Annotated in this window: 47 protein-coding genes and 2 pseudogenes (1 of these 49 cut by a window edge); 39 read left to right on the top strand and 10 right to left on the bottom strand. The window is 41.5% G+C overall.

Going from position 1 to position 50,669, the window contains the following annotated elements; translation table 11 throughout:
* A partial coding sequence (locus tag H8704_RS04830; protein WP_249297535.1) for a transposase occupies positions 1-404 on the bottom strand: 404 nt, incomplete at its 3' end.
* Between the two features lie 74 nt (positions 405-478).
* A pseudogene (locus tag H8704_RS14360) lies at positions 479-556 on the bottom strand (DUF6061 family protein); the annotation flags it as partial.
* A 524-nt stretch (positions 557-1,080) separates the two neighbouring features.
* Between H8704_RS14360 and H8704_RS04825 the strand changes: the two are divergent.
* The 4 genes from H8704_RS04825 (at position 1,081) to H8704_RS04810 (ending at position 3,587) form a co-directional block, all read left to right on the top strand.
* Positions 1,081-1,434 (top strand): hypothetical protein, encoded by a 354-nt coding sequence (locus tag H8704_RS04825; RefSeq protein ID WP_118676388.1) that lies wholly within the window; start codon positions 1,081-1,083, stop codon positions 1,432-1,434.
* A complete protein-coding gene (locus tag H8704_RS04820) occupies positions 1,418-2,287 on the top strand; it encodes a DUF4300 family protein (protein ID WP_249297534.1) in 870 nt (289 codons plus the stop codon). Before H8704_RS04825 ends, H8704_RS04820 begins: the two co-directional genes overlap by 17 nt.
* A 176-nt stretch (positions 2,288-2,463) precedes the next feature.
* The gene (locus H8704_RS04815) at positions 2,464-2,904 is read left to right on the top strand and encodes a MarR family winged helix-turn-helix transcriptional regulator (protein WP_022463986.1); all 441 of its coding nucleotides are present in this window, start codon (positions 2,464-2,466) and stop codon (positions 2,902-2,904) included.
* Positions 2,905-2,906: 2 nt separating this feature from the next.
* Positions 2,907-3,587 carry a hypothetical protein gene (locus H8704_RS04810; RefSeq protein WP_118676160.1) on the top strand — a complete coding sequence of 227 codons (681 nt, stop codon included), beginning with the start codon at positions 2,907-2,909 and terminating at the stop codon, positions 3,585-3,587.
* Between the two features lie 25 nt (positions 3,588-3,612).
* Here H8704_RS04810 and H8704_RS04805 read toward each other — a convergent pair whose 3' ends face one another.
* On the bottom strand, positions 3,613-4,815 hold the full coding sequence (locus H8704_RS04805) for a helix-turn-helix domain-containing protein (protein WP_249297533.1): 1,203 nt from the start codon (positions 4,813-4,815) through the stop codon (positions 3,613-3,615).
* Positions 4,816-5,001: 186 nt separating this feature from the next.
* Between H8704_RS04805 and H8704_RS04800 the strand changes: the two genes are divergently transcribed.
* From H8704_RS04800 to H8704_RS04755, 10 genes are all read left to right on the top strand, one after another.
* Positions 5,002-6,666, top strand: coding sequence for a methyl-accepting chemotaxis protein (locus H8704_RS04800; protein ID WP_330605827.1), 1,665 nt, complete (start codon positions 5,002-5,004; stop codon positions 6,664-6,666).
* Between the two features lie 363 nt (positions 6,667-7,029).
* Entirely contained in the window at positions 7,030-8,220 is a 1,191-nt protein-coding gene (locus tag H8704_RS04795; protein WP_249297531.1) for a glycerate kinase family protein, read from the top strand.
* 158 nt (positions 8,221-8,378) lie between these two features.
* Complete coding sequence (locus H8704_RS04790; RefSeq protein WP_249297530.1) at positions 8,379-9,500, top strand: 5-methyltetrahydropteroyltriglutamate--homocysteine S-methyltransferase; 1,122 nt, start codon at positions 8,379-8,381, stop codon at positions 9,498-9,500.
* A 231-nt stretch (positions 9,501-9,731) separates the two neighbouring features.
* On the top strand, positions 9,732-10,499 hold the full coding sequence (locus tag H8704_RS04785) for a GNAT family N-acetyltransferase (RefSeq protein ID WP_249297529.1): 768 nt from the start codon (positions 9,732-9,734) through the stop codon (positions 10,497-10,499).
* 260 nt (positions 10,500-10,759) lie between these two features.
* Entirely contained in the window at positions 10,760-11,122 is a 363-nt protein-coding gene (locus H8704_RS04780) for a BlaI/MecI/CopY family transcriptional regulator (RefSeq protein WP_118676150.1), read from the top strand.
* 3 nt (positions 11,123-11,125) lie between these two features.
* The gene (locus tag H8704_RS04775) at positions 11,126-12,439 is read left to right on the top strand and encodes a M56 family metallopeptidase (protein WP_249297528.1); all 1,314 of its coding nucleotides are present in this window, start codon (positions 11,126-11,128) and stop codon (positions 12,437-12,439) included.
* Between the two features lie 266 nt (positions 12,440-12,705).
* Positions 12,706-13,023 (top strand): nucleotidyltransferase family protein, encoded by a 318-nt coding sequence (locus tag H8704_RS04770; protein WP_249297527.1) that lies wholly within the window; start codon positions 12,706-12,708, stop codon positions 13,021-13,023.
* Positions 13,004-13,432, top strand: a complete 429-nt coding sequence (locus H8704_RS04765) for an HI0074 family nucleotidyltransferase substrate-binding subunit (RefSeq protein WP_249297526.1) — start codon at positions 13,004-13,006, stop codon at positions 13,430-13,432. Before H8704_RS04770 ends, H8704_RS04765 begins: the two co-directional genes overlap by 20 nt.
* 41 nt (positions 13,433-13,473) lie before the next feature.
* Positions 13,474-13,698: a Lar family restriction alleviation protein gene (locus H8704_RS04760; protein ID WP_022463975.1), complete on the top strand. Its 225-nt coding sequence runs from the start codon at positions 13,474-13,476 to the stop codon at positions 13,696-13,698.
* A 38-nt stretch (positions 13,699-13,736) separates the two neighbouring features.
* Positions 13,737-14,930, top strand: coding sequence for an esterase/lipase family protein (locus H8704_RS04755; RefSeq protein ID WP_249297525.1), 1,194 nt, complete (start codon positions 13,737-13,739; stop codon positions 14,928-14,930).
* Positions 14,931-14,993: 63 nt separating this feature from the next.
* On the opposite strand, the gene H8704_RS04750 is transcribed toward H8704_RS04755, so the two are convergent.
* Both H8704_RS04750 and H8704_RS04745 read right to left on the bottom strand, forming a co-directional pair.
* Positions 14,994-15,785, bottom strand: a complete 792-nt coding sequence (locus H8704_RS04750) for a DUF3169 family protein (protein ID WP_249297524.1) — start codon at positions 15,783-15,785, stop codon at positions 14,994-14,996.
* The gene (locus H8704_RS04745) at positions 15,775-15,993 is read right to left on the bottom strand and encodes a helix-turn-helix transcriptional regulator (RefSeq protein WP_022463972.1); all 219 of its coding nucleotides are present in this window, start codon (positions 15,991-15,993) and stop codon (positions 15,775-15,777) included. Before H8704_RS04745 ends, H8704_RS04750 begins: the two co-directional genes overlap by 11 nt.
* 223 nt (positions 15,994-16,216) lie before the next feature.
* Between H8704_RS04745 and H8704_RS04740 the strand changes: the two genes are divergently transcribed.
* From H8704_RS04740 to H8704_RS04710, 6 genes are all read left to right on the top strand, one after another.
* The gene (locus H8704_RS04740) at positions 16,217-16,747 is read left to right on the top strand and encodes a hypothetical protein (protein ID WP_249297523.1); all 531 of its coding nucleotides are present in this window, start codon (positions 16,217-16,219) and stop codon (positions 16,745-16,747) included.
* Positions 16,748-16,890: 143 nt separating this feature from the next.
* The gene (locus H8704_RS04735) at positions 16,891-17,376 is read left to right on the top strand and encodes a DUF2798 domain-containing protein (protein ID WP_118676138.1); all 486 of its coding nucleotides are present in this window, start codon (positions 16,891-16,893) and stop codon (positions 17,374-17,376) included.
* A gap of 172 nt (positions 17,377-17,548) precedes the next feature.
* Positions 17,549-18,364 (top strand): aldo/keto reductase, encoded by an 816-nt coding sequence (locus H8704_RS04730; RefSeq protein WP_249297522.1) that lies wholly within the window; start codon positions 17,549-17,551, stop codon positions 18,362-18,364.
* A gap of 344 nt (positions 18,365-18,708) precedes the next feature.
* Complete coding sequence (locus H8704_RS04720) at positions 18,709-19,125, top strand: hypothetical protein (RefSeq protein ID WP_249297521.1); 417 nt, start codon at positions 18,709-18,711, stop codon at positions 19,123-19,125.
* 59 nt (positions 19,126-19,184) lie between these two features.
* Positions 19,185-19,718, top strand: coding sequence for a phosphatase PAP2 family protein (locus H8704_RS04715; protein WP_249297520.1), 534 nt, complete (start codon positions 19,185-19,187; stop codon positions 19,716-19,718).
* Between the two features lie 47 nt (positions 19,719-19,765).
* On the top strand, positions 19,766-20,038 hold the full coding sequence (locus tag H8704_RS04710; protein ID WP_249297519.1) for a DUF1294 domain-containing protein: 273 nt from the start codon (positions 19,766-19,768) through the stop codon (positions 20,036-20,038).
* Between the two features lie 75 nt (positions 20,039-20,113).
* On the opposite strand, the gene H8704_RS04705 is transcribed toward H8704_RS04710, so the two are convergent.
* Together H8704_RS04705 and H8704_RS04700 are read right to left on the bottom strand one after the other, a co-directional pair.
* Positions 20,114-22,324, bottom strand: coding sequence for a fibronectin type III domain-containing protein (locus H8704_RS04705; RefSeq protein ID WP_249297518.1), 2,211 nt, complete (start codon positions 22,322-22,324; stop codon positions 20,114-20,116).
* Between the two features lie 22 nt (positions 22,325-22,346).
* Entirely contained in the window at positions 22,347-24,701 is a 2,355-nt protein-coding gene (locus H8704_RS04700; RefSeq protein WP_249297517.1) for a fibronectin type III domain-containing protein, read from the bottom strand.
* A 281-nt stretch (positions 24,702-24,982) separates the two neighbouring features.
* Here H8704_RS04700 and H8704_RS04695 point away from each other — a divergent pair, with 281 nt between their 5' ends.
* From H8704_RS04695 to H8704_RS04680, 4 genes are all read left to right on the top strand, one after another.
* Entirely contained in the window at positions 24,983-25,462 is a 480-nt protein-coding gene (locus tag H8704_RS04695; RefSeq protein WP_249297516.1) for an S-ribosylhomocysteine lyase, read from the top strand.
* A 14-nt stretch (positions 25,463-25,476) separates the two neighbouring features.
* Positions 25,477-26,181 carry a 5'-methylthioadenosine/adenosylhomocysteine nucleosidase gene (locus tag H8704_RS04690; protein ID WP_182439723.1) on the top strand — a complete coding sequence of 235 codons (705 nt, stop codon included), beginning with the start codon at positions 25,477-25,479 and terminating at the stop codon, positions 26,179-26,181.
* 90 nt (positions 26,182-26,271) lie between these two features.
* The gene (locus H8704_RS04685) at positions 26,272-27,261 is read left to right on the top strand and encodes an aldo/keto reductase (protein WP_283241935.1); all 990 of its coding nucleotides are present in this window, start codon (positions 26,272-26,274) and stop codon (positions 27,259-27,261) included.
* 72 nt (positions 27,262-27,333) lie between these two features.
* Positions 27,334-28,950, top strand: a complete 1,617-nt coding sequence (locus H8704_RS04680) for a family 43 glycosylhydrolase (RefSeq protein ID WP_249297515.1) — start codon at positions 27,334-27,336, stop codon at positions 28,948-28,950.
* 42 nt (positions 28,951-28,992) lie between these two features.
* Here the strand turns inward: H8704_RS04680 and H8704_RS04675 are convergent, their stop codons facing one another.
* Positions 28,993-30,192: a helix-turn-helix transcriptional regulator gene (locus tag H8704_RS04675; RefSeq protein WP_249297514.1), complete on the bottom strand. Its 1,200-nt coding sequence runs from the start codon at positions 30,190-30,192 to the stop codon at positions 28,993-28,995.
* Positions 30,193-30,743: 551 nt separating this feature from the next.
* Between H8704_RS04675 and H8704_RS04670 the strand changes: the two genes are divergently transcribed.
* Both H8704_RS04670 and H8704_RS04665 read left to right on the top strand, forming a co-directional pair.
* Positions 30,744-32,414, top strand: coding sequence for a methyl-accepting chemotaxis protein (locus tag H8704_RS04670; protein WP_249297513.1), 1,671 nt, complete (start codon positions 30,744-30,746; stop codon positions 32,412-32,414).
* Positions 32,415-32,524: 110 nt separating this feature from the next.
* Complete coding sequence (locus H8704_RS04665) at positions 32,525-32,791, top strand: hypothetical protein (RefSeq protein WP_249297512.1); 267 nt, start codon at positions 32,525-32,527, stop codon at positions 32,789-32,791.
* A gap of 3 nt (positions 32,792-32,794) precedes the next feature.
* Here H8704_RS04665 and H8704_RS04660 read toward each other — a convergent pair whose 3' ends face one another.
* Entirely contained in the window at positions 32,795-34,042 is a 1,248-nt protein-coding gene (locus tag H8704_RS04660; RefSeq protein ID WP_283241934.1) for an AGE family epimerase/isomerase, read from the bottom strand.
* 274 nt (positions 34,043-34,316) lie between these two features.
* Between H8704_RS04660 and H8704_RS04655 the strand changes: the two are divergent.
* The 7 genes and pseudogenes from H8704_RS04655 to H8704_RS04625 all read left to right on the top strand — a co-directional run.
* Positions 34,317-34,526, top strand: a pseudogene (locus tag H8704_RS04655) (MATE family efflux transporter); the annotation flags it as partial.
* A 267-nt stretch (positions 34,527-34,793) separates the two neighbouring features.
* Complete coding sequence (locus H8704_RS04650) at positions 34,794-37,388, top strand: cation-translocating P-type ATPase (protein ID WP_249297511.1); 2,595 nt, start codon at positions 34,794-34,796, stop codon at positions 37,386-37,388.
* Positions 37,389-37,551: 163 nt separating this feature from the next.
* Positions 37,552-37,770 (top strand): hypothetical protein, encoded by a 219-nt coding sequence (locus tag H8704_RS04645; RefSeq protein ID WP_249297510.1) that lies wholly within the window; start codon positions 37,552-37,554, stop codon positions 37,768-37,770.
* Between the two features lie 81 nt (positions 37,771-37,851).
* Positions 37,852-38,799: a DegV family protein gene (locus tag H8704_RS04640; RefSeq protein ID WP_249297509.1), complete on the top strand. Its 948-nt coding sequence runs from the start codon at positions 37,852-37,854 to the stop codon at positions 38,797-38,799.
* A 230-nt stretch (positions 38,800-39,029) separates the two neighbouring features.
* Positions 39,030-39,902 (top strand): methylenetetrahydrofolate reductase [NAD(P)H], encoded by an 873-nt coding sequence (metF, locus tag H8704_RS04635; RefSeq protein ID WP_022465031.1) that lies wholly within the window; start codon positions 39,030-39,032, stop codon positions 39,900-39,902.
* 108 nt (positions 39,903-40,010) lie between these two features.
* Positions 40,011-40,916, top strand: a complete 906-nt coding sequence (gene cysK / locus H8704_RS04630; protein ID WP_249297508.1) for a cysteine synthase A — start codon at positions 40,011-40,013, stop codon at positions 40,914-40,916.
* 19 nt (positions 40,917-40,935) lie between these two features.
* Positions 40,936-41,556, top strand: coding sequence for an HD domain-containing protein (locus tag H8704_RS04625; protein ID WP_022465029.1), 621 nt, complete (start codon positions 40,936-40,938; stop codon positions 41,554-41,556).
* Between the two features lie 90 nt (positions 41,557-41,646).
* Here H8704_RS04625 and H8704_RS04620 read toward each other — a convergent pair whose 3' ends face one another.
* Entirely contained in the window at positions 41,647-43,344 is a 1,698-nt protein-coding gene (locus tag H8704_RS04620; protein WP_249297542.1) for an ABC-ATPase domain-containing protein, read from the bottom strand.
* Between the two features lie 151 nt (positions 43,345-43,495).
* Here H8704_RS04620 and H8704_RS04615 point away from each other — a divergent pair, with 151 nt between their 5' ends.
* The 6 genes from H8704_RS04615 to H8704_RS04590 form a co-directional block, all read left to right on the top strand.
* Positions 43,496-44,398: a YhfC family intramembrane metalloprotease gene (locus H8704_RS04615; protein ID WP_118676108.1), complete on the top strand. Its 903-nt coding sequence runs from the start codon at positions 43,496-43,498 to the stop codon at positions 44,396-44,398.
* Positions 44,395-45,570, top strand: coding sequence for a glycosyltransferase family protein (locus H8704_RS04610; protein ID WP_249297507.1), 1,176 nt, complete (start codon positions 44,395-44,397; stop codon positions 45,568-45,570). The genes H8704_RS04615 and H8704_RS04610 overlap by 4 nt, the downstream gene beginning before the upstream one ends.
* A 94-nt stretch (positions 45,571-45,664) precedes the next feature.
* Positions 45,665-48,286, top strand: a complete 2,622-nt coding sequence (locus tag H8704_RS04605; RefSeq protein ID WP_249297506.1) for an LTA synthase family protein — start codon at positions 45,665-45,667, stop codon at positions 48,284-48,286.
* A 19-nt stretch (positions 48,287-48,305) separates the two neighbouring features.
* Positions 48,306-49,226, top strand: a complete 921-nt coding sequence (locus H8704_RS04600) for an SseB family protein (protein ID WP_118676100.1) — start codon at positions 48,306-48,308, stop codon at positions 49,224-49,226.
* An 8-nt stretch (positions 49,227-49,234) separates the two neighbouring features.
* Positions 49,235-50,185: a DUF1266 domain-containing protein gene (locus H8704_RS04595; protein ID WP_249297505.1), complete on the top strand. Its 951-nt coding sequence runs from the start codon at positions 49,235-49,237 to the stop codon at positions 50,183-50,185.
* A protein-coding gene (locus tag H8704_RS04590) for a histidine phosphatase family protein (protein WP_022465022.1) crosses the window boundary here: on the top strand, positions 50,182-50,669 show its 5' portion. It continues 226 nt past the right edge of the window; only the first 488 of its 714 coding nucleotides appear in the window; it begins with the start codon at positions 50,182-50,184; its stop codon lies off the right edge, out of view. The genes H8704_RS04595 and H8704_RS04590 overlap by 4 nt, the downstream gene beginning before the upstream one ends.

Here is a 50,669-nt window from a genome sequence, read left to right as displayed (position 1 = left end):
ATGTCTCCCGTGGTCATTCCTTTTGCATACATAGATATGATCTTTTCTTCCATGTCCTGAGTGACCGTATTCTGATATTTTGGTATCAGCTGCGGTTCATACTCCCCTTTGCGGTCCCTGGGTATTGCAATGTCCATATCCCCATAACTGGTACGCATTGTTTTCCTGGAATGTCCATTCCGGCTGTTATCGGTCTCTTTGTTGCGGTAATCATATTTGGAATACCCCAGTTCCTCATTAAGCTCTTCGTCAAGAACCCCTTCCAATAAAACAGACATCATGTCCCGCATAATGGAATTAACATCGTTTCCGCTTTTGATACTGATATCATTCTCCTTGAGATATCCCTGCATCATTTCACGCATTGCTGCTTTTTGTGGTGAATCACTTTTTCTTCTTGCCATAATAAAAACCTCCATACTGAGTAATGTTATCTTACATCAGTTTGAAGGTTTACACAAACTTTGGGACACTCCCTGGTATAAACATCAATGCTGTTTTGATTAGGATTGTATTCTGCAAATATTGTTCTCATCGTATCGAATCTCCTTATCATTCAATCATCAGTAAAAAATCAGAAGCATTTCAATCAGTTCACCATGTCAGTTTTATTTTGTGTTATATTGTTTTATATAATTTTCTTTCCCTTATTTTTTCCCTTATCAGAGTTCGTAAACTCGTATGGGAAGATATAACATAAGGGAAAGCCTAAGGGAAAGCTCACCTGCGATAAACTTAGTGTTTTCAAGGACTTGTAAGGAATTTGATAACATAATATAACAATTATTAAATCTCTTAGAATATGTGAAATCTCAATTCAAGTTTGTGAAAAAATAAATAGAAATTTGAAGCTGTGGAAGGAGAAATGTATGTTAGCAACACATCCTGCCATAAATCAGTTGGATCAGTAGTGACATTGTTATTACTTAAAAGGAATGCGACAGTTGCTCAGATTTCTCTGGTTTGAGTTGGTAAATAATTTTTACATTTGTAAACCATACTATTGCCATATATTAAATAATATGATAACCTGTTTGAACAGTAATCAAAGATCAGAAACAAGAAAAGAGGTAAATAATGATGAAGAAGAAATTAATCACAATTGTACTTGGTGTAATGTTATGTATGAGCATATTGGGTGGCTGTGGACAGACGGAAACAAAGCAGAATGATACTGTAACCAGCAACAGCGGGGATCAAAATAATGGAACAACCGAAGAAAAAGAATTGGTTGGCACCATTGATGAGATAAAGGATTTCATGTTTGTCATTACAGATAACGATGACACACCATATAGTTTTACTTTCGACAAAAAGCCGAAAGGATTGGAAAATATCAGTAACGGAGATACTGTAATTGTAAAATATACAGGTACAATTTCCGAGGTGGATCCGTTTGATGGCGAGGTGATATCTGTTGAAAAGAAAAAATAATATCACATTATCTACTAAAATATGTGCTGTCATTTTGCTTTCCTCTATGTTGTTGAGTGCCTGTGCGGATACTCAGACAGCACAGAAACAAAAGATACCTGCTGCAACTTATATGGGCGGAGATAATACTTCTGCTGAGGTCTGCGAAGCGTTAAAAGATGCGGGTGCTTCGCATGTTGATATATTTCAGGACTGGGTGGCTGATTTTGCTGATTCCGCTGGGAAAAATGCAAAATTGGAAGACAACTGGTCAGATCCACAGAAACTGAAAGCAGATACCGGTAAATGTATGGATGGCTGGGAGCAGGATCATACCTATTCGGATGCTGACTGCAGAATGACTGCATTTCTCCTGTTGGACGGGATGCTGACGGCGAAATCAACAGAAAAAAGGTATAAGGGTACTTATTTAATGTTTGATACAGATGCAATAGATACTGTAGACAGATACGAAATCATAAAGAAGAAAAAAGATATGTTTACTACTCTCTATGGTGAAAAAAAGGTAACAGACAACAAACATCCTGAAACTACATTTTCTGACAGTTGGAAGGATTACGGATTTCATATAGACAGCGATAGGATCTCTCTTCTCAGCATTGTAATATCCGATCCTGATTCTGATGTCGTTTTTGTAGGCCATACCGGAATACTGATCAAGTATAGTGACTACTATTTATTTGTAGAAAAAATTGCCTTTGAACAGCCATATCAGGCAACAAAAGTGCGTACGATAGATGAATTGCTCCATATTTTGTCATTGCGGCCGGAATATTTCGGAGACGAGGACGAAGCCGGACCATTTGTTTATAATAACGGCAAATATCTCCAAACATTAAAGAAAAGTGTTTAACAGCGTATAAAAGGATACGGAATCTGCATAGCTCCGGTTTGTTATGAAACCGGAGCTATATTTTTCTTTCAGGAAATCTGGTGTATTTCGTCGATTTTTGGAGTGATCTGAAAAAGTAATTGACAGTGAAGATATATTGCCTTATAATCGTTCTAAAACGAACGATGGAGGCGGAGATGTATTTTTGGGATAAGCATAAAACAATAACAAGCTATTATGAATTGCTTTCCGGTGAAGTATGTGACCGGTACGGTTTGACACAAATGGAATATGATATACTTATGTTTCTGCACAATAATCCGCAGCAAAATACTGCTGCAGAAATTGTAAAAATCAGAAAGTCAACAAAATCTCATGTATCAACCTCATTGAAAAAACTGGAAAATAAGGGACTGGTTGAGAAAATTCAAAGTGAAAATAATAAAAAGCATATTGAAATTGTCTTGTTAGATAAGGCGAAGTTGATCGTAGAAGCCGGCACAAATGTACAAAAACAGTTTGCGCAAACTGTTCTTAGCGGACTGACCGTGGAAGAAAAGCAGATGTGTATCAGGATATTTGATAAAATCTGCAATAATGCAGAAGAATATTTAAGAAAACATAAGGAGCAGAATTGATCATGAAAGAACAAAATTATAAACCACAGATTCCTGATATGATGGAGGCAATATTTGACGCAGCATATTTGATTTTCGACCTGGTTGCCGCAATTTTATTTTTTACATTTTCACAGGGAAAAATTTTATTTATTCTTTACGGAATATTAACATTAACACTTTGCGGAGGAGATGCATTTCATCTGGTGCCAAGAATCATCAGAGCAGTACGCGGAAGTAATGATAAAATAAAGAGACAGCTTGGAATAGGATTGCAGGTATCATCTGTTACAATGACAATATTTTATATTATTTTGATGTATGTCTGGAAGTTTACATTCCCGGAAATTAAAATACCGGCAATGATTGAAGCCATTATATGGATCTCAGCGATTGTCAGAATTGTGATATGCATGTTTCCGCAGAATAACTGGTGTACACCGGAAGGAAATATAAAACTATCGATTCTCAGAAATGCTGTCTTTGCAGTTACCGGTATCGGGGTAATTATTCTATATATCATTTCGGGAAATACTTATGATTATCATATGACCAGGATGGTTGCAGCTATTATTATTTCTTTTGGCTGCTATCTTCCTGTAACATTATTCAGCAAAACAAAACCAAAGGTCGGACTCTTAATGATTCCAAAGACTTGTGCTTATATGTGGATCATTGCAATGGGGCTGCAGTTATTGTTCTAAAACATGCATTATCTCAAGGTTCATTTCAGTTTATATACTTTTTGCGATATTCGTTAGGCGTAATAGAGACATATTTCCGAAAGACACGGGAAAAATGCCCTGGCGAAGAAAAGCCAAGATAAAGACTGATGGCAGTTAAAGAATTATTGGTGTAACGGAGGAGGCGTTTTGCCTCTTCTGTTTTTTTGCTGAGTATAAAATCTGTGAGAGTGATATTGCTTTCTGCTTTAAAACGTTTTGAAAGATATGATCTGCTCATAAAAAATTCTTTTGACATCGCTTCCACGGTAATCGGTTCTGATATATGATGGTTGATGTAGTTCGTCACAGCAGCAACAAGCTGCGAAGTCTGGGATCCTTCCTGTAATTGATTTACATGTTTTGTAAAGTCCATCATCATCAGATAACGCAGATTGTTGATCTGGTAAAAATCATTTAATAATTCACATTTCTGAATGTATTCATCGCTTAATGTAAAAGCATCGTCAGGATCCATGCCTCCCTGGATTGCAGAACGTGAAGCAAGCGTGGCAATAACAATAAAGGTGTTTTTTGACTGACGAAGCGGGTTGTCGGCCATCATGCCAATATTAAACCCGGATGATTTTTTTAATAATTCGGATAAAGAGACAGAATCCCCTTTTCGAATCATATTCATGATATTTCGTTCCAGGTCATATGTGTTATGGAGCAAAATATTCTGTTCCGGAAGGTTATTCGAAAAGATTCTGTCCGCATCCTGCCTGGTCATTGCTTCATTTAATTTTTCCTGCGGGGAATCATCAATAAAATAATCCTGTAGAAAGAATTTTTCATTGTTTAATGCATAATTAAGAAAACACAGAATCTGCATAAGACGTTCCAATGGTATATGGACAATTTGGTGCATAGCAATTATAAAATCATCCATATCTTCCTTTGGTATATCTAATCGTGAGGCTAATTCCCGGAATGCCGGTGTAGAATCAGAAACCTGTCTTGTAGGACCGATCACGATCTTATATTCATCGGTATTGATTATGCCATAGTAGCTGAAATGATCTGTGAGGAAATAGCCGATACGATCGGAAATTGCTAAAATATCGGACTGGTATATGGAAACAGGATCCTTAACCAGATTAACCGTGGAATAATAAAAAACAACGGTATCTTCTTTATAGATACGCACGGGAATCCCTGAGAGGCTGCCGATCATGTTACATATATAATCGTAATCTGTAAGCTGCATGGAAATACTCCTTATCATTATAATATAGATTCATTATGAACACAATTATATCATAATAGACACAGATGTGCAAGAAAATCAAAAATAATGATGGTATAATTTTGAGAAAAATGATAAATGATCAAAATACAAGAAAGGAAGCTGTGAATTATGTACACCAACCATGTAAAAAAGAAAATTGAAGATATGCATTTACAAGAAAGAATCGCTTATGGCTACAAAAAAGTAATCATATTGATGATGATCTCGGGCCTGCTTTCCATTATGGTTATATGTATGTTATTTGCCAATCTGGTTAATTATGTCGATAAAATTAATGCCACGGATATCGCAGTCAAAATGTGCAGGGTCAATGTAAATGCTGCTGCAAGAAATATTCGAGAAATGGCATTAAATGATGATCAATCATCTTATGATGGCTATGAGAGTACTATAACAAAATTACTTGCAGACGTTGATTCTCAATTGAAAATCATCAAAAAAAACGGTGTTGTTTCTAATGAAAATTATGAAGAATATGCTACCTCCTTATCCGATTGGGAGGATATTAGTTCATCTATTTTAAAAGAAATCCGATTGGGACAGAATCAAAAAGGCGTAGATGATATTTTAACGAAATGTACACCTGCATTAGATAAACTGGTGTCCATTGCTTTAAAATTAGATGATATTACTGATGTTGCCAGTGATAAGGCAGTTAGAAAGACTATAATCTGTGCGATTGCAGGGATTATCTGTATTATCTTCTTTTTAAGTATGGCTTGGATATATTCAAGAAAAACAAGTAAAAAAGTTCTTTTCAGCATTTTGGAGCCATTACATGCCATTGAGGATGTTGCAAAGGAATTAACAGAAGGAAACTTACACAGCACATTGGAGTACCGTTCGGAAGATGAAATCGGACGTCTGGCACACAGTATGCGTAAATCTATCCGCATCCTGGGGTCTTATGTGGATGATATAGACCGTGCCATGAAACTGTTTTCAGAGGGTAATTTTGATGTTCAGCCAGATGTGGAATGGAAGGGCGATTTTATTGGTATTTTGAATTCTTTTATGGCCTTTGAGAAAAGTATGGCGGATATGATAAAGGGAATACAGCGTGTTTCGGATCAGGTATCCAGCGGTGCAGAGCAGGTGTCATCAGGTGCAACTGAGCTGGCGGATGGAACAACAAATCAGGCAGCGGCAGTAGAAGAATTGACTGCAACCGTGGAAGATGTTTCCGAACAGGTAAAACAGAATTCAGAAACCGCAAATAACATCAGTGCTAAAGTGGTGACACTTGGCGATAATATTTTAGAAAATAATGCCAAGATGCATGAGATGGTAAATTCTATGCTTGAAATTAAAGACGCATCAATGCAGATAGATAAAATCATTGAAACGATCAACGATATCGCATCCCAGACCAATCTGCTTGCATTAAATGCTTCCATTGAGGCAGCAAGAGCCGGGGAAGCAGGAAAAGGATTCGCCGTTGTTGCAAATCAGGTGAACCAGTTGGCCGACCAGAGTGCACAAGCAGCAAAAGAATCGGCCGTTTTGATCAAAACCTCTGTTGATGCGGTCGGTAAGGGAGTACTGCTTGCGGAAGAGACTGCCCGTCAACTGGAAGAAATTGCGGATAATTCAAAGATCATTACCCAGGAGGTAGCCGGTATTGCAGAGACATTTGCAGATCAGACGGTAGAAATCCAGCAGATCAATCAAGGAATCGAACAGATCAATGATGTTGTTCAAAATAATTCAGCAACGTCTGAGGAGTGTGCTGCAGCAAGCCAGGAAATGAACGGTGAGGCAGATCATTTACGTGATATGATACGTGAGATTAAGGTGGCTAAATTGTAGTGGAGTATCAATAATAAAGTTGTGTGATGCAGCACAGACAGCGATATAATCTTCTGTGCTGTATTTTTTATGTGCGTAATTGCTGGTGTGGAATTACGGCGGTAAGTCTTATCATTCAGCAGGTCAACCTCAATACTCCTAAAATTTAGACAGAATTTATGTGGAGTGTTGAGGTTTTTGTTTAAATCAAATATAATATGTTTGGTGCTAAAAATCTAACCGAAGATGAGAAAAATTATTTTCATTTGTCTACGTTGAAACTATCTTATGAAGAGGCTGTTAAAGAATATGAATCCGGGCGGGATACAAGGTTAGGGAGGCTTTTAGCAAACAGAGAATTACCAATTGATATAAGGAGACTTTATGAAAAAGATCATTGTTGCAGTTGATTCTTTCAAGGGGAGCATGACCTCGTCAGAGGCCGGAAACGCAATTAAAAATGGAATACGGGATATTCATCCGGATTGGAATATAGAGGTATATCCGGTGGCGGATGGCGGCGAGGGAACTCTTGAAGCTTTGACGTATCACCGATCAGTGACGGAACGTACCTGCACGGTAACGGGTCCCCTTGGAGACCATGTGGAGGCATCGTATTTATGGTATGAGCGGGATTCTGAAAGAATAGCCGTGATTGAAATGGCACAGGCGGCCGGGCTGCCTCTGGTACCGATTGATAAGCGTAATCCTTTATATACTACGACCTATGGAGTCGGAGAATTGATCCGGGATGCCATTGACCAGGGATGCCGCAAATTTATCATTGGGATCGGCGGCAGTGCAACGAACGATGCCGGAATTGGTATGCTGCAGGCTCTGGGATATCATTTTTATGATAGAGATGGAAGGGACATTTCTTTTGGTGCAAAAGAATTAGCTAAGATAACAGATATCGGTTTTGAAGATGTGATTCGGGATCTTTCTTCATGCCGGTTTCAGATTGCATGTGATGTGAAGAACCCTTTCGTTGGAGAGCAGGGATGCAGTAGGGTATATGGTCATCAAAAGGGTGCCACAGCAATTGATGTAGAGAAAATGGATCGGTCTATGGCTCAGTTTGCGGATCTGGTAGAACGTATTGCCGCAAGTGGCAGAAAGGGAATCTTTCCAAATGGTGACCGGAATACGCCGGGAGCCGGAGCTGCCGGTGGCTTGGGCTACGCATTTCTGATGTTTCTCGATGGGGTACTGCGGCCGGGGATTGATATTGTATTGGATGAGATCCGGCTGGAGGAAGCAATTGCGCAGGCCGATCTTGTGATTACAGGAGAAGGCAGGCTGGATGCACAGACCCTGATGGGAAAAACACCGGCAGGTGTGGCAGGTCTTGCAAAGAAGTACGGAAAACCGGTGATCGCAGCAGCCGGATGCTTTGGTGAGGATGTGATACAATGCAGGCAGAGCGGATTGTTTTATGACTGCGTTGCCGTTAATGATATTTTGTCGGAACAGGAACGAATGCATGCAATGGAAAAAGAAAAAGCGATCAATCATTTGCGGATGCGGATGAGAAAATATTTTGAAAATTTTGAGCTTTTTGAACGATCCTTATGAAAGTGCAGACAGGCGAAGACCCGTTAATATTAAAGACAAAAAACGAGAGCTGACCATAGAAAAAAGCTATGGACAACTCTCGTTTTTATGTATTATACAAATATTACTACGGTGGATACAATAGTTTTATATATGTTGCGAGATGAAAGGAGAACAAAATGAGCGATTTAAAAACACCTTTCCGATATGATTATGTCGGAAGCTTTTTGCGGCCTGAGAAGTTAAAGAAAGCGAGAGCGGATTATGAGACCGGAACGATCAATGCAGAACAGTTAAAAAGCGTAGAAGATGAGTGCATTGTACAGCTTGTCAATAAAATTAAAGAGCTTGGATATCATGTGATCACAGACGGAGAGTTCAGAAGAGCAACCTGGCATCTTGATTTCATGTGGGGATTTCAGGGGATTGAACATAAAAAAACAGTAGATGGAAATACCACATTTGAAGCGGAAACTGCCATGATCGATGATACATATATGGTTGGAAAAATTTCTGTAAAAAATCATCCGTTTGTTGAGCATTTCAAATTCGTGAAGGCACTGGAGGATGAAAATACCGTTGCCAAACAGACAATACCATCTCCGGGACAGTTTTATGCTTATTTTACCGGAACACAGCTTTTAGAAGATACCTTGAAAATATATGGAACAGAGGAAGCTTTTGCTGAAGATGTTATTAAGGCATATGGTGAATTTATCAATGAGCTTTATGGAGCCGGCTGCCGCAACTTGCAGTTTGATGACTGTGTGTGGGGCGGCATGGTAAATCCGGAACTGGAGGTTGAGCTTACGGGCAGAAAGGGAGAAGAGTTAGAGGCATACAAGAGACTGATCTTAAAACTGAATAATGATGTCGTTGCACAGGCACCTCAGGATCTGATTATTAATACACATGTGTGCCGTGGAAATTATCACTCAACATTTTTCAGTTCAGGTGCATATGACGGTGTGGCTGATCTGTTGTTTGGTGAAGAAAATGTCAATGCCTATTATCTTGAATTTGATGATGAAAGATCCGGAGGATTTGAGCCGCTTGCAAAAATATCTGGTGACAAAAAAGTAGTTTTGGGACTCATTACCACAAAGAAACCCGATCTTGAAAACAAAAAAGAGATCGTGGAAAAAATCAAACAGGCTGCGAAATATGTTCCGCTGGATCGGTTATATCTTAGTCCACAGTGTGGTTTTGCATCATGTGAAATCGGAAATAAACTTACAGAGGAAGAGCAGTGGGCAAAGCTTAAACTGGTAAAAGAAATTGCAGAAGAGGTTTGGAATTAGTAAAAAAGGCTGTCGCAAGACAGTCTTTTTTTGTTGCGATTAACTTTTAGTATATTCTGCTAGTGATATACGGTTGAAAATATGGTATTATATGTGCCATGGAACACAATTACGATAAAGTATAAATACGTTTTTGGCTCTGACACAGATGCCAAATAACTCTGTAACATTTCTAAGTGGTGGTCATTCTTATTGGTATGTACCTAATGATTGAGATGGGGTGATTAAAATATGACAAATAAAGAGATAATTGATATTGCAATGCAACAATCTGCATACGATCTTAATGCTAAAGTTTCGGATTTTCTTATGGACGTAAATGTGATTGTAAAGTCTGAAATTGGGCCATTGGCAAAAAAATACTATGAAGAACCTATAGCCTGCAATTTCATTTCGTATGGAAATAATATCGTTGCGTCTGTAAAAGAGGAATATAGAGAAATTGTTGAAAGGTATCTAAGCAAATATGAGTTTTATCATTGCTTTGAAACTCCTAATATGCATTGGTTAGATGAACGAATGAAAGAAAATGGATACCGCATTTGTTTTATGGCAGAGTATTTTTTACCGGATATAAATGTTTTGAAAAGAAGAGAATGTAATTATCAGCTTAAGGTACTGGAACAAAAGGATTTTGCAAATTTGTATCTTCCAACCTGGAGCAATGCACTCTGTGAAGGCAGAAAGCAACTGGATATTCTTGGGGTTGGTGCTTATGATAACGGAAAACTGATCGGGCTTGCAGCCTGTTCGGCAGATTGTGATGATATGTGGCAAATCGGAGTTGATGTTTTGCCTGAGTATCGCAGACAGGGGATTGCTTCTTCATTAACAAGCAATTTGGCAATAGAGATAATGAATCGAGACAAGGTGCCATTTTATTGTTGTGCCTGGTCGAATCTTAAATCTGTTAAAAATGCATTACGGAGTGGTTTTGTGCCGGGATGGGTAGAAATGACAGTAAAAGCTGCAAGTTTCGTTGAGAAAATGAATAATTGAGCTGAAGGAAGCCGCTTAAGTAATTATTTGATATCAAAAGACAAAGACTTTGGGACAATTTCGGTCTTTGTCTTTTTTGTGTATAGGAAAAGCTCGTAACATAGCAGAGATCAAGGAAAAAACGCTGGTTTTTCCCCTTTTTATTTGTTGTAAAATTTTATTGAGAGAATAAAAAAATACAGTTGACAAACTGGTCTAATCATAGTAGACTAACAGCATAGAAACGGTCTACTTCGAATAGACCAAAAGGGGATGAACAGATGGAAGAGTTAAAACTGGGAGCGGTAGAGAGTAAATTTGCCGATATTATCTGGGAGCGTGAGCCGATTCCCTCCGGACAGCTTGTCAAGCTCTGCGAGCAGCGGCTGGAGTGGAAAAAGTCCACCACATATACGATGTTAAAACGATTGTGTGAGCGGGGACTGTTTCAAAATGAGAAAGGAATCGTTTCTTCTGTAATGACCAGAGAGGAATTCGGAGCAGCGCAAAGTGAAAAGATCATTGAAGAATCCTTCGATGGTTCGCTGCCGGCATTTATTGCTGCTTTTGCCTCCCGTAAGAAACTATCATCTGCGGATGTGGAAGAGATTCAAAAAATGATTGATGCCTACAGAGAGGAGTAGCCTATGGAACGATGCTTTATAATGATATTAAATAATGCACTTACCGTCAGTGTATTGATTTTTGCAATCATCGTATTACGACTTTTGTTTCAGAAAGCACCGAAAGGGTTAATATGCTTTCTCTGGGTGATCGTTGCAGTTAAGCTGATCGTGCCGGTTCCTTTGGAGAGTACTTTCAGCCTGCTTCCAAACCGTACGCCCGTATCAGTGGGTATTGTATCGCAACAGGAACCAATGCTTGAAACAGGATTGAAACCTGTGGACGCTGTCGTAAATCCTGTGATTCATGAACAATTTACTTCCGCAAGGGCCACCGGTGTGAATGTGATTCAGGTATTTCTGCACGTCGGTACCATAGTCTGGATCATCGGAGTGTTGGGGATGCTTGCTTATACAGTGGTCACTTATATTTTGCTGAAGCGAAGGGTCAGGGTATCCATACGCACGGAGCAAAACACATATGAATGTGACGACATTTCCGGTCCTTTTATTTTTGGGATCGTGCGGCCGAAAATATATTATCCATCGGGGATGGTTTGGGAAGAAAAGGAATTTATATTAAGGCATGAAAAGGCACATCTAAAACGAAAAGATCATCTTTGGAAACCACTTGGTTTTGTGATATTGTCAATTTACTGGTTTCAGCCTCTATGCTGGATCGCATATATTCTTTTTTGCAGGGACATTGAATATGCCTGTGATGAGCGAGCGACCTTGGGCGAGGACAAACAGTGGAAAGCGGATTATTGTCAGGCATTGTTAAATTGCAGCGTGGGACGGAAGAGGATTGCAGCCTGTCCGGTTGCCTTTGGCGAGGATCATGTAAAAGGGAGAGTGAAGAATATCATGAATTATAAAAAGCCTGCGGTTTGGATCGTTCTGCTTGCGATTGCAGCATTTGCCGTGGTCAGCGTTTGCTTTGCAACGACAAAGAAAAACGATGATAATGTGGAGCATAATTTTACCTGTGATTACGGCAGCTCCAAGTTATATTCTAAAGAAGATATGGATGAGGCGATTCAGACGATCATGAATGAGTTTAATAACTGGAAGGGCTGCGAAATGCACAGCATCCGATACGGATCGGATCAGACGTGCAGCGAGGGCGACAATTTAAGCTGGATGCAGGAATTAGAAAATGCAAACGACAATAAAGAAACATTTACAGAATGTATTATGTTTGAATGCGATTTTCATTCACCAAAAAGTGATGCGGATGCAGGGGGACTAAATGTGGATGAAGAGTATACAGACTGGCAGTGGTGGCTGGCACGGTCAGAGGATGGTCCGTGGAAGCTGATGACATGGGGGTACTGATAAAATGGCAAAAGCTTAAAAATAACAAAGGCAGTGGATCTATCACAGAAAGTAGATTCACTGTTTTGTTTATCGAAAGAAAAAATCTCGTAAAAAAATATGGAAAAGGGAGATCGTTGTCATTTTAGGATCCAGCGGAAGTGAAAAAAGTATATTGCTGAATATACTTGGAGGTCCTGACAAGATAAGATGCCTGGAGATTATTGACAGCCCGTCAGATTCATGTAAAATGGTGTTAGTGGTTATTAAGGAGGTTCCGTACAAAATTGAAAGATGTAGAGTTCGAAGAAGGCAATGAAAAATTAAATGTCATGCCCATCGAGGAAATCATAAAGAAAGTGTCCGCAGCCTGTAAAAAATGCGGAGCGGATGGACTGGCTCTGTTTGGTTCTTTTGCAACAGGAACAGCAACCTCCAGAAGTGACATTGATTTTGTGGTGTATGGTAACGTGAACAGTGAATCCTTAGATGAGATGCTTGAACAGATAGAGACCTTGCGCAAAATTGATATTTTCTATTATAATGAGATACATGATGAGTATCTATTGGAGGATATAAAAAAATATGGCAGAAAAATATTTTAACCGGTTCCATTCATTTTGCAGAAGTCTAAGTAATTTACAGAAGAGTAAGCTCGCAGATCCCAAAGCGGATTTTGTTTTAGAAGGAACAATTCAAAATTATAATCTGACATTCGATCTGTCATGGAAAGTGATGAAGGATATTCTGGTAAAACAGTTAGGTATCACAGATTTTGCGATCGGTTCTCCGAGAGCTGTGCTACAAGCTGCATTTACCAATGGATTAATTCGTGATGATGTATGGATGAAGATGCTGAAAACAAGGAATTTGCTGGCATATGACTATGATGGAACAATCGCAGAGAGGAAATTCGATATCATTATTTTCGGTTACTATGATGCTTTTACAGAGTTCAAGAATACTGTCACCAAGTATTATGATGGAAGCCAGCCGTCAATTGATGATTTTTAATAATTACAATGTCAGATTGGAAAGAAAGAGGAGGAAAATTCATGAACATCGAAGATATGCTAGAGATTAATGACTGCCCGCTTTGTGATGGCGGTGCACTTTTGGAAGAGGAATGTGGCTGTGGTTATTATGTGATGTGCCTGGAATGTGGCTGTCATTCTGTCACCATTGATTTTCATTCCGAGGAGGAACGTCTGGATGCTGCCAGGCGGACCGTTATGCTTTGGAATACCGGTAAAGTGATCTCAAGCAGCCCCGGAGAATGATGCAGAGGTGCGGCAGGAGAAAGGAATGTTAGACTAATATGAAACGAGTTAGAATCTGTAATTTTGGCAGGATCATGTTAAAATTATTCTGCTTTACCACAGTCATCTTGTCGATTTATCTGTTGCTTGGCTTCTTTGGACTCTATCAAACGTGGTTTGGAGGACCGGCAGGGCTGAAACAGCAGACATCATACTGGCTGATCCGTCTTGGAATCGTGATCCTGCTGGAAAATATTATTTTCTGGACCGGCATTATTACAGTATACCTGACCTCGGAACAGCTCGGGATCCGGTGGCGTGTTCTTGGGGTTGTGTGCGGATGGATTCCGGTTGTTCATCTGATCATGCTGCATGTGATCATTAAAACCACCGGTCAGGAAGTAAAAATGGAAAAAATGCGGGCCAAACGAAATAAAAAACGGGCGAAACAGGAGATATGCCGGACAAAGTACCCACTATTGATGGTTCACGGCGTTTTTTTCAGGGATTTTGAACATTTAAATTACTGGGGACGGATTCCAGAGGAGCTGGAGAAAAACGGAGCCAGGATTTATTACGGCAATCATAACAGTGCATCTGCCGTGCGGGACAGTGCAGAGCAGCTTGCCGCAAGGGTTCATGAGATTATCGATAAAACAGGCTGTGAGAAGGTAAACATTATCGCCCATTCCAAGGGGGGACTTGACTCCAGAGCTATGATCGCTCTGACAGATGCAGCACCATATGTTGCATCCCTGACCACAATCAATACGCCGCACCGGGGATGTCAGTTTGCGGATTATCTTCTGAACAAAATTCCTGCAAAACAGCAGAAGGCAGTGGAAAAGGCATATAATGCCGGGGCTGCAAAGCTGGGAGATGTGAATCCGGATTTTCTGGCAGCGGTGCATGATCTTACCTTTGAAAACTGCGAAAAGTTCAACGAGGAGATTAAGGATGATCTCAATGTATTTTATCAATCCGTAGGATCAAAGCTGAATAAACCCATGTCTGGAAGATTTCCGTTAAATTTCACCTATCCTTTGGTGAAATATTTCGATGGAGCCAATGATGGGCTGGTGGGAGAGGAATCATTTTCATGGGGAGAAAACTATCAGTTTCTGACGGTTGAGGGCAAACGGGGCATTTCCCACGGAGATGTGATCGATCTGAACCGGGAAAATATTCCGGGTTTTGATGTACGTGAATTTTATGTGCAGCTTGTCGCAGATCTGAAAAATAAAGGATTGTAGAGAAAAACTCCTATATGTACTAAAAATGTGTACGTATAGGAATTTTTTCAAGCATCTAATATTTTAAGAAATTTTGTTTCCCATTTTAGCTAATCTTGAGGCTTCGCGGCAGTAGGAAGTATGATTTATGATCCATATCAGACAGACGCAAAAGGATGGCAGGAATCCAATATCAAAAACAAGAGCACAGCATGCCAGAATAATTGCCAGAGTGCCACAGGTCATGTCGGTAGAACGATATGCTTTAAAAGCACATTTTCCGATCATAAGCTTTTCTGCTTCATCGCAGCTATCCATCCACTTCTTTTGGAATTTCATATCGTAGATAGAGGCTGTCTTTTCCGGATTCATTTTCTTTACAATATCTACGCTCTTTTGCTGTAGAATAATAGTTTCCGGTATAATTCCAACAAAAGCCGCAATACCGATAAATAACAGAGTCGTTTTCGAAGAACTTTCAAAAGTGGCAAAGCCTTTGGAATAGCATGCTGCAATTAAGAAATAGGAGAGGATCAAGGCAGCATTTGACAGCCAGATAATAAAGGAAATCTGACTCTCAATGGCATCAGAAACCTCTTCAGTTTCTCCATCCCAGCCTTCCAGCAGCTTTTTTGCCTTTTGATAACAAGGTACCAGGATAACAGGCATAATTACGGCAATACCTATCAGAAACCATGGAGCAATATATGTTCCGAAAAATGAACCGGTAGACCAGAGCGTGCCGGATAAGGTGTTCAGGCTGAATCTGGCAGACAGATATCCCCCGACACCACCGATGATCACACAGATGATCGTTAACAAAATAAATTTAGGCATTGCCTTACGGTTTGCCTCTTTGATCGCGTTATTTTCCATTTTCATTGTCCTCCTCTAAATAAAATATTTCTTCTACTGTAACACCACACACCTTTGCAATCGTCAGGGCAAGCGTAACGGATGGAGAATAATCTCCACGTTCGATCAGACTGATGGTTTGCCGGGATACACCACAAAGACGTCCCATTTCCTGTTGGTTGACATTGAGTGCGGCTCTGCGTTCCTTTAAACGATTTCGCAGGATCATACACACACCTCCATATGACGAAAATTGTTGTCAAAATGACAAGGATTATTGTCAAAATGAATTATATCATTGTCATTTTTATTTGTCAAGATTAAATAGCAGGTAATCATAGGAAGATAATCATAAAGTAAAATCCCGATTTTCATTTGCACGTTGGTATGATATAATATGCTCAGCAATCAACTTGCGTACAATAACCAGAGATTCATTCAAAGGAGTAAAAATGACAGAACAAAAATTTCAGATTACAGTAAAAGACAGTGTTTTTCAGACAAAAGGGGCAGGACTTCATATGTGTCTCCTTTTTGCAGTATGTTTCCTGTTTCAGTTTATGGTATATATCATACTGGATCAGGTGGGAATCATCCCAAGTAAGGGGGAGGATATAATCCCGTTGCTGGCACTGGTCATCAGTGTCCTGGTCGTATGCGTGTTCTACTATATTCGTGACCGAAAGACAAAGGGTGTGATGAAAGCGGAGATTATGTTTTCACAGAAAAAGCTGGAAATCACCATAAATGGCAGACAATATATCAGAAATATATCCGATATCACTGAAGTCCGCAAAGTCATGCTGATCAACCGGATATACACCGAAAAGGGAAAATATCAGCTCAAGATCAAAAGCCGCGGGAAAAGCAGTCTGATCTTTGAGTCTGCCGATCAGGAATATGAGCAGCATCTTGATTTTGAAGAGACAGGGTTATCTGCTTTATATGATGCCTGTAAGAATATAGGAATCAAATGCTGTTAAAGTTATAAAAATTCATTGCATTTCAAAATGAATTGTGATATAATCGCTTCGCTAAGTAAATAAGGTTGAAATTGGAAACGCACAATCCTCCGGGATGATAACGAACAACACGTCAAAATCAGTTATCATAAGGAGGATTTTTTATGCCAAAAAACAAATTTCAGGATGTTGTATTTACAATTATTATGGCGACAGTGATGGTTTATGGAATGGTCGTTTACAACGTAGCGTTAAACACGGGAGGCGTGACCGGCCAGACATTTCTTCTTGCCCTTCATGAATTGCCGGTTATGGTACCCATCGCATTTGTTTTAGAGTTTTTTGTGGTCGGAAGGATTGCCAGAGGTCTTGCATTCTCTGTGATGAGACCGGATGACAGACCACAGTTTATTACCTATGCAATTTCTATTTGTATTTGCTGTATTATGTGTCCGGTGATGAGTCTGATCGCTACGATTTTATTTAAGGAGAATCAATCTTTCGGAACATGGATTCAGACCTGGGCTATGAACTTTCCTATGGCGATCTGTTACCAGATGTTTTATTGCGGACCATTTGTACGTCTGGTATTCCGGACAATTTTTCGGGAAAAACAGTCAGAAGCAGAGTGTGCTTTGGAATTAGACTGATATAACATATATAGAAAAAGGGGATTTTTATAAAAATTCGTATCTTTTTTGTTATAACCTCGATAAGAATCTTTATCTTATTGAGGTTATTTTTATGAGAAAATTGATTTTTCCCATAGAAATGATATAATTTTATCTGGATTTCTTATAAAAAAGAGAGAGGATGTTGAAATTGAAAGACATAACATTAGCGAATAATATAAAAATGCCACCAATCGGTCTTGGCGTATACAAGATGCAGGCGGGGCTGGAGATGAATCAGGCGGTCAAAGCCGCGTATGAAAACGGATACCGTCTGTTTGACACGGCTCAGATGTACGGAAATGAAGCGGCACTTGGAACAGCGCTGAAAGAAAATGACATTCCACGAGAAGATATCTTTCTGGTCAGTAAGGTGGATAACGGAAATCAATGGTATGACCAGACATTGGAAAGCCTTAAGATTACGCTGGAGAAGCTTCAGACTTCTTATTTAGATGCATTTCTGGTACATTGGCCGGGACAAAATAAAGAGCGGACCATAAGCACATGGAAAGCAATGGAGGAAGCATATGAGTCGGGTCTTGTGAAAAGCATCGGTGTATGCAATTTTGAGATTGGCCAGTTGCAGTATCTGATGGAGCATTGCCGGATCCAGCCGATGATCAACCAGATAGAATACAGTCCATTGTTCCATCAGCCGGAACTGGTTTCCTATTGTAAGGAGCATCAGATTCAGGTGATGGCCTGGGCTCCGCTGCAACGGGGAAGTTTTGGAGAAACGATACTGTCCATTGCAGAAAAATATCAAAAGACTCCGGCACAGATCTTACTTCGATGGACTATACAACATGGAATCATACCGATTCCAAAATCAAAAAATCCGGATCGTTTACGGGAAAACATAGATATCTTTGATTTTTCGCTGAAAGCAGAGGACAGGAATGCGTTAGATCAGTTAAGGCAGGAAAAACGCACCAGCTTTGACCCATTGACATTTGATTTTTGACAGAAAGGTGACCACCATGAAAAAGACAACTATAACACGTACTTTCGTACAGGCAATTGCAGATTGTATCAATAAGCCGGTGGGACTTACGAAAAACTGATTAGATATCTATGGATATTATGTGGAGCATACAGCCATCACATATGAATATGATGTGCCGGCACTGTTCGATTTTCAGGACAGAATACGCCATACTTTGGAGAAATATCCTTATCTGGTGGCACAGAAGGAGGATCATATTATTGGTTACGCTTATGCATCAGCTTATAAAAATTTAAGAAAAACATGTGATCTTCCCGTTCCGCTTTTATGATAATGTTTCCTTTATTTTGTGAGGTGATATTGTGAAAGAGAAATTTTTTGAACAGGTGATCCGTCTTCGAATTCCCATCATTGTCTTGTTTATTATCGTAGCACTGGCAGGAGCTGTGGGAAGACAGGAGGTATCTGTTAATTATGATATGAATGATTATCTGCCACCGGAGTCACTTTCTACCGTATCTCTGGATAAAATGCACGAGGAATTTACCGGAGACAAAGGCGTGGGAGAAGTGACATGGCTTGACGACCAGAACCCCATGGATATGCCACTGTCTATGCTGGATACCGAAACAGTAGAAGAGTATTATAAAGACAAAACGGCATTATATACCATTACGATCAAAGAAGAGGATATTAACGACACGGTGCCGAGGATCAGTGTATTTCTGGTGCTTCCGGGAATGTTATATGTGACCGACCGTCAGAAAAATAAAATATAGGATACTCAAAAGAAGGGAGGTTTTGTGTTATACTGAGGAAAAGAAAGAAGGAGATTATTATGGGTATCGAATTAGATCTGTTAAATGCAATCCAGACCATACATACACCGGCTCTGGATACCATTATGTGTGGCATCACCCGTCTTGGTAACGGTGGTGTCTTCTGGTTGTCGCTGGGGCTTTTACTTCTATTAAAACCGTCTAAGGTCAGAGCCGGCCTGATCCTTTTTATCGCTATCGGACTGGAGGTACTTTTATGCAATGGACTGTTAAAGCATTTGTTTTGCCGTGTCCGCCCATGTGATGTCAATACTGCCATACAGCTTTTGATCGCCAGACCAAAAGATTATTCTTTTCCATCCGGACATACAGCGGTCTCTTTTGCAGCAGTAGCTGCCCTTTATTTCTCAGGAGAAAAGCTTCTTTGGAAGCTTGCCCTGATTCCGGCAGTGCTGATTGCATTTTCCAGAATGTATCTGTATGTTCATTACCCGACGGATATTCTGGGCGGCGCCCTGCTCGGCTGTCTGTGCGGTTATATGGCATACCGTCTGGCAAAAGGTTTACATATGGAAAAAAAGCAGGTAAAATAAGGATATAATTGTTATTTACTAAAACTGATATGTAAGGAGACTGCGATATGGACTACCAATGGATTATTCTGTATCTCCTGATCAACGGGATTGTATTTCTTATTTATGGCCTGGATAAGTGGAAGGCCTCTCATCATCGTTGGCGTATACCGGAGCATACCTTAATGCTTGCCGCTGTTTTTGGCGTTTTCGGTGCTTATGGCGGTATGCACTTTTTTCATCATAAGACATACAAGCCGAAGTTTTATATTGGTGTGCCGTCGATTTTTATTCTGGAAGTGATCGCTGCAGCCGCCGTGATTTATTTTTTATATGCATAAAGCAGAAGAGGGTCTGTACATATTATTGTACAGACCCTTTTTCTCCTCTGTTGTTCTTTGGTGATACCACTCTTTTTATTTCCTGATCTTACATTTCATCTTTTTGCTCCATTTACCGTATAAATTACCGCTGTCCGTTTGAACGTAAGCACGCATCCGGACATAATAGGTTTTATTTTTCTTTAAGCCGGATACTAATTTCATGGAGCGGTATTTGCTGCAGGAAAGAGTTTTCTTTTTTAGAGTAAATTTCTTATTCATTGCGTACTGGAGCTGATAACCGGATATGTTATCCTGCTTCGTCCAGGTGATCATCATTTTCTTTCCTTTGAGATTAACAAGGCTGATATTTGTCAGCTTTTCCGGTGCCACAGGAGCAGAGGAAGAGGCTGGCTTGGCAGTTCTTTTTGGATATGATGTCTTTTTCGGTGCTGTCGGGGCAGCCGGTTTCTGGGTAGCAGCAGGAGATAATGAGGTTTCCGGCTTCTTTGTCGCTGATGGCTTTCTGGTGGTGGCAGGAGTGCCGGTAACCAACCATGATGGTTCCTGATATGGAGTACCTGTTGGTTCCTCGGTATCTTCTGGTTCCGTTGGATATTTTATCTGATATGGTATACGAAGTATTTTATCCGCTGCATCTGTGGCCGGATCCTTAAAAAATCCTTTACCGGTAATCTGTATATATCCGGTACCCATATCTACATTGTCACTATATGACACATTATAATCAACACCTTCTGTTAATTTCAGATCACCATAATTAACTGATAAGACCTCCGGACCTGTATGGGTTTTATTATCACTCGGATCATAAAAATTGTAGGAAACAGCAGATATCGTAACGCTGCACTTTTCAATGTTACCATAGCCTGTAAATTCATAAGGGGAAAGCTGATTCAGGTCAAGGGAATAGAAGAGTGGAGAAGCCTTTTCTGTTGTGTACCATACCAGCTTCTGATCAGAGGTGACGATCGGCTTACAGTCAGATAATCTGCCGTAAATGGTATGAATCTCACCATCTATTGTTCCATCCGGCTTAACCTTTGCGATTTTCGTAAAAAATTGTTTTACATCGTAATAATAAATTCCATTGATGCTTTTTGGAATCTCAACCACATCCTCCCACATTACATAGCAGCTGCCATCCGGTGCCGGGATCAGATATGGAGTTCTTGCACTCCATTCGCCAAGATTTTCATGGTCTGTTAACCAGACAAATATCTGATTTTCCATCTTTTTATCTATAACGGATACCCAGAGATTCCGTTTGTATGTGGACGGATCATATACTTCGCCAAATTGTTCGACACTGTTGCCGGCAGTAAATATATTATCACCGACAATCTCGATACCTCCGATGGATACTCCTGTTTCATTGGCTCCTATTTTTCCGTCAAATTTAAAAACGTGCAAATCCTTAGAGACCTTTTTCAGCTTCGCATCAATTTTTTGCAGATAGGCAGAACGTGGATTTGCATCGCCATGATCAAACAGATAAATGTCTGTTCCGTCCTGTGCAATACACTGGCGAAAAGAGTGGCTGACAAAACCATGGCAACCTATTTCTGTGTTTTGTGTGATCAGCTCCATATTTTCTTCATTTACTGCAAAATTCATACTTGCCTGATGATGTACCCCATCATCTGTTGCATACATGGTATGACATCCGGTAATATAAAGGATCCCGTTCATTTCTGTCATCTGGAGAATTCCTGATCTAAAAGGCTTATATGTGTTGGCACCATAAACAGAAACATGATCCAGCTCATTCCAGTTATTATCATATTTGATAATACGAACAACCTCTTTTTCATTAGATTCTTCCGGATTGCTCTCGCCACAAACCAGAAAACGGGCATTTTCTCCGGTGAAATAACCACCATAGATTGGAAGGGGAAGAGACACCTTTGTAACTAATTCTGCCTTTTTAAAGTCTGAGTCATATTTTTCTACAATAAGCTCAGAATCTATCTGTTCAATCCGCAGGAAACTGCCATCCTCATTTTCTTCTATAAAAGAATTCACCGCATTTCCCCATGTCTTATAATTATTTTTAGATATATTTTGGGATACGGTTCCTCCTTCCGACTGCGTCTGAAAGAATCGCTGGGGCAGATCCTTTTGGGTATCGGCCGCACCAAGTGCCGGATCTGGTGTAACTGTAATTGGTGCTGTCTGGGTCTGATCCTTTTCTGCCGCCATCAAAGGAGAATACGATGGCAGAAGACCGCTTCCCAGAGTCAGGCTTGATGCCAGCAGAATACTTAATATTTTTATTTTTTTCAATGAAATCCCTTCTTTCTGGTATTTATTTTTTAATCTTACACTTTACAGTTTTACTCCATTTTCCATACAGTTTTCCGAAATCCTGCCGGCGATAGGAACGTATACGGATATAATACGTTTTATTTTTTGAGAGACCGGAAATGATCTTATACGGACGATACCGTCTGGCAGAAGAAGTCTTTTTATTCTTGGTAAATTTTTTGTTCTGTGCATATTGTATCTGATAGCCGTTTACATCTGATTGCAGCATCCAGGTGATCTGTAGTTTCTGTCCTGTCAGATTGCTGACCTTGACATTTTTTACTTTAGACGGTTTCGTCTGGGATGCAGTCCTATTTTGGTTGTGATTCTTAGATGGAATAGCTGTCTTTGTTGGAGCTGTTGTCGTTTTGACAGACGGCTTTTGGGTTGCAGCGGTTCCCGGAGTGGCAGACGGACTTTTGGAAACCGATGGTTTTTGTGAAACAGTCGGCTGCTCATGGAATGGTGTCTGTGTTACTCCCGGAGACGGTGATTGAAACCATGATGGCTCCTGATATGGTGTTTTTTCCGGTGTCGGTGTTTCCGGGGAAGTTGGTGTCGTTGACGGCTCTGATGCTGGTTTTGAAGTTGGCTTCAAAGTGGGACTCAAAGTCGGTTCTAAAGTTGGTTCCGGAGTATCTGCAGGATAGATTACCTGGAATGGAATTCTTAGTTTTTCGTGAGTTGTCTCCGTAGGATCTGCGAAAATTCCTTTTGGTGTGATATTCACATAACCGGTTCCCGCCTTGGAGTTATTACTATAGTACATATCATAATCGATGCCTTTTTGTAACTGGTAATCGCCATAGGAAATACTTACGATAGCTGGTCCGGAGGCTGCTCCCGGCTTTACATTGCTGTCGTAAGTATAGGAATCGGATGCTAACGTGACCGTACATTTGCGGATATCTGCAAAACCATTAAATTCATAGGAATCTAACTGATTCAGGTCAAGGGTATAAAACAAAGGAGAATTGTTCTCCGTTGTATACCATACCAGCTTCTGATCGGAGGTGATCACAGGCTTGCAGTCAGATAATCTGCCATAAATAGAATGAATGTTTCCGTCAATTGTGCCATCCGGCTTAATCTTGGCAATTTTAGTAAGACCGTATATTAAATTATAACGAAAAAATCCACCGGTGGTTCCAAGCTGTTCCTTTTCTTCATTTACATCCTCCCACATCACATAACAGCTACCGTCGGATGCCGGGATCAGATACGGTGTTCTTGCATTCCAATTTCCGGTATTTTCATGCTCTGTCAGCCAGATAAGCTTCTGTGATGTCTCCATATTTTTATCTACTACAGATACCCAGAGATTCCGACGATACGTGGAAGGATTATATAATTCCCCAAATTGCTCTGTGCAGTTACCGGCAGTAAATATATTGTCACCGATCACCTCTACACCACCGATGGATCCTCCCGTATTATTGTTCCCTGTTGCTCCGTCAAACGCTATAATATCCAGGGCGTTTGATACTTTTTTCAGTTTTGCATCAATCTTTTGCAGATAAATACTCCGGGGATATGCATCACCGTGATCCAGCAGATAAATATCCGTTCCGTCCTGTGCAATACGCTGGCAGAAGGAGTGACTGACATATCCGTGCCCGGCGGATACAGTAGTATTCTTTGTGATAAGCTCCATGGTTTCTTCGTTTACGGCAAAGCTCATATTGGCCTGATGATGTACCCCTTTGTCTGTTGCATACATAGTGTGACAGGCGTGAATATAAAGAGTTCCGTTCATTTCTGTCATCTGAAGACTTCCTGCCTCGAAGGGCTCATATGTATTAGAACCATAGATTGAAAGGTGATTCAGCTCGTTCCAGTCGTTATCGTATTTGATAATACGAACAACCTCTTTTTCATCGGAGTCATTCGGATTATCCTGACCACAAACCAGATAACGGGCGTTTGCCCCCGTAAAATAGCCACCATATTTCGGGAGTGGAAGCGTAAGCTTTGTGACAGGTTCCGCTTTTTTTAACTCCGGATCATACTTTTCTACAATAATCGCAGAGTCAATATGCTCAATTCGTAAGAAACTGCCATCCTTCTCTTCCTCAATAAAAGAATTGACTGCCTGGCCATATACAGCATAATTATTTTTTGATATATTGTCTGTAGCCGTTCCTCCCTGTGAATGTGTCTGAAAGAATATGTTCGCCAGATCCTTGCGGGCATCTGCAGGAGCAAGAGACGGGTCCGGTGTTATTGTAATGGAGTCCGTTTGAACCGGATCAGATGCTCCGGATGCCGGTGAGGGCGGATCGGATGGCAGTGAGATACTTCCAAAAGTCAGGCTTGCTGCCAGCAAAATACTAAGTATTTTGGATTGTTTTTTCATAAGATTCCCTTCTTTCTATATGATTTTCGAATTGCATTATTGTATTGAAACTTTTCATCCCAGAAAATATAGTTTCTTACAATATATTGTATAGGATAACTGTGAAAAATGCGATTTTTTGCGCGAACGGTTCATATATGGCGTGAACGGCATATCTCCTTTGCTGGTTAAAAATCAGAATAGGATTGCACAATCAAGCCGGCAAGTATATACTATGGATATACTTGCCGGTTTAAATAGGAATGGGGCAATAAATTACATTTATGAAAGGAACTATTATTATGAAAAAAATAACAAGCTTTACTATTGATCATATAAAATTGCAGCAGGGTGTTTACGTTTCCCGCAAGGACCCGGTGGGAGACCAGATTATTACAACTTTTGATCTGCGCATGACTTCTCCAAATGAGGAACCGGTTATGAATACGGCAGAGATGCATACCATAGAGCATCTGGCAGCTACCTTTTTGAGAAATCACGCTGTTTACGGGGATAAAACGATTTATTTCGGTCCTATGGGATGCCGGACAGGCTTCTACCTTCTGTTAGCAGGAGATTATGCTTCAAAGGATATCGTTCCTTTAATGATTGAGATGTTTGAGTTTATCCGCGATTTTAAGGATGAAGTGCCGGGAGCAAGTCCGAAGGACTGTGGTAATTATCTGGATATGAATCTGGGGATGGCAAATTATCTCGCAAAGAAATATCTGGATCAGGTATTATATCATATTGATGACAGCAGACTTGTTTATCCGGACTAAAAGAAAGGGGAAATATCGTGAAAATAGGAATTATTGGAGCCATGGAACTGGAGGTGGCCACATTAAAGCAGGAGCTGACACAAGTGACCTGCCGGGAAGTGGCCGGGATGAAGTTTTTCGACGGAATGCTGGAACAGACATCCGTAGTTGTGGTACAGTGTGGTGTAGGAAAGGTAAATGCCGCAATGTGCGTACAGATCTTACATGATCTTTTTGAAGTCACTCATGTGATCAATACCGGAGTGGCCGGCGGCTTAAATGACAAGCTGGATATCGGAGATATTTTAATTTCCAATGCGGCATTGCAGCATGACATGAATGTAGAACCCCTGGGATATGCTCCGGGACAGGTTCCCGGTCTGGACACGCTTTCCTTCCCGGCAGACGACAAAATGAAGCAGGGAGCGATTGCATCCTGCGAAAGAGTTAATCAGGATATTCAGGTAATGGAAGGACTGGTGGTCAGCGGTGATCAGTTTATTGCAGAGCAGGCCGTCAGAAAACATCTGATCGACACCTTTCATGGGGACTGTGCCGAGATGGAGGGCGCAGCGATCGCTCAGGCAGCGTATCTTAATAACCTGCCGTTTGTTATTATCCGCGCCATTTCAGATAAGGCAGATCATTCTGCACAAATGGATTATCCAACCTTTGAAAAACAGGCAGCATATCATTGTGCAAAGCTTGTGGCAGAATTTGTAAAGACGTATCAGGAATAAAGCAGAAAAATAAATTTCAAAAAAGAAGAGAGACTTTGCTTGTACCGATTTCTCTCGGCTTCTTTGTTAAAAACAGAAATGAGGATAATTATGTACACACCGGACGAAAACAGATATGAAAAAATGATTTACACCCACTGTGGTAAAAGCGGTTTGAGACTGCCAAAAATCTCATTGGGTTTCTGGCAGAATTTCGGATACCAGTCAGACTTTGCCAATATGGAAGAAATGGTTCATACGGCATTTGACCTTGGCATCAATCATTTTGATCTTGCAAATAATTATGGCAATCCCTATAACGGCAGTGCGGAGGAAAACTTTGGCAGAATTCTGGACCGTGGTATGCGTCCGTTTCGGGATGAAATGTGTATTTCTACCAAAGCCGGTTATGAAATGTGGGATGGACCCTTTGGGGACCGTAACGGTTCCAGAAAGTATCTGATCGCATCTCTGGATCAGAGTTTAAAACGTATGAAATTGGATTATGTGGATATTTTCTATCACCACGTTTATGATCCGGATACGCCGTTAGAGGAAACTGCATCGGCACTGGATCAGGTAGTGCGTCAGGGAAAGGCTCTGTATGTGGGTATTTCCAATTACAATCGGGAACAGACAGCAAAAATGCAGCAGCTTCTTACCGAGCTGAAAACTCCTTTTATTATCAATCAGCCGTCTTATTCCATGTTAAACCGCTGGATTGAAGAGGACGGGCTTGATGATTATGCCTTTGAAAATGGCATTGGTCTGGCTGTATTTTCACCTTTATCCCAGGGATTTCTGACAGATCGTTATTTGCATGGGATTCCAAAGGATTCCCGGATCGGCAAGGGTAATACATGGCTTGGTGATCAGTTAAGCGAAGAACTGGTGGTAAAACTAAACTGCCTCAATGATATCGCATCAAAGAGAGGGCAGACTTTATCGGAGATGGCTCTGGCATGGTGTCTGTCCAATAAAGCGGTCACTACTGTTTTAGTCGGAGCCAGCAGTCCGGAGCAGATTCGGACCAATACCGCCTGTCTGAAGAATCTCGACTTTTCAGAGGATGAGCTGGCAGAAATCAGAGCTTTGCTGTAAGAGTCCGTGTTACACCTGAAACAGCATATTAAAATACAAAAACAGATTACTGTACGGAAAAGAGGACACGTTATGAATCATATGTTTATAAAACCACAGGATCAGGTATATAATCCATTTCTCCCGTTAGAGGAATATATTCCGGACGGAGAACCTCACGTCTTTGGAGACCGGGTATATTTGTTCGGTTCCCATGATAAGGAGGGCGGTGAGACCTTTTGTATGCTGGATTATACAGTGTATTCGGCACCGGTTTCTGATCTGGCTCACTGGCGCAGAGAGGGCGTGATCTATCATGCCGGTCAGGATCCCGATTATGAATGTCGTCATTATATGTATGCTCCGGATGTGGTGCAGGGAAATGACGGCAGATTCTATCTTTACTATTGTATGTCCGGGGATTATGGACAGGGCGGCTACTGGGGACCGATTCAGGTCGCTGTCTGCGATTCACCGGCCGGCTCTTACGAATATCTGGGCTATGTTCGCAATCCTGATGGAACACCTTATAATGAACATATCTGTTTTGATCCCGCCGTGTTAAATGACAATGGCAGAATCTACTTATACAGCGGCACACAATATGACTTTGAGGAACGAAAGGATTTCTATGAAAATGAGGATTATATCCGTTCAGAAATGGATATGTTTCACCGATCCAGAGAGGAAATTTTATCTAAGGCAAAGCAGGGAAGTATTATGGGACCGGTTGTGATGGAGCTGGAAGAGGATATGCAGACACTGAAAGCTCCGGCAAAGCATTTGATCCCGTATAAGGTAAAAGGGACTTCCTTTGAAGAACATCCTTTCTTTGAGGCCAGCTCTATGAGAAAAGTGGGAGAGAAGTATTATTTTATTTATTCTTCTATGCTAAACCATGAACTTTGTTATGCGGTCAGCAACTATCCGGACCATGATTTTACCTTCGGCGGCACCATTGTGTCCAACGGAGATATCGGCATGAACGGCCGCGCTGAAGCAGATAAACTAAATATGACCGGTACAACCCATGGCAGTATCGAACAGATCAACGGAAGCTGGTATGTCTTTTACCATCGTCTGACCCATAAATCGGACTACAGCCGTCAGGCGTGTGCCGAACGGATCACCTTTACTCCGGATGGACAGATTCCCCAGGTAGAGATTACAAGCTGTGGTCTGAATCAGGGTTCATTGCGGGCAGAGGGCAGCTATCCTTCCGTGATTGCCTGCAATCTTACCAATGGCAATATGCCTCACGGCTCCAACAGCATTTTTCAGATTTCCTTTCCTAATGTCACACATCAGGGAGAGGAGCGTTTCATTGCGGAAATCAGCGAGGGAACCCTGATCGGCTATAAGTATTTTTCCTTCCGGAATGTTACCCGGATCGGAGTGATGGCACGGATCGAAACCGAAGATAACAAAGTCCAATATAAGGGACCCCTTCGCCTGGATGAACGTGTGACCGAAAAAGCGGACAGACATCATCAGATCCGCAGACCGGGAATGCCCTCTGAGCAACCGGTTCTGGAGATTCGTCTGACAGAAACAGGCGATCCGGTAGGAGAGATTTCATTGGATGAAAATGCAGAGGAGTGGACGGAATTTTGGGGAAATGCAGAGATACCGGATGGCGAGTCTGCGTTATATTTTGTATATCACGGCAATCACTCCATTCAATTGATAAATATTTTATTTGATTCATAAAGTTAATAAAACTGCATCATTATATTGCTATCTGCTTAATCTCTATCGCAATTGTTTATTCCGGTACTGCTGAGGTGTACAGTGGTACCGTTTTTTAAATGCAGTTGAAAAATGACTTTGTGAAGAAAAAGCTAATTGATTGCTGATTTCAGCAAAAGTCATATTGGAATGTTCCAGTAAAAATGCACCTTTTTCTAATTTTACTTTCATAACATATTCTGATACAGACATATCATAATATTTTGAAAAATGACGCATTACAGTTCGTTTACTCACTTTGCAATAATGTGCAATGTCATCAATAGACATTTTGGTCTGAATATGTTCCTGAATATATTGTAGAGAATTTGTTACGATAGACGATTTTGAGCTGTTTTTCTGTCGTGATAACACAAGTTTGCAATATTCTAAAGAAATTTTTCGGCACATTTCAATCATATCTGAAATTGATCGTATGGAAGACAGCATAGAGGTATAGGATTTAAATACATCGTAAACGTTCTTTAGTTCCCCATAATGTTCTATGATAACAATACAACAGATTAATGCATGAAAATAAAAAAAACTTTGAACATCTTCCGACGATGTAAATGTTATATTATTGCAGATAATTTGCATTCCGCTTTCAAATGCCTCCTCAATCCCCTGACAATTTCCGGTTTTAATATCTTGAAGCACACTTTTTTGAAAGGAAATAACAGTAGAAAGTGTACTTATGGACATTTCAGATTTATCCTGCTGTGATCGATCTGTATTCTTTGGAATTTTATTTTCCTGCTCATGGTTATCATAAATCATCATTTTTGTTGAAATTTCTTCCTGAAAAACGAGCTTTATAAACAAAGAAACACTGCTTGCAAATTGAGCCAGAGTCATCATAGGACTGCATTGAATAATTTTATACAAGTGTAGAAGATCATCCAAATCCTCAATAAGGGTGTTTATACCATAAAACTGATGATAAGTCAGTGGAACAGAAGTAATCGGACCAAATATAATATTGGTTTGTTCATCCAATGCGATTAACGCCAGCATACAGGAAGAAAATGTAATAATAACAGGTTGATGAAAATCACAGTTTGATAATCTTTCCACACATTGCTTCAATGTATGTCTGGAACACTTTTGGTCCGAATACAAAGGATAGCGAAATATATCCTGTGGTGTATTATCAAAAATGCAAAAAGGTATGTGTGTTGCCTGAAAAAAAACAGTCAGATCCTGTTGATATTTTTGAGACATATTATCCTCCCAAATTTAGTAGAGTTATATTATTTAAAATATAATAAATGTTGCCGATGTCATTATTATATAATATATGGCACTATTTTGAAAGACAAAATCTAATAATTAATGATAAAATTTTATAATCATTAGATTATTTATTTTTGTTTGGAGGCAAATATATGATTAAGAATCTAAAAATGAAAACTGCTTTGACTAGCGTAATCACAATACTTACCATTTTAAGTATTACTCTTTTATACGCAACAACGCAGTCAGGTATGACATCTCTGATGAAAACATCGGCGCAAAGTAGTATGAAATCATCCTTAAATTCGCAAACCACTCTGATCGGGGAGTATGTGGCTCATCAGGAAGATCTGCTCCGGGAGTTTAGTGTCAGTCCTGTTATTGCTGATTATCTGAAGGATATCAGCAATAAGGAAAAGCAGCAAAAAGCACAGCAATATACAGAAAGCTATTATAAAGGACTGGATAATTGGGAAGGTCTTTATGTTGGTAAATGGAACGCACATGTTGTGACTCATTCCAATCCCAAGGTTGTGGGAATGACAACACGAAAGGGAGATTCATTAAAACAGTTACAGGATGCTATGACCTCTGCAAAGGGACTTTATGATGCAGGTATTATCATTTCTCCCGCTTCGCAGAAGCTGACATTATCTATGTATTGTCCCGTTTTTGATACAGATGGCACATCTATTCTTGGCTATGTCGGAGGGGGGCCGTTTTGCAAAAAATTGGAAAGTCTGTTACAGAAAATTGAGAAAACAGATAAAACAAATACAGAATATTCTATGATTAATGTAACATCAGGAATGTATATTTTTAATAAAGACAAATCTCTGATTACTAAAGCTGTCGAAGATGTAGGAATGCAAAAGGTAATTAAAAAAATCAATGCTAATAATAAAGATACAACAGGTATTCTTAACTACAAAAATAAAAAAGGAATTTCTTATGTTATGTCTTATCAGTATAACGCAGAGCATGATTGGGCAGTCATATCTAATGTAAAAGAAAATGATCTTTATTCTGATGTTTACAAGATCATGAAAGAATTACGCAATATTTGTCTTCTTGTTTGTGCTATTATCGCAGTTCTGTCCTGGTTTTTCATTCACATCAGTACAAAGCCGTTAGCAGAAGTAACCTCTTCGTTACTGGAATTAAAGGAATTAAAGATTCAAAAAAATCCACGTTTACGCAAATATATCAATAAAAAGAGTGAAATTGGTCAGATTGCAACTGCCCTGGATTCTCTCAGTAATTCCTTTGAGGATATCATTCAAAAACTGGGACAATGTTCCGAATCCATGTCCGCTTCTGCTGAAGAAATGACTGACTCCTCAGGTGTATTGATTCGGTGTGTGGGAGAAAATGCAGTGGTTACAGAACATTTTGCAGAGCATGCAGAACAGATTAATCAAACCGTGGCACAGGTAGACGAAGGAATTGCAGAAATCAACGACGTAGTTGAACAGGTAGAAAGTAAAATTCAACGTGGAAATGCTCAAAGCCATGAACTTATGGAACAAGTGTCTGAAATGCGTGCAATTGCAAGTAAGTCTCTAGAGACAACCAGTGCAAAAATTGCAGAAAATCATGAGGAAATCCGACAGGCAATCATCCGGCTGCAGTCATTAACTCAAATTGACGATATGGCAAAACAGATTCTTGATATTACAAATCAGACAAATTTGCTTTCACTAAATGCCTCTATTGAGGCTGCCAGAGCAGGAGAGGCTGGACGTGGTTTTAGTATTGTGGCGGGAGAAATTGGTAATCTGGCAGATGTATCCCGTCAGACAGCTACCGCTATTCAGGATATTTGTGAAGAAACAAAACATAATATCACGTTGGTAGAGGAATGCTTTGATAATGTCATTCAATTTTTAGAAAATGATGTGAAAACGCAATTTGAACAGTTTGTCAGTGCAACAAATGAATACGACGGATCTATCATTCAAATTCAAAATATTATCAAAGAAATGAATGACTGCTCTGATGAATTTGTTAAAGCTGTTTCTGATATTCGTTGTCAGATTGATACTGTCCAAAGTAATCCGGAAGGACTTGAGGTACATACAGATGATATTTTAAGCAAGGTAGAGCAAACAAAGCAAACCTCTGAAAGTCTGGTAGACATTGCTCACACAAACGAGCAAAATGCTATTTCTATTCAGCAGATCATGGAACGGTTCTCTATCAGCCGTTAGAAAACAAAATTATATTATTGCAAATTTATCTGCACTATTTTAAAATTAAGATCACAGAGATTTATTTCATCAATGTGATCTTAATTTTTTACAATTAGAAGGAGAAACCTATGTTTGATTTTATTAAAGATATTGGTAAAAATAAAGAATTAGAAAATATTATGGCAGAGATTGATTCCAACCTGTCCAACAATTATAAGGACGCAGCTCATGAAGCTTTAAATCTTTTGGAGCAGAGACTCTCCGAACTGACCAACGAGGGCAGATTAAAAGAAAAAGCCCGGAAAGAATACGAGACAAAACTGGCGTCTTATCAGGAAACTCTCAAGGGCTTTTCGCATAAAGACCAGAAACCATACTGGGATTCCAAGTCATAAAAATTATAATTTTTTCCCGTACTTTACAGCCGGAGCAATAGAAAGAGCCGGCGTATATAACGGGATCAGTGTTGCCTGGACTGCATGGTAGAGATCGGATTTTCCGGGCCATACTGTACCAAGCAGCTGATTATTCTGATCAAGCTGATGAAACCAGGAGCCGGTATCATGATCCCATACGACTTCATCCAGATACTGCATAAAGGAAGCGTAATCCTTTGCGTAGCATTCCTCTCCGGTGATATGCCAGAGAACGGAAGAGGTATTGATTGCTTCCGCCAGCGTCCAGTGCATTCTGTCATGAACGACAGGCGTGCCATTCCAGTCGGTCGTATATACCAGTCCCGGTGCGCCATCGACGTTCCAGGCATCGGTAACGGCTCGCTGATATAACGCCTTTGCTGCAGATATATACGGTGCAGCTCCGGCAGCCGTACTGTCCTTATATGTGGACAGGGTCCACTGCGTGATCAGCCGGGCCCACTCAATTCCATGCCCCGGAGTAGCACCATACGGCTTAAAAGGGTCATCCGGATGGTTCTTGTTACACTCCAGATCCGGAGTCCAGTCTTTGTGAAAGTGTTCCGGAATACGCCATTGATTGTTCTGCGCCCAGGTAAGCACATGATCAATGATCCGTCCGGCGCGGATCCGGTATGCTTCCTTGCCGGTGACATCAGCCGCAGCCAGAAATGCTTCTACCGTATGCATATTTGCATTGAGTCCGCGGTAATCATCCAATTTCGTAAATTCCGTATTCCAGGTATCACAGGAAAGTCCCTCGGATTCATTCCAGAAACGCAGATCATAAAGGGCAAGTGCCTCATCCAAAAGCTCCTTCGCCCCTTCGATTCCTGCCAGCACACCGGAAGAAGCCGCCAGGATTACAAAGGCATGGGCATAACACTGCTTCGTAGGAACAATTTCACCGTCTGCCATCAGTCCGGCATACCATCCGCCGTTTTTCTTATCGTGAAGCTCGGTACGAAGTCCGTGAATTGCAGCGGCAGCAAGCTCTTTACTTCCATCATGTCCCAAAAAGAAGCCCAGAGAGTAGACATGTGCCATACGGCTTGTGATCCAGGTCTCACGATTCCGGTCCTTCCACGGTGTTCCGTCGTCTCCAAGATAATAGGAACTTCCCTCCGGGGACGGAAAATGATGTCCAAAGGATAACAGCTCCTTTCGGGCGTTTTCCAGAAATTGTTTATTTTCTTTTGTATCAATCTGATATTTTGGTTGTATTGTCATATAAATCCTCATTTCTGAGCGTTGACCGTTCTTGTCCTGTCCTTCATTATACGTTTCCTGTGGCAAAATCTCAATAGATATTGATTTTTTTATAATTTGTACTATAATGAAACCGTTCTCTGTTCTGGGAAGAGTGCAATAGAAATTTTCATCTGAAAAGTTTATTGTATAACCGGCATCTCTGTTTTATTTATATTAGACCAGTGCAGGAGGAATGCGCGGTTGCAGAGAACATTTTTCTGAATCGATTATTTTATGATTATAGGTGATAAATATGTATTATGATCTGACAAGAGGCAGTATTTCAAAGTCTCTTTTCTTTTTTGCCCTTCCTATGATGGCTGGAAATCTGCTCCAGCAGTTTTATAATATTGCAGATACGTTGATCGTTGGGCGTGTCCTTGGCAAAAATGCCTTGGCAGCGGTAGGTTCCGTATATACACTAATGACATTTTTAACTTCTGTTTTTCTTGGACTGAGTATGGAAAAAACACCTTGACAGGGCGAGGATTCGCATTTATAATAGCCTTACTTTTAATAAAATGACACGTTCCGCATTAAAGGGGAGTAATTTTAATGTATCGTCAACAATCTCGGTACTTCGTACCTGGTGATGCATGCCGTACGGAATCAATTGTTCGGTTATGAGACTTTTCGTGCAGAATAAAACATTTGATAGGTTTTATTCTGCATGGAAAGTCTTTTTTAGTACATTTTATTTTAAGAAATTGATAAAAATGGAGGAAGTTGTATGAAAAACTGGTACCAGATGTCACAAGCACAGGTAATGAAAACAAAAGAAACGTCCGGGGAGGGAATATCCGGCGCAGAGGCAGCAAAGAGACTAAAACAATACGGCCCCAATATTCTGGAGGAGGGCAAAAAGAAAAGTATTCTGCAGGTATTTGGCGAACAGTTTTTGGATCTTCTGGTGATCATTTTGATCATTGCAGCGGTTATCTCAGCCCTTTCCGGTAATCCGGAAAGCACAGCCGTTATCATTGTAGTACTGATCTTAAATGCCATTCTCGGCACCGTACAGTACAGCAAAGCAAGAAAGTCTCTGGAAAGCCTGAAAAATCTTTCCTCACCCAGCGCAAAGGTCTATCGGGATCATGTCCGGATTGAAATTGATTCCAGAGATATCGTTCCGGGAGATATTCTTTCTCTGGAGGCAGGAGATATGGTTGCTGCAGATGGCCGTATTCTGCATAATTATTCGCTTCAGGTCAATGAAAGCGCTCTGACGGGAGAATCCACCAATGTGGATAAGTCAGACATTATTTTAAAGGAAGATCTTACGTTGGGAGACCGTATCAATATGGTGTATTCCGGCAGTCTCGTCACTTACGGAAGAGCCCTTGTCGTGGTAACAGAAACCGGAATGGATACGGAAATGGGAAAAATCGCCCGGCTGATGAATGATTCCGGGGAGAAAAAAACACCACTGCAGGTGAGTCTGGATCAGTTCAGCCGTAAGCTGGCAACCGGCATTATGATCATATGTGTTCTTGTATTCGGACTTAGTATTATTCGTGGTACCGGTCTTTTAGACTCTCTGTTATTTGCAGTAGCCCTCGCTGTAGCTGCAATTCCTGAGGCACTGGGATCTATTGTAACCATCGTTCAGGCTATGGGAACCCAGAAAATGGCAAAGGAGAATGCCATTATCAAAGACCTGAAAGCGGTAGAAACCCTCGGTTGCGTATCCGTGATCTGTTCGGACAAAACAGGGACTCTGACCCAGAATAAAATGACCGTGCGAAAGATCTATGCGGGAGGCAGACCGATCACTCCAGCAGAACTGACATTACAGGAGCCTGTTCAAAAATATCTGCTTTTGAATGCAATCTTGAATAACGATTCCGATCTGGCAGAGGGACAATGTATTGGAGATCCTACCGAAACAGCTCTTTTAAATATGCTGTCTGATTCCGGGCTGGATTACATACCGATTCGTGAAAAATATCCCCGTATCGAAGAACTGTCATTTGATTCTACCCGTAAACTGATGAGCTCCCGGTATCAGATTGATCAGAAAGACATTATTTTTACTAAGGGTGCTTTGGATGTTATGCTGGAACGAATCACAGAAATCCAGACAGCAGATGGTGTCCGTCCATTTATGGAAGCCGATCGGGAACAAATCCAAAAACAGAACCAGCAGTTTTCTGAAAATGGTCTGCGGGTACTGGCATTTGCATACCGTGAAGCAGGCAGGCAGGAACATTTAACCACAGAATCCGAAAAGGATTTTATCTTTTTAGGTCTTATTTCTATGATGGATCCCCCGAGAGAAGAATCTGTAAAGGCGGTCCGGGATGCGATCCGTGCGGGAATTAAACCAATTATGATCACAGGCGATCACAGTGTAACGGCCACTGCCATTGCAAAGCAGATCGGTATCTACCGAAAGGGAGATCAGACCGTCACAGGTCTGGAACTGGATCAAATGAGTGATCAGGAACTGGATGCACAGATCGAACATATCTCGGTATATGCCAGGGTATCTCCGGAAAATAAGATCCGCATCGTAGAAGCCTGGCAAAAGAAAGGACAGATCGTTTCAATGACAGGAGATGGTGTCAATGATGCGCCTGCCTTGAAAAAAGCAGATATCGGCGTTGCTATGGGTATAACCGGAACAGAGGTATCAAAGGATGCAGCATCCATGATCCTCGGAGATGACAATTTTGCAACGATCATTAAAGCAGTAGCAAACGGAAGAAATGTTTATCGCAATATCAAAAATGCCATCGGATTTTTATTATCCGGCAATATGGCCGGAATCCTTGTGGTACTGTATACTTCACTGCGTGGATTGGAGATACCGTTTCAGCCGGTTCATTTGTTGTTTATCAATCTTCTGACGGATTCCCTTCCGGCGCTGGCGATTGGAATGGAACCGCCGGAAGATGATCTGCTGGCCGTTAAACCGCGTGATCCAAAAGAAGGTATCCTGACCAAGGGATTCTGTCTCCAGATTCTGGTACAGGGGTTTTTGATCGGTCTTTTCACTATATTTGCATATCATGTCGGATTCACTATCAATCACGCCACAGCAATGACAATGGCATTTTCCACGTTATCACTGGCCCGATTATTTCACGGCTTCAATTGCCGCAGCAAACACTCTATTTTTGAACTCGGTTTCCGGCGCAACTGGTACAGTCTGGGTGCATTCTGCATCGGTGTTCTGCTGCTTGGTACCGTACTGGTAATCCCGGCCCTCCATGGCATTTTTGAAGTGGCACCGATGTTTTCAACATTGTATGGATTGATGTTTTCCATGGCAGTGATTCCTACCATATTGATCCAGATTTACAAACGTATCAAAGAGAGATAACCGGTTGGTTTTACATTTTTTTTACAATAGAGGGATATTATATTTGAAAAAACAGAAGGGGATCTAATGCCCGGAGTGCTGTTCGCGTACTGGAAAAATACCGCTTTCCGGGGACGATCGCCGGTATACCGGACGTACCAATGCATATATTCCTGAGGAGTCTGTGAAGGAATTCAAAAAACATGGACTCTCTCTCGATATGATTTATACTACTGATGAAAAAGGAGAGCATTATCCGGTGAAAACAGAAGCAAAATTTTATAATAATGCAGATTCTTCCTTTGAATACTTTTTATCAGGGATAATTTTTAAATTTTTAAGAATTATCCCTGATTTATTTGTAAATAATATTGACAGAGGTTTTTGTTATGTTACAATGTAGTTATTGTTACTACATAGTGCAGAGCGTATAAACTGTGTGGTAAAGACAAAAAAACCTTTTTTGAAAGTATGAGGGATGATTATGGATTTTCAGATTATCAGTGACGGATCATGTGACCTGACGTTAGAATTAAGAGAGAAATACAATATTCAGGTAGTACCTTTTTATGTATCTTTTGATGGAGAGAACTATCAGAAGGAGATTGATGAGATTGATATTCGCGATGTTTATGAACGCATGGTAAAGGAACCTGATGTCTATCCAAAGACGTCTCTTCCGTCCGTTCAGAATTTTGCAGATGCTTTTCTGCCTCATGTAAAAGAAGGACGTGCGATCATCTGTATGACCATCACCAATACTCTGAGCGGTGCGTATAATTCTGCCTGCAACGCAAGAGAGATCATTTTGGAGGATTACCCGGAGGCGCAGATTACTGTGATCAATTCTCTGGAGGCTACAGTGTCTCAGGGAATTTATGCAATTGAAGCCGCAAAGATGCGGGATGCCGGATATTCCTATGAAAAGACTGTAGCCGTACTCAAGGGAGAAATGATGGACCGCGGACGTATTTTCTTTACCGTGGGAGATCTTACCTATCTGCAGCATGGCGGCAGGATTGGCAAGCTTGCTGGTATGGCAGGTACCATGCTTCGTCTGAAACCGATGATCACATTAAAGGATGGGGCTATTGATTCCTCCGGTGTTGCCCGCAGCCGCAAGAAGTCCATGGCAAAGGTTATTGAGCTCACAAAGCTTTATTTTGAAGAAAATCATGAAAACCCACAGGATTATATCTTTTCGGTAGGCTTTGGCTATGATGAAGAGGAAGGATATCAATTTAAAACGATGATTGATGAAATGCTTCGGGAAATGGGCGGCAAAGAGGAATCACGAATTGTCCAGATTGGTGCTACGATCTGTGTGCACACCGGACCATATGCCCTTGGAGTAGGTGTTATGAAAAAGTATGAGGCATGCGCCGAAGCCGGACTGTCCGAGGAGGAAAGCCTGAAAAGATATACAGCCTAAGATATGAGATAATATATTATTTAACAAAATTTTGTTGTATGTGTCGCTGATATGGAATACGAGATATCTTTGTATTCCATATCAGCGATTTTTATTGGAGTATTAACCAATATATTTTTCCCCTATAGGACAGGAAGCCGGATATTTGAGATTTCGGAAAAATTATGTTAAAATAAGTTGTTTGAAGAAAAAAACGTATTATAAATATGAGATAGAATGAGGTAAAATATATGAAAATCACAGATGTATTACAGTCAGATAAAATCACACTGTCTATGGAAGTATTTCCACCTAAAACGACTACTGCAGTTGAAAAAGTAAACGAAGCTGTCCGTGAAATTGCTGCTTTAAAGCCCGATTTTATGAGTGTTACATACGGTGCTGCCGGTGGTAAAAACAGTAAATACACAATTCAGATTGCACAGGACATTAAGGATTCATACGGTGTCAATTCCATCGCACATCTGACCTGTCTTTCCTCCACCCGAGAGACCGTTGAAAACCAGATTGGTCTGATGAGGGACGCCGGTATTGAAAATATTCTGGCTCTGCGGGGAGACATTCCAAAAGAAGCGGATTTTCCTTTGCCGGATCAGTTTCACTATGCTGCTGAGCTTGTACGTGAGATTAAACGTCTTGCACCGGATATGTGCATCGGTGGAGCATGTTATCCAGAAGGGCACCCGGAAGCTTCTTCCAAAGCAGAGGATATCCTTCATATTAAGGAAAAGGTGGATGCCGGCTGTGAATTTTTGACCACACAGATGTTTTTTGATAATTCCATCTTTTATAATTATCTGTATCGTCTTCGTGAGGCAGGTATTCTGGTTCCAATCATCGCCGGAATCATGCCGATCACCAGAAAAAATCAGGTAGCCCGCAGTATCCAGTTATCCGGAAGCTGTGTTCCGGCACGTTTTAAATCCATCGTAGACTGGTTCGGGGATGAGCCTGCCAAAATGAAGCAGGCAGGAATCGCTTATGCCACAGACCAGATTATTGATCTGATCGCCAACGGTGTCAAACATATTCATGTGTATACCATGAATGATCCGGAGGTGGCTGCCGGCATCCAGAATAATCTTTCGGAAATTATTGGTTAAGGAAAGGATTCTTCTTAACTGCATAAAATATATCAAACACAATGTGTGGCAGCGGCAAGACAGGATGAACCATATGATCCATAAACACTGCCCGGAAAAGAGGGAAAAATGATTCATAATATTATTGAGTGCATTGGGAATACCCCGATGATATGCTTAAAAGAGTCCACAGGACTTCCGATTTATGCAAAAGCAGAATTTTTAAATCCGGGGGGCAGTATTAAAGACCGTGTTGCCCAAAATATGGTTGAACAGGCTGAAAAAGACGGTAAATTAAAGCCAGGCATGACGATCATCGAGCCAACCTCCGGCAACACCGGCATAGGTCTTGCTCTTGTCGGTGTCCGAAAAGGCTACCGTGTGATCATTGTAATGCCGGAAAATATGAGTGAGGAACGAAAGAAGATCATTCAATGTCTCGGAGCAGAGCTGGTACTGACACCGGCGAAGGAAAGCATTGGTGGTTCTGTAAAGGAAGCCGAACGTCTTCTGGCCGGGCTGGGAGATCAGGGATTTATGCCCCAGCAATTTGAGAATCCCGCAAATCCGGATATCCATTATCGGACCACGGCACCGGAAATTTACAATGAGCTGAATGGCAAAGTCGATATTTTTGTAGGGGGGCTTGGCAGTGCCGGCACCCTGCAGGGGATCGGGCGTTATCTGAAAGATCAAAATCCTGATATCAAGATCGTCGCAGTGGAACCCCAAAATGTCTCCGCACTTCATGGAGATAAGCCGGGGATCCATCAGATTCAGGGAATCGGAGATGGCTTTATTCCTGCTGTTCTGGATACGTCACTGATCGACGAGGTGGTAGAGGTGTCCGATGAGGATGCGATCCGGACCACCAGAGAGCTCGCGAAAATACAGGGGCTGTTATGTGGCACCTCCTCCGGAGCAAATATCTGGGCATGCAAACAGATGGCCGCCAGATATGGCTCTGACAAAGTGATCGCCACAGTTCTGGCTGACCGCATGGAACGTTACTTTAGTACCGGATTATTAGGATAAAGAACAGGAAGTGAATAAAATGGACGAAAAACGATTAGAACAGCAGATTGCATTCTGCCGGGAAATTGATAAAGAAAAGTTTATTGGGCGGCAGACCTGGCTGACCGGTGCCACACGCAAGGAAAATGACGCAGAACACGCCTGGCATATGGCTGTAATGACGGTGCTTCTCAGCGAATACGCCAATGAAGAGATTGATGTTCTCCGAACCATGACTATGCTGTTGATCCATGATCTGGTGGAAATTTATGCCGGAGATACTTATGCCTATGATGAAGAGGGCAAAAAAACACAGAAAAGACGTGAGCTTGTTGCGGCAGATCGTTTATTTCAGATGCTTCCGGAGGATCAGGGAAAGAAATTCCGTGAAATCTGGGAGGAGTTTGAGGCAGAAAACACGCCGGAATCCCGTTTTGCCAGAACCATGGACAATCTGCAGCCAATGATGCTTAATGCTGCGACCGATGGCAAAAGCTGGGCAGACAGAGGAATCCGTCTCAGCCAGATCCTTGGCCGCAACAAAAACACAGCCAAAGGTTCCGAAGTATTATGGGAATATGCCAAAGAAAACTTCCTGCAGCCGAATCTGGAAAAGGGACGGATCGTGGAAGATGTCCCTTTAAACGAACAGAATAAATAACATAAACGCAATATAAAAACCGGATGATTTCTTATGAACCATCCGGTTTTTATAAATTATAATCGTCTTTTGTTCAAAATATTTTTTCGTTTAAAAATATAATTTCCGATACCGGTTCAGGCAAGCCGCCATTTCCTGACGCCGTGGCATGGCAAGACCGGAGCGGACATACTCTCTGTCAAAAAGAGAGGCTAATCCCTTTGTCTGGATCATATGTTCCAGATTATCCAGAAGCTGTGGCACCGATTTTGCTCCATTCATCCGGTTTAATTCCAGATATTTCAGGCCATACGCCAGAGCATTGGTCTGTTCCCCGTCAATCAGCTGCTCCAGATAACGCAGTTCAATGGAATCCTTTGCAAGAAGCATTTCATTGGTACCCATGGTTTTCATTTTCAGCCGGGGATCCTTTTTTAATGCCTGATTTGCTTTTGGTTTACGGATATTCTCCGAAACAGGGAAAGCAGGCTGTAGATTCAATGCCGGATATTCCTTTGCAGCCTCCTTTGCCTTCTCTGTAATGTCATAGGGAACGTATTCTTTCATCTGTATAATTGTATCGGCAATCTGGAAAAACGCACCGGAGCTTCCGGCCACGATCACAGAAGAGATGCCCAGATCCTCATACATACTCCGTACCCGCTCGATAAATGGCGTGATCGGTTCTTCCTCACGACAGATAACCTTCTGCATTAGCTCATCCCGGATCATAAAATTGGTCGCAGAGGTATCCTCGTCGATCAGAAAAAGCTGCGTGCCGCTTTCCAATGCTTCCATCAGATTGGCTGCCTGAGACGTGCTTCCGCTGGCATCCTCTGTGGAGAAATGAACCGTATCCTTTTTATTTGGTAAATGATTGATAAACGGTGAAATATCTGTCTGGGAAATACTGCGTCCATCCTCAGCCCGAAGCTTCCAGGCTGTATCATCTGAGATCACAAACTCCCTGCCGTCCCCTGGGATGTGGTTATAAACGCCCATTTCCAACGCCTGCAGAAGAGTGGATTTTCCATGATAACCACCACCTACAAAAAGAGTCACACCCTTTTGGATACCCATACCGGAAATCTCGCCATGGTGTGGGAGAGTCAAAGATACCCTCCGGCTGTCCGGACTCTTGAAGGGAACCGCTCCTTTCATAGGACGATCCGAAATTCCGCTTTCTCTCGGCAGAATAGCTCCGTCTGCCAGAAAAGCAGTCAGCCCCTTTTCCTCCAGATGTTCGCGGATATACTGCTGATCCTCGGCCAGCTCAATTGCCTTCTGAAGAGCATTGTGATTAACTTTTGCATAAAACAATGCACGATCCACTGCCTCCGGAACAAAATCAAACAGCATTTTGATCAGCTCTCCGGCATTGACAGAACGTCCGTTGGCCGGAAAACCGGCTTCAAAACGGATCGTCACACAACCATCCCTGTCAATCTCGCAGGCAGTTCGTTCCAGCACCTGCTGGCCACAGTGGGAGACCGATAACAGACCGCTTTTTCCGGATCCTTTTACCTTAAACGAGAGGGGAGCCAATGTTTTTGAAAATAGTCTGGTCAGATGATCCTGCAGTGTGATTCTCTGAATTTGTCCGGCATAATACTCCTTTGGAAATCCCGCCTTACTTCCGTCTACGATAACGGACAGATGGGATGGAGACGCAAAGGGATCTCCCTGTACATGGTCAATGGACAGGATAAAATCCCCGAACTGATAGCTGCCCCGCAGCCCTTTATATCCAGGATAGCCCCTATGGTCTATTGCCATAATGTCTTTTTTTAATTCTGTACTGCTTTTCATTGTAAGCTCATTCCTTTCTGAAACTGCCATAGCAGGATCCTTTTACCTGCTATGGGATTATCTTAAAAAATCATAAACGATTTTAATATAATTTGCAATAAAAAGCAGGGTGTGTTACTCTTAATAAAAATAAGGAAATAAGGAGTTTATAATGATTGAACAAAGCTTATTAAATGCAATGCTTCAGACAGGACTGCTGGCGATTACGATCCCTGTGGTACTCATTGTGGCATGGAAAATGTATACAAAACGCAGTCTGGTCCCTTTTTTTGTGGGTATTATGGTATTTATCACCTTTTCCCGAATGCTGGAAATGATCCCACATTCTCTTTTTCTTTTATCCAGCAATCCGGTATCGAAAGCAATCAACGGAAATATTATTTTATATACCGTTTATGCCGCATTGGTAGCAGCCCTTTTTGAGGAAACCGGACGTTATCTGGCGTTTCGTTTTGTACTGACCAAGCATCCCAACAAAGAGACAGCCGTTACCTACGGTATCGGTCATGGCGGTATCGAGTGCATTCTTGTTCTCGGTGTTACATATATCCAGTATTATGCCTATGGTCAGCTGATCAACAGCGGTTCCATGGACAAAATGCTTGCTGCATATAAGGATAATGCCCAGTCGGTAACGGCATTAAAGCAGCTGATCTCCAACATAAAAGGTGTAACACAGCTTACCTGCTATATGGCAGATCTAGAACGTATTTCTGCCCTGATGGTTCAGATTGGTCTGTCGATCCTGGTATTTCAGGCAGTGTATGTAGCCGGCAAAAAATACATGTACTGGATTGCAGTTGCCCTTCATTTTCTGATGGATGTTCCCGCTGCTTTATATCAGAAGGGAGCGATCAGTTTGGTTCCGACAGAGATTATTCTTTTTGTATACGGTGTCCTTGTCCTTGCACTTGGTGTAAAGATTTATCAGGGATTAAAAACAGGCGGAACTCCTGCTGATGTCCAAAAGAAAAAGAACCAGAAGGCTTTTCGTGATATTGCAGCAGGAAATTATTCCTCTGCAAAAAAAAATCAAAAGGATGAATCCAAATGAAAGTATTGATATTCCAGTCAAAACGCTTAAGTTATGATTCGTCATGGTGCTTTGCGGAAATGCTTTGCCGTTCCATGAAACGGCAGGGCATTTCTGTAAGGCCTTTTTTGCTGTCAGAAGATATTGCCGGTCAGGAAGAAGAGCTTCGTGCGTTGACCAGAGAACATTTTGACGGTATTTTTGATATCAATTCCCGCCTGCCTAATGTTATGCTGGATGATAGGTATTATCTCGATTATTTTGATGCACCGTTTTTTCATATGATCATAGATCATCCCATGCATCTTCATTATTCCCTGCAGATTCCTTTGCGGAATTATTATGTTCTTTGTCTGGACCGGTATCATCAAAAATATATTGAGACCTGTTATCCTCATATCAGGGAGGCCATTTTCTTTCCCTTTGCAGGAATCCCGGCCGATACCTTTACTCCGGGCAATTTTCCCCGGAGTCCGATGAAAGACCGTCCGGTGGAACTTCTTTTTCCCGGAACCTACACACCTCTTGATTACTACCGGGAGCAGATGGAAGACATAAGCAGTGACCAGTGGGATATGACGGAGCATATTCTGTCTAAGCTCAGACAGGGGAGTCGTGACACGATTGAACAGCTCTACCGTCAGGAAATCCTTCCGGATACGGATTTCTTTCCGTTGAGAATGCACAAATCCCGTCTGATCGACCGGTATATCCGGGAATGGTTCCGGGAGAAGATTCTGCAGGCCCTTCTGGAGGCTGGTATATGCGTTCACGTTATGGGATTCCGATGGGAGATGTATGATACCCCTTATTCTTCAGGTCTGGTGATCCATCCACCCTGCAGCTATACGGAACAGCTGAATGCATTAACCAAAAGCAAACTGATCCTGAATGTTCAGCCGTTATTTCAGGACGGCCCACATGACCGTGTAATGAATGCCATGATGAACCGGAGCGTTGCCGTTACGGATGGCTGTGATTATATTTCAGAGCAATTTCGTGTAGGAGAGGATCTGATCGTATACGACAAAAACAAACCGGAAGAGGCAGCCATGCAGATTTTAAAGCTTCTTAAAGACACAGACCGGATCGAATGGATCGCGGAAAACGGATATCAAAAAACGCAGAAATTGCATACGTGGGATCAAAGAATACAAAAATTTGTTAGAAAAAATTCACATCTTTTTCATTGACAAGAACAGATAAGAAACAGTATCATAAAGGATGGATTGCTTTTCCGAAAATCGGGAAAAATATTATAAATACGGAAGAAGGATAATAAACACTATGTTTCGTAAATATTTTAAATTCACTCGAAAAAGAGTCGCTTTTTTTTGTATATTAATGATTGGGCTTCTGGGACTGCAGTATTATCTGACCGGCTCCCTGGTTTCCTTACAGCAGGTAACTACCGAAGCTGGCAACAGTAACAGTGCAGTTATTGGAATTCTGCCGGATACAGAGGTGATCCGTCAAAAATTCTGTTTTGACCGGAGAGTCGTTCTGAATTCTTTCTCCATCAGCTTTGGCTCCTTCAAAAAGGACAAGGTGGGAGATATTCTTCATATTCAGGTGATGGATGGAAATAATGATGTGGTATTCAGTGAAGATGTTGAAGTCAAGGATATCACGCCCAATGCTGAATTTACAGTAAATATGGATCAGGCAGTCGTGATCCCGAAAGGGGTAACCTGTTGTATCCGTATGACCTGCAGCAGTGATGATACACCATACGCACTGATACCTACGGTCAATACCACAAACCGTACAGATCCTAATACCTATATGTCTACCTTAAAAATGCAGACACACGCAAAGTCTATGAATATTTCTTATTCATACAGCTATCGCCAGCTTTTCCCAATGGTGCTTTTTGTATTAGAAATACTTGTTCTTTTCGTGATCATATTTGAGCGTATGACTGAATATTCTGCCCGTTATTACAAACGCCGCCAGAAGGAGATCAAACATAGCAAAAAGCATAAGAGAACCACACGCCGTTCTCCTCGTAATTTCGTGAAATGGGTACTCAGCGATCCATCCGTGCTGTTGGTTGTCCGGATACTGATCATTATTTTAAATCCTCTTTTCCTTGCATCAATGCTGGAAATGATGAACGGGACATTTCTGACGATCCTGCCAAATGTATGGCTGTTTACATGGATCCTTCTGGGTGCGCTTGAATTTTTGTTTACTGCACTGATTGGAAATGCCGGTATTGCTATGCTGGCAATGGATCTGATCCTGTTCCCGATCGGTCTTGCCAATCTTTTTATTATGAATGTCCGTGGAACTCCATTTCTGCCGGCAGACATCCTTGGTGTCGCAACAGCCACAGAGGTTGCATCTACCTATACATTTTCTTTGACACCGGCACAGTTTGTAGTCCTTCCGGCCTTTGCAATCTGGTGTATCCTGATCTTCCGGACACGCTTCAAACATCAGAAGCGGACTATATCTAAAAAGGTGATACGTTTTGCTTCCACTTTAGTGCCAGGCATTGCGATTATTGGTATTTTGTATAATACCAATATTCTGCCGGCATGCGGTATTGAGGATAATGTCTGGAATAAAGTGTCCTCCTGCAAAGCCAATGGATTTTATATGAATTATTTCATTAATCTCCATTATCTGCGGGTTTCCACACCATCGGGATATTCTAAGGATAAAGTGGCAGAGATTTTGAAGGATACGTCTTCTGTCCCTGCTTCCACGCAGGAAACGACCTCCGTAAAACTGGAGGACGGCAAGGGAATAACACAGGATATGCCGACAAACGCTTCATTCCAGAGTAACACCTCGATGAAGGGCAAAAAGCCAAATATCATTCTGATCATGAATGAAAGTCTTGCAGATTTTTCACTGGTGGGAGATATGCGATATAATATGGATCCTCTTCCGTTTATACACAGTCTGAAGAAAAACACCATCAAAGGACGGGATTATGTATCCGTATTCGGTGCCGGCACCAGTAATTCTGAGTTTGAGGCCATGACAGGAAATAGTATGGCATTTTTCCCAAGCGGCTGCAATGTTTACCAGCAGTTTATGCATAATTCCACTTTCTCGCTGCCTTCTTATCTGAAGGAGCTTGGCTACAGCTGTAAAGCTGTCCATCCAAGTAGTGGTGCAAACTGGAATCGTGTTGCCACCTACAAGAGTATGAAATTCGATGATTTTATTACCATCGATAATTTCAAAAAGCCGGAATATGTCCGCTATATCAGTGACAAGGAAAGCTACAAAAAGGTCATTGAATTATATGAGAATAAAGGAGATAAACCGCTATATCTGTTTGACATGACCATTCAGAATCATGGTGGTTATCTGACCAATACCAACTGGAAAACACCTGTTTCTGTGGAGGGCTCCTATTATACGGAAGCAAAAGAATATCTTTCAGCCATTCATGTATCCGACCAGGCATTCCAGTATCTGATCGACTATTTTTCCAAGCAGACAGAGCCAACGGTCATCTGTATGTTTGGCGATCATTTTCCGTCCATTGAAACCTCTTTCTATGAGGAGCTTCTCGGAAAACCGCAGAGCGACTGGGATCTTGAGGATATCCAGAAGCGTTATGCTGTACCGTTTATCATATGGGCAAATTATGATATTCAGGAGGAGCAGAATGCGGTGATCAGTAACAATTATCTGGAAAATATGATCCTGAAGCAGGCAGGAATTGAACTGCCTCTATATAATCAATATCTGGAGAAGCTGTCCAAAGAAGTACCTGCTATGAATGTAAACGGTTATATGGACACAGACGGAAAATGGCATAATTACAATGAGGATGAGACCGATACCATCAAAACTCTGCTGGATGATTATGAGATCCTGCAGTATGGCTATTACAGCGATATGGATAAGGATAAAATGAGTGAACTTTTCAAAATGAAGCACTAAACAGAAAGGAAGATTTTACGTGAGTAATCTGGAAAATAAGGAGCTGGAACAGCTTGCCAGCCTTTTACGCAAAGAAAATACAAAAGAACATTTAGACCGGCTGGTAAAATGTCTGGAAAAAAGCAATTTATATGTACCGGCAGCGTTTCCTCCCGATACAGACCCGGCATTGATCCGTAAGATAGCCTCTGCCGCCGGAAAAGAGCAGAAGATACCGGAGGGGATTTCTCCACGTCCGGCTGTATTACAAAATAATCAGGGCAAACGTTTTCTTCCGGTTTTTACATCACAGGAGCAGGCAATCAAAGGAGATCAGCAGTTTCCTCTGATTCTGACGATGCCTTTTTCAACCTGTCTTGATCTGGTGGGCGGAGATGAAACCATTGAAGGCATCATATTAAATGCCTTTGATCAGGGGATTCCTCTGAATGTTAATAAAAACACCGGTGACCAGAATGCACAGCCGCCACAACTGACGGAGACACAGCTTCATGCTATTGCCCGCCAGAGAGTAGAGGCAGAGCTGCTTCCGGAAATGTTGTTTGAGAAAAGATCTGAGGCAATACATTTATTGCGGGAGGACTGCGGTTTCCAGATGCTTCAGCTATATAAAGAAGCTTATCCTGAATTACTCCCATGCCCTTATGAGGAAGACGATTTTGATTTTCTGTCCATCAATGCCAGAGAAGATCTTACGGTGATCCGTATTACTATGCCTTCTCAGCATATATATGCCGGAATCTGTCCGATCATATTGATCCGATGGAATCCATTAGACGATTCGATCCGCTATTTTGCCGTTGTAAAGGGTGAGAATGCGGGAGAGGCACAGCTGTTTGAGGCTCTGCCGGATGGCTCCAAACGAGATTTCGGTGCAGCTCCGGCCGACGGAAGCGAACTGCAGTATATGATCGATTTCGAAGATGAAAGAAAGGCTTAATAATTACTATGAAAAAAAAGCATTGTTTTATAACCTGGATCTTAACCGGCTGCCTGATCCTTGGAGGTTTGACCGGCTGTTCCAACGACAAACAAACATCCACAGACCGCTCCGGCAATTCTCCGCAGAGTACTCAGGCAGCAGAGTCTATGACAGGACATAACGAAAATGAGAATTCCAATCTTGGTGCCTGGGGACGGGCTATGGGAGCTGTTCTGATCTCCATTAACGACGGAAATCCTTATTATTTTGGTGGTTATGAAGCGACAGATGCCAACAAAAAGGCTGCCAGAAACATTCTGAAATCAAGCTGGAACATATCCAGCCGGAAGGATCTGTTAAAGCAGATTCGTTTTTTACAAAATACAGGAAGCCGGAAGGACTACCGCAGGGAGGCAAAAGACTTAAAGGCGCTTTCTGCCAGGGAACGCAAAAAAGCATTGAATCAGGTGAGTGGAGCATTAAAGACCCACTATAACAATCTGCAGTATATCTCTGATACATGGGGCAAAAAAGGACTTCTTGCATGGGATCTGTGCCGCATTTCCCATTTGGCACAGTGGGGCTATATTGCGGATTATATTAACCTGGATGAGGCGCAGGCTGTACTGGAACCGTCAGCCTCCCGTCTCCGCAAAAGATTTGACAACTGGGATGACATTGTAAATAACTGGCTGGATGGTTATGCCTATTCCAGTGCTATTGAGATCCGCTCCATCGAAAAAACGGATTATACCAGTCGACAGGAGATTTATCAAAAGCTCCTCTCCGAGCAGAAGGACACGGATCCATTATTTGATAATAAATTGTTTGAAGAGGATATTATTCCGCTGGGAACTGTGTCCTATGATTCTTTGATGGAAGAAATAAAAACAACACCGAAAGCCAAAAAGAAACAAAATAAGGCATCCGAAAAAAAGATGTCTCAAGGGAAGGATAGTGAGGAAAAAACACAATGAACATTTATCTGATACGTCATGGCAGACAGAGCAGTTCTGACTGTAACGTAAATGTTGATCTGGCACCGGAGGGGGAACGTCAGGCTGCCCTTTTGGGACAGCGCATGAAAAATTATCCCGTGGACGCATTATACTGCAGCGATCTGATCCGCGCAGAGCAGACGGCCAAAATTGCATTTGCCGGGCAACCGGCACTGCTAGAGCATCTGCAGATCCGGCCCGGACTGGCAGAAGTAGACTTTGGAGAGCTTACCGGCCAGCCGGATGCCGTAGTAAAACGCTTTTATGACGATTACTATCAGGAGCAGATGGACCGTTTTGCAGAGGGCAGAGTGCAGAAGGGCAACGCCTTGGACGAAGTCAACGAATTTATCGGTGATTTTTTTGTTCCAACCGAAGAAATCTGGTATCCACAAGGAGAAACCGGAGAAAGTGTCCTTGCCAGAGTCATGCCTGTCATTCAGGAATGGATCGAATCAGAATA

Source organism: Jutongia huaianensis, from assembly GCF_014384985.1.
Taxonomy (GTDB): Bacteria; Bacillota; Clostridia; order Lachnospirales; family Lachnospiraceae; genus Jutongia; species Jutongia huaianensis.
Note: the sequence above shows the minus strand (reverse complement) of the source record. Positions and strands in the feature narration are given on the sequence as shown.

Coding starts and splice junctions, on each gene's coding strand:
- H8704_RS04815 (WP_022463986.1), top strand. CDS start 2,464: ATGTATTTTTGGGATAAGCATAAAACAATAACAAGCTATTATGAATTG.
- H8704_RS04610 (WP_249297507.1), top strand. CDS start 44,395: ATGAAAGTATTGATATTCCAGTCAAAACGCTTAAGTTATGATTCGTCA.
- H8704_RS04640 (WP_249297509.1), top strand. CDS start 37,852: ATGGATTTTCAGATTATCAGTGACGGATCATGTGACCTGACGTTAGAA.
- H8704_RS04760 (WP_022463975.1), top strand. CDS start 13,474: ATGAACATCGAAGATATGCTAGAGATTAATGACTGCCCGCTTTGTGAT.
- H8704_RS04695 (WP_249297516.1), top strand. CDS start 24,983: ATGAAAAAAATAACAAGCTTTACTATTGATCATATAAAATTGCAGCAG.
- H8704_RS04795 (WP_249297531.1), top strand. CDS start 7,030: ATGAAAAAGATCATTGTTGCAGTTGATTCTTTCAAGGGGAGCATGACC.
- H8704_RS04810 (WP_118676160.1), top strand. CDS start 2,907: ATGAAAGAACAAAATTATAAACCACAGATTCCTGATATGATGGAGGCA.
- H8704_RS04765 (WP_249297526.1), top strand. CDS start 13,004: ATGGCAGAAAAATATTTTAACCGGTTCCATTCATTTTGCAGAAGTCTA.
- H8704_RS04675 (WP_249297514.1), bottom strand. CDS start 30,192: ATGTCTCAAAAATATCAACAGGATCTGACTGTTTTTTTTCAGGCAACA.
- H8704_RS04805 (WP_249297533.1), bottom strand. CDS start 4,815: ATGCAGCTTACAGATTACGATTATATATGTAACATGATCGGCAGCCTC.
- H8704_RS04780 (WP_118676150.1), top strand. CDS start 10,760: ATGGAAGAGTTAAAACTGGGAGCGGTAGAGAGTAAATTTGCCGATATT.
- H8704_RS04715 (WP_249297520.1), top strand. CDS start 19,185: ATGGGTATCGAATTAGATCTGTTAAATGCAATCCAGACCATACATACA.
- metF (WP_022465031.1), top strand. CDS start 39,030: ATGAAAATCACAGATGTATTACAGTCAGATAAAATCACACTGTCTATG.
- H8704_RS04775 (WP_249297528.1), top strand. CDS start 11,126: ATGGAACGATGCTTTATAATGATATTAAATAATGCACTTACCGTCAGT.
- H8704_RS04615 (WP_118676108.1), top strand. CDS start 43,496: ATGATTGAACAAAGCTTATTAAATGCAATGCTTCAGACAGGACTGCTG.
- H8704_RS04785 (WP_249297529.1), top strand. CDS start 9,732: ATGACAAATAAAGAGATAATTGATATTGCAATGCAACAATCTGCATAC.
- H8704_RS04620 (WP_249297542.1), bottom strand. CDS start 43,344: ATGAAAAGCAGTACAGAATTAAAAAAAGACATTATGGCAATAGACCAT.
- H8704_RS04750 (WP_249297524.1), bottom strand. CDS start 15,785: ATGGAAAATAACGCGATCAAAGAGGCAAACCGTAAGGCAATGCCTAAA.
- H8704_RS04685 (WP_283241935.1), top strand. CDS start 26,272: ATGTACACACCGGACGAAAACAGATATGAAAAAATGATTTACACCCAC.
- H8704_RS04595 (WP_249297505.1), top strand. CDS start 49,235: ATGAAAAAAAAGCATTGTTTTATAACCTGGATCTTAACCGGCTGCCTG.
- H8704_RS04700 (WP_249297517.1), bottom strand. CDS start 24,701: ATGAAAAAACAATCCAAAATACTTAGTATTTTGCTGGCAGCAAGCCTG.
- H8704_RS04660 (WP_283241934.1), bottom strand. CDS start 34,042: ATGACAATACAACCAAAATATCAGATTGATACAAAAGAAAATAAACAA.
- cysK (WP_249297508.1), top strand. CDS start 40,011: ATGATTCATAATATTATTGAGTGCATTGGGAATACCCCGATGATATGC.
- H8704_RS04625 (WP_022465029.1), top strand. CDS start 40,936: ATGGACGAAAAACGATTAGAACAGCAGATTGCATTCTGCCGGGAAATT.
- H8704_RS04825 (WP_118676388.1), top strand. CDS start 1,081: ATGAAGAAGAAATTAATCACAATTGTACTTGGTGTAATGTTATGTATG.
- H8704_RS04665 (WP_249297512.1), top strand. CDS start 32,525: ATGTTTGATTTTATTAAAGATATTGGTAAAAATAAAGAATTAGAAAAT.
- H8704_RS04710 (WP_249297519.1), top strand. CDS start 19,766: ATGGACTACCAATGGATTATTCTGTATCTCCTGATCAACGGGATTGTA.
- H8704_RS04790 (WP_249297530.1), top strand. CDS start 8,379: ATGAGCGATTTAAAAACACCTTTCCGATATGATTATGTCGGAAGCTTT.
- H8704_RS04735 (WP_118676138.1), top strand. CDS start 16,891: ATGCCAAAAAACAAATTTCAGGATGTTGTATTTACAATTATTATGGCG.
- H8704_RS04680 (WP_249297515.1), top strand. CDS start 27,334: ATGAATCATATGTTTATAAAACCACAGGATCAGGTATATAATCCATTT.
- H8704_RS04650 (WP_249297511.1), top strand. CDS start 34,794: ATGAAAAACTGGTACCAGATGTCACAAGCACAGGTAATGAAAACAAAA.
- H8704_RS04740 (WP_249297523.1), top strand. CDS start 16,217: ATGACAGAACAAAAATTTCAGATTACAGTAAAAGACAGTGTTTTTCAG.
- H8704_RS04745 (WP_022463972.1), bottom strand. CDS start 15,993: ATGATCCTGCGAAATCGTTTAAAGGAACGCAGAGCCGCACTCAATGTC.
- H8704_RS04605 (WP_249297506.1), top strand. CDS start 45,665: ATGTTTCGTAAATATTTTAAATTCACTCGAAAAAGAGTCGCTTTTTTT.
- H8704_RS04670 (WP_249297513.1), top strand. CDS start 30,744: ATGACAACACGAAAGGGAGATTCATTAAAACAGTTACAGGATGCTATG.
- H8704_RS04800 (WP_330605827.1), top strand. CDS start 5,002: ATGCATTTACAAGAAAGAATCGCTTATGGCTACAAAAAAGTAATCATA.
- H8704_RS04755 (WP_249297525.1), top strand. CDS start 13,737: ATGAAACGAGTTAGAATCTGTAATTTTGGCAGGATCATGTTAAAATTA.